This window comes from Streptomyces sp. CAU 1734, assembly GCF_039888735.1.
Taxonomy (GTDB): domain Bacteria; phylum Actinomycetota; class Actinomycetes; order Streptomycetales; family Streptomycetaceae; genus Streptomyces.
In genome coordinates, this window is sequence record NZ_JBDQQP010000024.1 from 56,472 (window position 1) to 100,840 (window position 44,369).

45 protein-coding genes (1 of these 45 only partly in view) are annotated in these 44,369 nt (G+C 71.5%); 21 read left to right on the forward strand and 24 right to left on the reverse strand.

Going from position 1 to position 44,369, the window contains the following annotated elements; translation table 11 throughout:
• The 5 genes from AAFN69_RS32895 to AAFN69_RS32915 form a co-directional block, all read left to right on the forward strand.
• Positions 1-346, forward strand: partial view of a MarR family transcriptional regulator gene (locus tag AAFN69_RS32895; protein WP_347732575.1) — the 3' portion only. 113 nt of this gene lie to the left of the window's left edge; 346 of the gene's 459 nt are visible here — the last part of the coding sequence; its start codon lies off the left edge, out of view; its stop codon occupies positions 344-346.
• A gap of 424 nt (positions 347-770) precedes the next feature.
• On the forward strand, positions 771-1,301 hold the full coding sequence (locus AAFN69_RS32900; RefSeq protein WP_347732576.1) for a DUF6879 family protein: 531 nt from the start codon (positions 771-773) through the stop codon (positions 1,299-1,301).
• Positions 1,285-2,142 (forward strand): helix-turn-helix transcriptional regulator, encoded by an 858-nt coding sequence (locus AAFN69_RS32905; protein WP_347732577.1) that lies wholly within the window; start codon positions 1,285-1,287, stop codon positions 2,140-2,142. The genes AAFN69_RS32900 and AAFN69_RS32905 overlap by 17 nt, the downstream gene beginning before the upstream one ends.
• A 74-nt stretch (positions 2,143-2,216) precedes the next feature.
• Entirely contained in the window at positions 2,217-2,450 is a 234-nt protein-coding gene (locus tag AAFN69_RS32910) for a DUF397 domain-containing protein (protein WP_347732578.1), read from the forward strand.
• A gap of 88 nt (positions 2,451-2,538) precedes the next feature.
• Positions 2,539-3,012, forward strand: a complete 474-nt coding sequence (locus AAFN69_RS32915; protein WP_347732579.1) for a hypothetical protein — start codon at positions 2,539-2,541, stop codon at positions 3,010-3,012.
• Between the two features lie 257 nt (positions 3,013-3,269).
• Here the strand turns inward: AAFN69_RS32915 and AAFN69_RS32920 are convergent, their stop codons facing one another.
• Both AAFN69_RS32920 and AAFN69_RS32925 read right to left on the reverse strand, forming a co-directional pair.
• On the reverse strand, positions 3,270-3,461 hold the full coding sequence (locus AAFN69_RS32920) for a DUF397 domain-containing protein (protein WP_347732580.1): 192 nt from the start codon (positions 3,459-3,461) through the stop codon (positions 3,270-3,272).
• A gap of 29 nt (positions 3,462-3,490) precedes the next feature.
• Positions 3,491-4,360: a helix-turn-helix transcriptional regulator gene (locus tag AAFN69_RS32925; protein ID WP_347732581.1), complete on the reverse strand. Its 870-nt coding sequence runs from the start codon at positions 4,358-4,360 to the stop codon at positions 3,491-3,493.
• A gap of 293 nt (positions 4,361-4,653) precedes the next feature.
• Between AAFN69_RS32925 and AAFN69_RS32930 the strand changes: the two genes are divergently transcribed.
• Entirely contained in the window at positions 4,654-5,154 is a 501-nt protein-coding gene (locus AAFN69_RS32930) for an ATP-binding protein (RefSeq protein WP_347732582.1), read from the forward strand.
• A complete protein-coding gene (locus AAFN69_RS32935) occupies positions 5,151-5,318 on the forward strand; it encodes a hypothetical protein (protein WP_347732583.1) in 168 nt (55 codons plus the stop codon). The genes AAFN69_RS32930 and AAFN69_RS32935 overlap by 4 nt, the downstream gene beginning before the upstream one ends.
• A 137-nt stretch (positions 5,319-5,455) precedes the next feature.
• Here the strand turns inward: AAFN69_RS32935 and AAFN69_RS32940 are convergent, their stop codons facing one another.
• The 3 genes from AAFN69_RS32940 to AAFN69_RS32950 are packed head-to-tail and all read right to left on the reverse strand — an operon-like array spanning position 5,456 to position 8,997.
• Positions 5,456-6,232, reverse strand: a complete 777-nt coding sequence (locus AAFN69_RS32940; RefSeq protein WP_347732584.1) for a hypothetical protein — start codon at positions 6,230-6,232, stop codon at positions 5,456-5,458.
• Positions 6,233-6,235: 3 nt separating this feature from the next.
• The gene (locus tag AAFN69_RS32945; protein ID WP_347732585.1) at positions 6,236-6,757 is read right to left on the reverse strand and encodes a hypothetical protein; all 522 of its coding nucleotides are present in this window, start codon (positions 6,755-6,757) and stop codon (positions 6,236-6,238) included.
• A gap of 5 nt (positions 6,758-6,762) precedes the next feature.
• A complete protein-coding gene (locus tag AAFN69_RS32950; RefSeq protein WP_347732586.1) occupies positions 6,763-8,997 on the reverse strand; it encodes a glycoside hydrolase domain-containing protein in 2,235 nt (744 codons plus the stop codon).
• Between the two features lie 759 nt (positions 8,998-9,756).
• Between AAFN69_RS32950 and AAFN69_RS32955 the strand changes: the two genes are divergently transcribed.
• Complete coding sequence (locus tag AAFN69_RS32955) at positions 9,757-10,965, forward strand: alpha/beta hydrolase (RefSeq protein ID WP_347732587.1); 1,209 nt, start codon at positions 9,757-9,759, stop codon at positions 10,963-10,965.
• 246 nt (positions 10,966-11,211) lie between these two features.
• Here the strand turns inward: AAFN69_RS32955 and AAFN69_RS32960 are convergent, their stop codons facing one another.
• A complete protein-coding gene (locus tag AAFN69_RS32960; protein ID WP_347732588.1) occupies positions 11,212-11,910 on the reverse strand; it encodes a copper homeostasis protein CutC in 699 nt (232 codons plus the stop codon).
• Between the two features lie 392 nt (positions 11,911-12,302).
• Here AAFN69_RS32960 and AAFN69_RS32965 point away from each other — a divergent pair, with 392 nt between their 5' ends.
• Positions 12,303-14,633 carry a heavy metal translocating P-type ATPase gene (locus AAFN69_RS32965; protein WP_347732589.1) on the forward strand — a complete coding sequence of 777 codons (2,331 nt, stop codon included), beginning with the start codon at positions 12,303-12,305 and terminating at the stop codon, positions 14,631-14,633.
• A gap of 130 nt (positions 14,634-14,763) precedes the next feature.
• Here the strand turns inward: AAFN69_RS32965 and AAFN69_RS32970 are convergent, their stop codons facing one another.
• Positions 14,764-15,081, reverse strand: coding sequence for a DUF6479 family protein (locus tag AAFN69_RS32970; protein WP_347732590.1), 318 nt, complete (start codon positions 15,079-15,081; stop codon positions 14,764-14,766).
• Positions 15,082-15,235: 154 nt separating this feature from the next.
• On the opposite strand from AAFN69_RS32970, the gene AAFN69_RS32975 reads away from it, so the two are divergent.
• Positions 15,236-15,901 (forward strand): hypothetical protein, encoded by a 666-nt coding sequence (locus tag AAFN69_RS32975; RefSeq protein ID WP_347732591.1) that lies wholly within the window; start codon positions 15,236-15,238, stop codon positions 15,899-15,901.
• Between the two features lie 200 nt (positions 15,902-16,101).
• A complete protein-coding gene (locus AAFN69_RS32980) occupies positions 16,102-17,310 on the forward strand; it encodes a Cmx/CmrA family chloramphenicol efflux MFS transporter (RefSeq protein WP_347732619.1) in 1,209 nt (402 codons plus the stop codon).
• A gap of 61 nt (positions 17,311-17,371) precedes the next feature.
• On the opposite strand, the gene AAFN69_RS32985 is transcribed toward AAFN69_RS32980, so the two are convergent.
• Positions 17,372-17,638, reverse strand: coding sequence for a DUF4031 domain-containing protein (locus AAFN69_RS32985; protein ID WP_347732592.1), 267 nt, complete (start codon positions 17,636-17,638; stop codon positions 17,372-17,374).
• 22 nt (positions 17,639-17,660) lie between these two features.
• A complete protein-coding gene (locus tag AAFN69_RS32990) occupies positions 17,661-18,029 on the reverse strand; it encodes a hypothetical protein (RefSeq protein ID WP_347732593.1) in 369 nt (122 codons plus the stop codon).
• Between the two features lie 85 nt (positions 18,030-18,114).
• On the opposite strand from AAFN69_RS32990, the gene AAFN69_RS32995 reads away from it, so the two are divergent.
• On the forward strand, positions 18,115-19,047 hold the full coding sequence (locus AAFN69_RS32995; RefSeq protein WP_347732594.1) for a MurR/RpiR family transcriptional regulator: 933 nt from the start codon (positions 18,115-18,117) through the stop codon (positions 19,045-19,047).
• A gap of 113 nt (positions 19,048-19,160) precedes the next feature.
• Complete coding sequence (gene murQ / locus AAFN69_RS33000) at positions 19,161-20,117, forward strand: N-acetylmuramic acid 6-phosphate etherase (RefSeq protein ID WP_347732595.1); 957 nt, start codon at positions 19,161-19,163, stop codon at positions 20,115-20,117.
• A 138-nt stretch (positions 20,118-20,255) separates the two neighbouring features.
• Here the strand turns inward: murQ and AAFN69_RS33005 are convergent, their stop codons facing one another.
• From AAFN69_RS33005 to AAFN69_RS33035, 7 genes are all read right to left on the reverse strand, one after another.
• Positions 20,256-21,695, reverse strand: a complete 1,440-nt coding sequence (locus AAFN69_RS33005; RefSeq protein WP_347732596.1) for an aldehyde dehydrogenase family protein — start codon at positions 21,693-21,695, stop codon at positions 20,256-20,258.
• A gap of 63 nt (positions 21,696-21,758) precedes the next feature.
• Complete coding sequence (locus tag AAFN69_RS33010) at positions 21,759-22,439, reverse strand: chorismate mutase (protein WP_347732597.1); 681 nt, start codon at positions 22,437-22,439, stop codon at positions 21,759-21,761.
• Between the two features lie 288 nt (positions 22,440-22,727).
• Positions 22,728-23,870 (reverse strand): Clp protease N-terminal domain-containing protein, encoded by a 1,143-nt coding sequence (locus AAFN69_RS33015; RefSeq protein WP_347732598.1) that lies wholly within the window; start codon positions 23,868-23,870, stop codon positions 22,728-22,730.
• Between the two features lie 191 nt (positions 23,871-24,061).
• Positions 24,062-24,472, reverse strand: coding sequence for a RidA family protein (locus tag AAFN69_RS33020; protein WP_347732599.1), 411 nt, complete (start codon positions 24,470-24,472; stop codon positions 24,062-24,064).
• A 79-nt stretch (positions 24,473-24,551) separates the two neighbouring features.
• Entirely contained in the window at positions 24,552-24,767 is a 216-nt protein-coding gene (locus AAFN69_RS33025; protein ID WP_347732600.1) for a hypothetical protein, read from the reverse strand.
• 219 nt (positions 24,768-24,986) lie between these two features.
• Entirely contained in the window at positions 24,987-25,667 is a 681-nt protein-coding gene (locus AAFN69_RS33030) for a response regulator transcription factor (protein ID WP_347732601.1), read from the reverse strand.
• Positions 25,664-26,884 (reverse strand): sensor histidine kinase, encoded by a 1,221-nt coding sequence (locus tag AAFN69_RS33035; protein WP_347732621.1) that lies wholly within the window; start codon positions 26,882-26,884, stop codon positions 25,664-25,666. The genes AAFN69_RS33030 and AAFN69_RS33035 overlap by 4 nt, the downstream gene beginning before the upstream one ends.
• Positions 26,885-27,314: 430 nt before the next feature.
• Between AAFN69_RS33035 and AAFN69_RS33040 the strand changes: the two genes are divergently transcribed.
• Together AAFN69_RS33040 and AAFN69_RS33045 are read left to right on the forward strand one after the other, a co-directional pair.
• Positions 27,315-27,878 (forward strand): heme-binding protein, encoded by a 564-nt coding sequence (locus AAFN69_RS33040; RefSeq protein ID WP_347732602.1) that lies wholly within the window; start codon positions 27,315-27,317, stop codon positions 27,876-27,878.
• Positions 27,879-28,365: 487 nt separating this feature from the next.
• Positions 28,366-29,736 carry a M1 family metallopeptidase gene (locus tag AAFN69_RS33045; RefSeq protein ID WP_347732622.1) on the forward strand — a complete coding sequence of 457 codons (1,371 nt, stop codon included), beginning with the start codon at positions 28,366-28,368 and terminating at the stop codon, positions 29,734-29,736.
• Between the two features lie 17 nt (positions 29,737-29,753).
• On the opposite strand, the gene AAFN69_RS33050 is transcribed toward AAFN69_RS33045, so the two are convergent.
• Both AAFN69_RS33050 and AAFN69_RS33055 read right to left on the reverse strand, forming a co-directional pair.
• Positions 29,754-29,933 (reverse strand): hypothetical protein, encoded by a 180-nt coding sequence (locus AAFN69_RS33050; RefSeq protein ID WP_347732603.1) that lies wholly within the window; start codon positions 29,931-29,933, stop codon positions 29,754-29,756.
• Between the two features lie 122 nt (positions 29,934-30,055).
• On the reverse strand, positions 30,056-30,631 hold the full coding sequence (locus tag AAFN69_RS33055; protein ID WP_347732604.1) for a TerD family protein: 576 nt from the start codon (positions 30,629-30,631) through the stop codon (positions 30,056-30,058).
• A 172-nt stretch (positions 30,632-30,803) separates the two neighbouring features.
• Between AAFN69_RS33055 and arfB the strand changes: the two genes are divergently transcribed.
• The gene (gene arfB, locus AAFN69_RS33060) at positions 30,804-31,232 is read left to right on the forward strand and encodes an alternative ribosome rescue aminoacyl-tRNA hydrolase ArfB (RefSeq protein WP_347732605.1); all 429 of its coding nucleotides are present in this window, start codon (positions 30,804-30,806) and stop codon (positions 31,230-31,232) included.
• Between the two features lie 260 nt (positions 31,233-31,492).
• Here the strand turns inward: arfB and AAFN69_RS33065 are convergent, their stop codons facing one another.
• Complete coding sequence (locus tag AAFN69_RS33065) at positions 31,493-32,056, reverse strand: flavin reductase family protein (protein WP_347732606.1); 564 nt, start codon at positions 32,054-32,056, stop codon at positions 31,493-31,495.
• A 487-nt stretch (positions 32,057-32,543) separates the two neighbouring features.
• On the opposite strand from AAFN69_RS33065, the gene cdgB reads away from it, so the two are divergent.
• Both cdgB and AAFN69_RS33075 read left to right on the forward strand, forming a co-directional pair.
• Positions 32,544-34,202 (forward strand): diguanylate cyclase CdgB, encoded by a 1,659-nt coding sequence (gene cdgB / locus AAFN69_RS33070; RefSeq protein ID WP_347732607.1) that lies wholly within the window; start codon positions 32,544-32,546, stop codon positions 34,200-34,202.
• A 212-nt stretch (positions 34,203-34,414) separates the two neighbouring features.
• Positions 34,415-35,407 carry a carbohydrate-binding protein gene (locus tag AAFN69_RS33075; protein ID WP_347732608.1) on the forward strand — a complete coding sequence of 331 codons (993 nt, stop codon included), beginning with the start codon at positions 34,415-34,417 and terminating at the stop codon, positions 35,405-35,407.
• 45 nt (positions 35,408-35,452) lie between these two features.
• On the opposite strand, the gene AAFN69_RS33080 is transcribed toward AAFN69_RS33075, so the two are convergent.
• The 5 genes from AAFN69_RS33080 to AAFN69_RS33100 form a co-directional block, all read right to left on the reverse strand.
• Positions 35,453-36,313: a class II fructose-bisphosphate aldolase gene (locus AAFN69_RS33080; RefSeq protein ID WP_347732609.1), complete on the reverse strand. Its 861-nt coding sequence runs from the start codon at positions 36,311-36,313 to the stop codon at positions 35,453-35,455.
• A gap of 51 nt (positions 36,314-36,364) precedes the next feature.
• Positions 36,365-37,288 carry a 1-phosphofructokinase family hexose kinase gene (locus AAFN69_RS33085; RefSeq protein ID WP_347732610.1) on the reverse strand — a complete coding sequence of 308 codons (924 nt, stop codon included), beginning with the start codon at positions 37,286-37,288 and terminating at the stop codon, positions 36,365-36,367.
• A gap of 134 nt (positions 37,289-37,422) precedes the next feature.
• Complete coding sequence (nagA, locus tag AAFN69_RS33090; protein WP_347732611.1) at positions 37,423-38,607, reverse strand: N-acetylglucosamine-6-phosphate deacetylase; 1,185 nt, start codon at positions 38,605-38,607, stop codon at positions 37,423-37,425.
• Positions 38,607-39,545 (reverse strand): ROK family protein, encoded by a 939-nt coding sequence (locus tag AAFN69_RS33095; protein ID WP_347732612.1) that lies wholly within the window; start codon positions 39,543-39,545, stop codon positions 38,607-38,609. Before AAFN69_RS33095 ends, nagA begins: the two co-directional genes overlap by 1 nt.
• Before the next feature lie 890 nt (positions 39,546-40,435).
• The gene (locus tag AAFN69_RS33100) at positions 40,436-41,329 is read right to left on the reverse strand and encodes a sugar isomerase (protein ID WP_347732613.1); all 894 of its coding nucleotides are present in this window, start codon (positions 41,327-41,329) and stop codon (positions 40,436-40,438) included.
• 464 nt (positions 41,330-41,793) lie between these two features.
• Between AAFN69_RS33100 and AAFN69_RS33105 the strand changes: the two genes are divergently transcribed.
• From AAFN69_RS33105 to otsB, 3 genes are all read left to right on the forward strand, one after another.
• Positions 41,794-43,029 carry an extracellular solute-binding protein gene (locus tag AAFN69_RS33105; protein ID WP_347732623.1) on the forward strand — a complete coding sequence of 412 codons (1,236 nt, stop codon included), beginning with the start codon at positions 41,794-41,796 and terminating at the stop codon, positions 43,027-43,029.
• A gap of 67 nt (positions 43,030-43,096) precedes the next feature.
• Positions 43,097-43,393, forward strand: coding sequence for a DUF3263 domain-containing protein (locus AAFN69_RS33110; RefSeq protein WP_347732614.1), 297 nt, complete (start codon positions 43,097-43,099; stop codon positions 43,391-43,393).
• Positions 43,394-43,403: 10 nt separating this feature from the next.
• The gene (gene otsB, locus AAFN69_RS33115; RefSeq protein WP_347732615.1) at positions 43,404-44,252 is read left to right on the forward strand and encodes a trehalose-phosphatase; all 849 of its coding nucleotides are present in this window, start codon (positions 43,404-43,406) and stop codon (positions 44,250-44,252) included.
• Positions 44,253-44,369: the final 117 nt, after the last annotated feature.

Here is a 44,369-nt window from a genome sequence, read left to right on the forward strand (position 1 = left end):
GGATCTCACCCAGCCCCACTGGTGGACCCTCAACCACGCCGCCGGCGACCCCGGCCGGTGGACCAGGGCGGCCCTGATCGAGCGGCTGACGCCGTACGACGACATGGACACCGACTTCCACGCCGTCTTCGACAACCTGGTGGACCGGGGGTGGCTGCTGGAGACCGGCGGCACCATGAGCCTCACCGAGGAGGGTGTCGCCGGACGGGAGCGCGCCAAGCAGCGGAATCTGCGGGTTCTGGAGCGCACCCATGAGGGCGTCGACCCGCAGGAGTACGTGACCACCATCAATGTGCTGCGGCGCATCGTCGCGAACATGGGCGGCGACGGGAATCTGCCCGAATAGCGGGGCTTCGCGCCTCATGGACACGGCCACCTCGATCTCCCCGTCGCAGCCAGCGGCTCGGCCTACCGGCTGCCGGGCCGCCGGGCCGGCCAACTCGGCGACGCACGCGGCCCCGGGGCCCCGCGCGCACGGGTCTATGCGACTACGTGACTGAACTGCGAGCCACCTTGCAACAGGAGCATGACCGTCCGTAACTTGCTGACCACACAGACCAGAGGGGGCTCAGTGAACGAACTGCGGGTGATTGCCGGCGGACCCTGCGGGAGGGACGACGACTGCTCAAACGGTGACTGTCCAACCGTGTACGCCACACCGCAACCCGGAATGTTGGCGATCCAGGGGTATGACGTGACCCACCCGACGCCGGATGGCGAATCAGTCGTGCTGATCCCCGAGGACATTTTGAAGGAGGCGGCCCGCTCCCGTGGATGGATCTAGCCTCGTACTGCTGGACGGCGAAGAGTGGCAGGAGTGCTTCCGCTCCTTCAAGCACTCCGCCTTCCGGCTCGAAGTACACCAGACCTACACCATGCCGGCCGAGGCTGAAACGGTCCGCAGCTTCCTTGCCGGGGACCGGAAGCCGAACGGATTCAACGCATCGTGGCATCAGACAATCCGGGACCATACGGCAAGTGGGCGGACGATTACCCGCGCCAAGATCGTACACAGGCCCCTCACGCCATACGGGCGATATCTCTTCGAATGGTGCATTCCCGGGAACGTCGCAGCCGGAGAGAACTACCAAATAGTCGACCTGACCAACGACTCAAATCCCGGACTCCCCGATCAAGATTTCTGGATGTTCGACGAAACAACAGTCGTACATCTCAACTACCGGCCGGACGGGACGCAGATCAACCGTGAGCTGATCCAGGATCCGGACTTGGGCAAGTATCTCGCGTGGCGGGACCTCGCCCTGGAAGGCTCCGTACCATTCAGTGCCTATCGAACCTGAAGCACAGCAACGAGAACGGAGAGACTTGGCGGAGGCTCTTCGGGATCTCCGTCACGCCTCCGGCCTGAGTGGCGAACGCCTGGCACTTCGCTGCAACATGAGCCAGACAAAGATCAGCCGCATTGAGACCGGTCGCGCGCTGCCAACGGTCATTGACGTTGAGCGAATCCTGAAGGCCCTTGCCGTACCGGCGGAGGTTGCCAACGAGCTACTGGGGCTGGCCCGGAGCGCCAATGTCGATTACGCATCATGGCGGGCATATGCGCGTGTCGGGCTCCACCGAAAGCAAGCAGAGCTCAAGGCGCTCGAGTCTTCCTCGCGGGAAATGCGGCATTTCCTCCCCGCGATCCCGACAGGCCTCCTGCATGTCCGTGAATACGCTGTTGAAACACTGTCGCCCACCGTGACCGGAGATCCGGCCAGAAATGTATCCCGGGCCGTTCGGGCGCGCATGGACCGCCAGGCCGCCCTGGACGACCCCTCCCGATCCTTCTGGTTCCTCATGACCGAACAAGCCGTGAAGTGGCGGCGGGCGAAACCCGAAGTCATGGCTGCACAGTGTGCACACATGGCGGAAGTCAACGAGAAACCAAACGTCGAGATCGGGATAATCCCACAGGTCCGACACGTTCCGGCTGCCCCTATGAACATTTTCGTCGTCTACGATGACCGCCTCGTGACAGTGGAATTGTTCTCCGGAGAGGTCGCCCTGCGCGACCCCAGAGATGTCATGCATCACCTGAATTTGTTCGAGCTGCTCTGGTCTCACGCCCTCACAGGAAATTTGGCTTCAATATTTCTGAACGAAGCCTCAGAAGCGTTCATGCGTCAACGTGACTAGCCCTTCCGCTACTTCCCGCCGGCCCCTGACCATGTATTGACGGCCAGCGAGAACGAAAAGAAGGGTGATCAGCCATGTCCGACGGATTGAAGCTTTACACACTCAGCATCGAGGACGCGGTTTTCGTGAAGGCATGCGGCGGCAACACCCACCCGGACGGCGAGGCGTGCGTGACCCTCGCGCAGATCGCCCCGGACGTCTGGGCCGTGGGTGACAGCAAGCGCCCGAACGCCGAGCCGCTGCGATTCACCACGGCGGAGCTGGACGCCGCAGGGATCACCCCTGCCCGTTTCGGCCTCTCCGCCTGACCCCACCACCGCACCAGCCTGAACCGGCTGCCCCGCCCGCCCACGCGCGCCGGGCGGGGCAGCCGTGGCCCCTCTGAACGGAGCCGCAGTGCATCATCACGGTTACTCATGGCTCGGGGAGAAGAAGACCTTCGACCGGGAGAGCATCCGAAGACCCCCCGGCCAGGCCCCGACCGCGACCAGCGAGCCGGACGTGCACGACCGGTATCGGGAGGCCGTGACCATGTTCCCGACTGCTGATGTGCCCCCGCTTCAGACCTCGCACTGGCTCATGAAGCCGGCCTCCATGATTCGGGGCACTTGGGAGGAGCCGAAGGAAGCAGGCGAATGGCTGGGGCACCAGCTCACCGAGTTCGCCCCTCGATTCGCCTCTGACGAGGACCGGGACACCGCCAGACTGCTTCTCCTGGTGGCGGCGGCGATCGAGCGGCTGACGTGGGGCGGGGACGTGTCCCTTGGTCACTACATGAAGGGAACGGTCTTCCATTCCGTGGCTCTGGTGACCTGCTCACCGAACCTCACGACTCGCGGCCTGCGCTGTCCCGCTCGTATCCAGCACTAGAATCCGCGCCGCCTCTACCGCCTTGGCTCGCCCGCCAAGCCGGACCGTTCGCGGAGCTTGCCGCAGCACGGGCGGCGAAGCACATGACGCGACCCTGGGAAGCGGACCCGACAGGGGAGTTCAGCCGCCGATTGGGCAAATCACCCCTGGAGCTGGGGAACATCAGTTCCGGACAGCCGCAGCGAATAGTCCGAGGGTGCCCATACCCGCGTGCAGAGGGTACGAGCACCCCGGTTCGGATGGTGTGGCTCCGGGACTCAGGTCGTGGCCGCGTCCGCCGCGAAGCCGACGAACCTGTGCCAGGCGCCTGACGGAACAACAAGCGCGGGGCCCTCGGGTGTCTTGGAGTCGCGGACGCCGGCGGCACCGGTCAGCGCCGCGACCTCCACACAGTTCCCCCCAGTGTTGTTGCTGTAGGAAGACTTGAACCAGGCGGACTCTTCGGCCACATCAGTGGCCAGGATGTGCGTAGTGATGACTACTCCCACTGTCGTGCCAGTTCTTCCAGGAAACTTGCTGTACGAGCGGGGGGCAGGGCACTGTCTCGCATGGCGTCAAAGCGTCGGACGTTTCGCTGGACCTCTCGTCGCTCGTCAGTGACGCTGATGGTGTTCGGCATGTCCACCTGTACGACCGGGGCAAGCGTCTCGGCGAAGTCGAGGAGAGCAAAGTCGCTCTCCGTGCGGTAGGTGACGACATCGTGCGGGAGGATCTGGACAGTCACATTGTCCAGACGGCTCAACTCCACGATTTCGTCGTATTGGCCGCGCATCGCCTCAGGGCTGCCCACCATCCTGCGGACCGCTGCCTCATCCATGACGACGCGAAGTTCCAGTGGGCTGTCAGAGCGGGTGATCAATTCCTTCCGCTCCATCCTCAGCCTGACGTTCTGCTCGATGTACTCCGAGGTGGTCTCTTCCACCGGTTTGGCGATGGTGTAGAGGGCCCGGGTGTACGCCTCTGTCTGCAGGAGCCCGTAAATGAAGCTCGATTGGAAGGCCCGCATCACTCTCGCGTCCTGCTCCAGTCCCCGATACGTCGGCATCTTCGACGGCATGAACGCCTTGTACGGCGTCCACGGCTCCTTGCTCAGGGATTCGCGGTGGAGCTGGAGCAGTGTCTCCCTGTCCTCCCTCGCCATGTTCAGGTCGTAGAAGTCCATCAGGGCTTCCAGGTCCGCCACCCGGGGCAGGTCGTTCTCGCCGATCTCCACCCGGGCCAGCTTCGTGAACGAGAAGCCCAGCTCCTTCGCCACGTCCTGAAGTGTCATGCCCTTCTTGTCGCGGAGCTTCCGCAACTCCTTGCCGAGCTCCCTGCGCCGGAACGTCGCGCCCCGTTTCGCTGCCACCTCGCTGTGTCCTCTCCTCATCGGTCTGCCGGTTTCTGACGTGACCTCTGTGGGGTGCCGACGCAGGTCGTACCCCCGAGTGTGCCACCCCCTGTCCCCACCTGGGCAGCCCATGCCCCTGGTCCGGCATGTGCCAATTCAGAGCCCTTGGCCTTTTGCGCTTGCATAGTAACTCTCATATCCAGCACCGTAGTTGCGCCAGAGCAAGCCGGACGGCGATACGCAAACCTGGACCCTCCAACCCCACGGTCCGGCCTCGCCCTGTCCGAAAACCCCCACTGGAGGACCGGGCCATGCCGCTCACCGCCGTCTCCACACCTCACGCCGCCACCGTGCGCCACTTCGGGCACATGAACACCGGCGTCCCCGACATCACCGCCGGCTTCGATGTGACCTTCGCCCGCACCACCGAGCGCGGCGGCCCCGTCACCGCGCCGGACCGGACCCTGCCGGCCCAGATGCGGCGGCTCGCGCGGGTGCAACTGCGGCTGTGGGGGCTGGCGGAGCTCATCGAGACCGTTGACGTACTCGTCTCGGAGCTCGTGACGAACGGTGTCCGGCACGGTCACGGAACCGCCCTCGCCACCCGGCTGTGGCGGACCCGGGGCCATGTCTGGATCAGCGTCACCGGGGGGCCGGGAGCACGGCACGGCGCCGGGAGGACGCGCGTCGCCGGGCCCGGGGACGAGGGCGGGCGGGGGCTGCTGCTCGTGGGCGCGCTCTCCGACGGGTGGGGGGTCAGCGCCGATGGGGCCTGCACCTGGTGCGTACTCGTGGTTCCCACCGGGCGGTGAGCATGCGCGTACTGATCAACTCGGGGTGGCGCGACCCGCAGTCGCTCACCGGCCGGGAGCGGGCCGCGACCGTGGGGTACGCGTACGCCGATGAGCCCGTGCCGCTGCGGCTCGATCACATCCTGGTGCGCGGCCCGCCGGCCCCTGCGTACCCGGACGCATGACACCCGGGGCGCCCGGAGCGCCTCCGGTCATCCGCCGGTCGTGCTGGACACCGCACTGCCGTGGCCGGAAATGGGGGCGGCCCCGGCCGGGAAGGCGGTCCTTCCCGGCGGGGGCCGCCGGTCACAGGGGCGGGCGGCTACGCGGCCGTCGCGCGCTGGCGGCGTTCCAGGGCCCTCGCCGAACCCCGGCGGCCCTTCTCCAGGACGTCGACCTGGGTGCCGGGGCCCTCGGAGGGCGTGTCGCTCCAGCCCCGGAGCTTCGCCGCGACCCTCGACAGGCGGGTGTCGCCGGGGCGGACCGCGATGGAGAACAGCGACTCGTCGGGCTTGGCGTCGTCGCCGCCCCAGCGGACCGTGCCGTCCAGTTCGGCGAGGATGTCGCGGACCACGACGAGCTGGGACGGGAAGAAGCCGCCCTTCGCGCCGTGCGGGTAGTGGCCGGGACGGATCTGGACCGCCGTGCCCGACGCCTGGTTGCCCTCGGCCAGGCCCTTGCGGACCTCACCCGGGCTCCGCCAGCCGATGACATCGCCGCGCCGGAGCGCGTCGATCTCGTAGTGGAAGCGGCGGATCACATGGAGCAGCACGGTCTCCACGTCACCGAGGCGGACGGCGACACCGTCCAGCTGGGTGCCGGGGACCTGGCGGGTCCAGATCGAGCCGCCGGCGTCGGCGGCCTTCTCCATCTCCCAGCCGTTGCGGCTGGGCTTTCCGGTGAAGACGCGCGACCGGCGGTCCCGGTAACGCTTCAGCGCGGCGTCGATCTCCTTGCCGTCCGGCACCGTCGGCCCGGGAGCCGCGTACGCGGGACCGGCGAGGAGGACGGAGCCGGCGGTGGAGGCCAGGGCCGCGGCGCCGAGGACGGCGCCCGCGCGGCCCAGGGCCGTACGGCGTGAGATGCCGGGGTTGTTCAACGGTCAGTTCCCCTTCTGGGTGGACTTGCGATTCAGCTCGGCGCGTTCGGCCGCGGCGACACCACCGGTGACCAGGGCCGCGAGGACCAGGATCGCCACGCCCGGGTTCACATAGCCCGGGACCGCGGTGGTGTAGCTGCCGCCTTCGCTGATGTGGCAGACGAGACGGAGGGGGACGTACTCCCCGATGTATCCGTCGACTCGCGCGGCCTGCTGCGGGCCGCCGGTGTTCCGGCAGGACTCGGACTGCGCGGTCTCGTCCAGCAGCACCAGATGCAGCGCGCCCCACACATAGAGGGCGATGGCCGCGCAGACGCAGGCGACCGAGCCGGCACGCCACTTCTCCGCCGCCGTGCGCGGCTTCGCGCGCCGGGCGGCGAGGGTGACACAGAGGTACACCAGACCCATCAGGATGGCGATGAGTCCGAACAGGACGATGGCGAGGACGGCGATGGGGTGGTGTCCGGCGTACGCCAGTACCTGATCGGCCGCCCGGCCGGGCGCGTGGTTCGATGCCTGCTGCATTCAGCTCACAGTCCGCGGATGACGCTGTTGTACTTCTCGAAGAGGTGGTACAGCGGCATTCTCTGCTGTGCGTGCGTCTCGGCCTCGTCGCCCCAGCCCTGGTAGCGGCGGATGAGCTGGTACGTCTCCGTGTCGGTGTAGTCGAGCGACGGCGGACGGAGCACGGATTCGCCGCCCGGCGGGTTTCCGCCGCCGGGCTTGCCCGCGGCGCCCCAGATGTGGATCAGGGGAACGGTGCGCAGGGAGTGCGCGTTGTCCTGGTTGAGCTTCTGCCACATCGTCCAGATGTCGGCGTCCACCGTGCGGTCGGTGACGGTGCCGGCGGCCAGTCCGGCGCGGATGCAGTGGTTCCAGGCCAGGATGCCGACATCGCCGCTGATCTGGGCGATTCCGGTGCTGGAGTCCCGCTTCGGCGTCAGTCCGCCGCCGAGTCCGGTGTGGTAGTAGGTGACGGCCGCGTCCATGGAGAGGTCGATGACGTCGTAGTGCCGCATCTCCCAGTACGCGCTGGTCTGGATCAGCGCCTTGCGCATGTTGTACGTGCGCGCCAGTGAGGTGACCAGCGCGTCATTGGCGATGATCGTCTCCAGGCACTGGTGGTGGCTGAAGATGCGCTGGATGTTCTCGCCGGGGTGCCCGATCGAGGTCATGTAGGAGTTGATGTCGGAGCTCATCGCGTTGAAGTACGAGAGCGCGAAACCGACATCGTGCTTGGGGGTCGCGGCCGGGTTGAAGGAGTTCTCGCCGGTGTCGCGGCCGGAGGCGATGTTGTTGTCGATGTTGATGCTGCCGTCGCCGGTCCCCACCGTGATGGTGGAGATCTGGTCGTACGCCCAGTCGGCGGGGAGCGCATAACCGTAGTTTCCGGAGAAGCCGCTGGACATGTCGGAGACGAAACTCGCGGTGCTCAGCCCGGCCCGGCCCACCCGGGTGCAGACATTGCGGGGTCCGTAGACACCGACCCGGTAGGGGTTCCCGAACATCGCCATGCCGTCGCGGATGCCCTCGAAGTACGGGATGATCGCGTCGGTGACCTGGTAGTCGTAGGCGTCGAAGTCGACCGCGAAGAAGATCCGGGCACCGTTCTTGAAGCCGTGGTCCCGGGCGGCGTTCGCCGCGGCGAGCGCGGCCGACTTGCCCTTGATGTAGCTGAAGTGCGTGACCGCGTCCCCGAAGGTCTGGTAGATCGGGAAGCAGCTGAGGCCGTTGGCGGCGATGGTTGCCAGTTCGCCCGGCTGGATCGCCTTCTCCAGGAGTCTGGTGGCGCTCGGGTTGGTCAGATAGCGGCCGATGTACCGATAGCCCGCGGCCTTGAGGGTGTTGGCACGGGCCGTGGTTATTTTGGTGACGCCGTCGCAGGCGCTGCCCCTGCGGTCCTGGTCGCCGTAGGAGACGAGGAGGGACGCCCAGGTCGGGAAGTCGCCGTTGCCGGTGACCGGGAGCCTGGAGAAGTCCTGGAAAGCGGTGATCTCGCTGCGCAGGGCCGGGCTGAAGACTCCGCTGAAGGCCACATCACGGTGGTTGAGGATCATTCCGGCGCTGAAGAGCAGCACCCAGGTGCCGGAGGATCCGGCCTGGACGGTCTGCTGCTTGAGGCCATTGCGGGTGCCCGGGCCGAAATTGCCGTTGGCGACGCCGTCGGCCATGCCCAGCTCGTACTGGATCGCCAGCAGCATGGATTTGGCGACATTGCGGGAGTGGATGCCGTCGCACGGGACGATGAAGAAGTCGGCGCGGTTGATGTACCGGCCGTTCATCCACCGCTGGACGGCGCGGACGCTGTTGGTGCCGCCGCTGACCGTGACATACGGATCCATGGTCAGCAGGCTCTTGAAGACCTTGGGGGTGAGGTCGTCACCGGGATAGACGCCCTCCACGCCCATATCGGTCTTCATGGCGGTGAGGGAGGACGAGACCCGTGCGTTCCAGGTGCCGTCGATGTCGCCGCCGTCGTAGCCCTTGCAGTAGAGGGCGGACTGGATGAGCCGGCAGAAGTCGGCCGAGGGCACCGTACCGGCGTTGATTCTGGGGTGCTTGGTGGTGAGGGCGGAGAGGGTGCCGGGCCCGAAGCTGTCCGAGAGGGCGGTGATGCCGAGCTCGTACTGGAGACAGCGGGTGAGGGCGAACATCACCTCCCAGGAGGTGCGGCCGTTCTCCTCGACCCTGGGGATGCCGGAGGCCCGGGGCACATAGACCTGATTGATGAACTTCTGGGCCCGGAGCACCATTGCATCTGCCATGCAGGTTTCCTCTCGTGATTCATGAATTCAATCGAGAGGAGCCGTCGCCGCCCACGCCCGTCCGCATCCCGTCCCTGCCCTGGAGCGGATGGGAGCGGACGGGCGGGACACCGCACAAACGGGACGTCCCAGTGAATTGACGCCCCGTCGTGCACTCACGTTCCCCCTCGACGCGAGAATGCACAGTAGATCATCGGGCCGCCTCCGGCCCCGGCGCTTTTCCCGAGATGCCGAGAATGCCGGGATCACGAGATGATCACCGTTGGGTGTACACATGGTCGCGCCCCCTGGGGTTTTCCCGGTTCGGTGCTCCCGGAATCACAACAAAGGGGATGGCGGCGGGTGTTGAGCACAGGGTGACGCACTCATCACCGGGCGATCGATGTAACCGCCATTGTTATGCCCACTCTGAGCGGATAGTCGCCTTTGCGGAACTTGGCCCGCGCGGTGGCCGGGCCCCTCGGAGAAGAAGGTGAAAGGCCCTCTCCCGAGGCCATCGCGCGATGTCCGGCAGGCGCGTTCGCGGGAATTGCCGGCGCGGGCCGCTCACATCGAATTCCGCGACACCGGGCCGAATGCCATCGCGAAGTCCGGCGGCGGGCGGCGGGGAATGTCCGCCGGGGGCCGCCTCAGGGGTCCTCGGGGTCGGGGTCAGACCGGAGGCGTACGGCGCGGGGTGCCCGGCCCGCTCTCGCGGCGTACGGAACATCACTCCGTACGCCGATGAGGTGCGCGCGGCCCCCAACTACCGTGTGGATCATGACCAGTCTCCGACGCGGTACCGTCACCGCACTGCTCGCACTGACTCTTCCGCTGCCCCTCATGGGGACCGCCTCGGCCGCCGCCCCGGCGGAGACCCCTGCCGCCGCTCCGGCCGCCGCGCAGTCCGCGCCCCGGCTCGAACTGCCCGCGCCGGGAGGCCGGTACGCCGTCGGCACCAGCAGTCTCCATCTCACCGACACCGGCCGGACCGACCACTGGGTGCCGTCCTCCGGGGCGCGCGATGTGCTGGTGTCGATGTACTACCCGGCGCGCGAGGGGACGGGGAAGCCCACCGCCCGGCCGTACATCACCGTCGAGGAGTCCCGCGCGCTGCTCGCCGGGTCGTCGGTGGGGCGGATGCTGCCCGACGGGAGCGCGGAGCGGGTGAGCGCCACCCGTACCCACGCGCGCGACCGTGCCGTACCCGTGGCGGGAAAGCGCCCGCTCGTCGTGCTCTCCCCCGGGTTCGAGCTGCCCCGGGCCACGATGACCATTCTCGGGGAGGAACTGGCGAGCCGGGGGTATGTCGTCGCCTCGCTCGACCATCCCTATGAGTCGGTCGCCACGGCCGTCCCCGGGAAGGGGGTGCTGCCCTGTGTGGCGTGCAAGGCCATGGCGGAGGCGGAGAACCTGGAGGCGTACGCGGCCGTGCCCCGGGGGCGCTCGAAGGATGTGTCCTTCGTCCTGGACCGGCTGACCGGGCGGAAGCCGGCGTGGAAGCACTCCCGGATGATCGACCGGAAGCGGATCGGGATGGCCGGGTTCTCCATCGGCGGCAACAGCGCCTCGCAGACCATGGCCGACGACCCGCGCGTGAGGGCCGGGGTCAACATGGACGGCTCCTTCCTCGCCCCCGTACCGGAGGCCGGAATCGGCGGCCGGCCCTTCATGGTCCTCGGGGAGGGTCATGACCACGCGAAGGACGAATTCTGGAGCTGGCACAAGAACTGGCCCCGGCTGGACGGCTGGAAGCGCTGGCTCACCGTGACCGGCAGCCACCACATGACCTTCACCGACATGCCGGCGCTGGCCGACCAGATCGAGGGGGCGCCGCAGGTGCCGGGGGCGCCGACCGGGAAGCGGTCCAGTGAGATCGTCCGGACCTATGTGACGGCCTTCTTCGACAAGCATCTGCGAGGGAAGGACCGCCCGGTCCTCGACGGGCCCACCCAGCAGAACCCGGACGTGGTGTTCCACCAGCGCTGAGCGGGCGGGGCGCTCGCCGAGGGGGCGCCCTTCGGCGAGGGGCGGCGGCGCATGCGGAGGGCCCCGGCAGTGACTGCCGGGGCCCGCCGGGTGGTCATCGCCGGGCGCCCGGCGGCGCGCTGCGCGCCGACGGGACCTCGTCCCGCTGACCTCGCAGGTCCTACTGACCCCACAGGTCCCACAGGTTATGCAGGAACCTTTCTTCTGGGGCCTTTCACCGGCCGGCCGACTCCCCCGAGGAGCCGACTACCCGCCCAGCGTCTCCCGCCACTCCGCGACCGCCGCCGCGTCCACCGGGCCGGACCAGCCCTGCGGGCGGGCGGCGCCGCCGATGTGGAAGCCGTCGATCCCGGCCTCCAGCAGCGCCGGAACATGCTCCAGGCGCAGGCCGCCGCCGACCAGGATTCGCGCCTCGTAGCCGGGTTCGCCCCGGCGCGCGGCCTCGGCGAGCAGCGTCGGCAGTCCGTCGTCCACACCCGACGCGGAGCCCGCCGTGAGATAGGTGTCCAGGCCGGGCAGGTCCGCGAGCTGCTTGCGCAGGGCGTCCCGGTCGGCCGCGCGGTCGATGGCGCGGTGGAAGGTCCAGGAACAGCCGGACATCTCGGCGACCAGGCGTTCCACGGTGACGAGGTCGGGGTTGCCGTCACCGTCGAGGAAGCCGAGGACGAATTCCTCGGCACCTTCGGCGCGCAGCCCGCGCGCGGCTTCCACCAGTGCCTCCACCTCGTCGTGCGTACCGCACGAGAAGCCGTCGGCCAGGCGCAGCATCACGCGGAGCGGGATGTCCACGGCGGCGCGGATGCTCGCGAAGGTCTCACGGGACGGCGTCAGTCCGTCCGCCGCCATATCGGTGACCAGCTCCAGCCGGTCCGCGCCGCCGGACTGCGCGGCGACCGCGTCCGGTGCGTCCAGGGCGATCACCTCCAGGACTGCACGGTTGCTCATGGGAACCCCATTCCTCCTGGGAGACGGCTGTCTGCGTTCTCTTCGGCCGCATCGGCTCTCGCGGCTGTACGGCTTGTTCGCTTGTCGGGCTGTACGGCTTGTTCGTGCTGTACGGCTTGTTCGTGCTGTACGGCTTGTTCGCCTGTGCGGCTGTGCGGCTTGTTCTGCTGTGTGGACTTCCCGGCCCGCCGCACACGGTCGTGTCGCCGGGCCGCGTCGCGAGGCCGCGTCGCGGGATCACCCGCGGCGGCCCGGCGACGGCCACACGGCAGCCCGGGGCCGCCGGAAATGTGACAGGTCTAGTCCAATGCCAAGACTAGTGCTCAGGGGCGGCGACCGCACCAGTACCCCAGGGGATCCGGACTTGCTTCTGATACCCCGAGGGGGTATACATGACCTCAGAAGGGATACCCCTACAGGGTATAAATCACGGAGAGGGAGGAACCGTGGCGCACACAGCCACCCACCAAGAGGTCGAACTCGCCATCGGCGGTATGACGTGCGCCTCCTGCGCGGCCCGCATCGAGAAGAAGCTCAACCGCATGGATGGCGTGGAGGCCACGGTCAACTACGCCACCGAGAAGGCCAAGATCTCCTACCGGGGCGCGGACATCTCCGTACAGGATCTGATCGGCACGGTCGAGGCGACCGGCTACAGCGCCGCCGCCCCCGCGCCGAAGACCGCCGCGGCGCACGGCGCGGACCCGGCGGGCACGGGCGGCGGCGAGGGGGCCGAGGCGCCCGATCACGAGCTGCGCACCCTGCGCCAGCGGATGATCACGGCCGTCGCGCTCTCCGTGCCGGTGATCGCGATGGCGATGATCCCCGCGCTCCAGTTCCAGTACTGGCAGTGGCTCTCGCTGACGCTGGCCGCCCCGGTCGTCACCTACGCGGGCTGGCCCTTCCACCGGGCCGCGTGGAAGAACCTCAAGCACGGCGCGGCCACCATGGACACCCTGGTGTCGGTCGGCACCTCCGCCGCCTTCATCTGGTCCCTGTACGCGCTCTTCTTCGGCCACGCCGGCATGCCCGGCATGACCCACCCCTTCGAGCTCACCATCTCCCGTACCGACGGCGCGTCCAACATCTACCTGGAGGCCGCCGCCGGAGTCACCGCCTTCATCCTCGCCGGCCGGTACTTCGAGGCCCGCTCCAAGCGCAAGGCGGGGGCCGCGCTGCGAGCCCTGATGGAGCTGGGGGCGAAGGAGGTCACCGTCCTGCGGGACGGGCAGGAGGTCCGCGTACCCACCGCGGAGCTGGCCGTCGGCGACCGGTTCGTCGTCCGCCCCGGCGAGAAGATCGCCACCGACGGTGTCGTGGTCGAGGGCTCGTCCGCGGTGGACGCCGCCATGCTCACCGGTGAGTCGGTGCCCGTGGAGGTCGCCCCCGGCGACGGTGTCACCGGAGCCACCCTGAACGCCGGCGGCCGGCTGGTCGTCGAGGCCACCCGGGTCGGCGCCGACACCCAGCTCTCCCGGATGGCGAAGCTGGTCGAGGACGCGCAGAACGGCAAGGCCGCCGCCCAGCGGCTGGCCGACAAGATCTCCGCGGTCTTCGTCCCGATCGTGATCCTGCTGGCGCTCGGCACCCTGGGTGTCTGGCTGGCCACGGGCGAGGGCTGGAGCGCCGCCTTCACGGCCGCCGTGGCCGTGCTGATCATCGCCTGCCCCTGCGCCCTGGGCCTGGCCACCCCGACCGCGCTCATGGTCGGCACCGGCCGGGGAGCCCAGCTCGGCATCCTCATCAAGGGACCCGAGGTCCTCGAATCCACCCGCAAGGTCGACACCGTCGTCCTCGACAAGACCGGCACCGTCACCACCGGCAAAATGACCCTGCTCGGCATCCACCCCGCCGACGGCGTCACCGAGAACGAGATCCTGCGGCTCGCCGGCGCCCTGGAACACTCCTCCGAACACCCCATCGCCCAAGCCGTCGCCGCGGGAGCGCAGGAGCGGGTCGGCACGCTGCCGGTCCCCGAGGACTTCGCCAACATCCCCGGACTCGGTGTCCAGGGCATCGTGGAGGGTCACGCCGTCCTGGTCGGCCGGACCAGGCTGCTGGCCGAGTGGGAGATCCACCTGCCGCGGGAGCTGGTCCGCGCCAAGGACGAGGCCGAGGCCGCCGGGCGCACCGCGATAGCGGTGGCCTGGGACGGCGAGGCGCGTGCGGTGCTGGCGGTGGCCGACGCGGTGAAGGAGACCAGCGCGGAGGCGATCACCAAGCTGCGGGCCCTCGGGCTGACCCCGATCCTGCTCACCGGCGACAACAGGGCCGTCGCCGAGGCCGTCGCCGCCGAGGTCGGCATCGAAGAGGTCCACGCCGAGGTCATGCCCGAGGACAAGGTCGACGTCGTCAAGCGCCTCCAGGCCGAAGGACGCAGCGTCGCCATGGTCGGCGACGGAGTCAACGACGCCGCCGCACTCGCCCAGGCCGACCTCGGACTCGCCATGGGCACCGGAACCGACGCCGCCATCGAAGCCGGCGACCTGACTCTGGTCCGAGGCGACCTCCGGTCGGCGGCGGACGCCATCCGGCTGGCCCGCCGGACACTCGGCACCATCCGCACCAACCTGTTCTGGGCCTTCGCCTACAACGTCGCGGCGCTGCCGCTGGCCGCGCTGGGACTGCTGAGCCCGATGATCGCGGGAGCGGCGATGGCCTTCTCCTCGGTCTTCGTGGTCGGGAACAGCCTGCGGCTGCGGGGCTTCAAGGCGGCCTCCTGAGGATCCGCCGTACCCATCGGTCCACGCGCGAGCGGGGGTCCGGGCGCGTCACCCGCCCGGGCCCCCGCCGCTTTCCGCTGTACGGGGGCGGCGCCGGCGGTCGCACCGGGGCCGGCCCGCGATCCGGTACTCAGCCGCCCAGACTGCCGCTGCCGAAGGCCCCGCCGCCGACATTCTTGCCGTGCTGCGGACGCGACTCCCGGCCCTTGCCGGTGCTGTGGCTGCTGTGGGTGTGCATGTTGTACGGGAGAAGGCGGTCGCCGTCGGTCGGGAAGGTGTCCTCGTCCTCTTCCCGGACCTCCTCGATGTGCTCGCGGTGCTCGGGCATGTGCGGCTGTTCCTCGGCCTTCGGCGGCTCGAAGTCCTCCCGCTTGCGCGCGTCCCACCACAAGCCCGCGGTCAGCAGCGCCACAAGGACGACGCCGATCACGATGATCACTGAAACCATGGTGTTCACCCTCCGTGGAGCCGAGGTGCCACACATTCCTACCTATCAGTGTGAACCCATTTATCCCTTTCGCGCATATTGCTCGGCATTCTCCGGGCGCTCCGTCATCCGCGCAGGTCACAGCCTCCGAGGCCGGTGACCCTAGAGTCGGACCATGAGCCGCGACCTCGTCGAACGCTGGACCCGGACCCTCACCGCCGCCCGGGACCGGTCCCCCGCCCCCGCCGGGGCGGCCGGGCATCCCGGCCCGCCCGACCCGCTCCCCTATGCCGAGCGGCTGCTCGCCCGCTGGGCCGAACCACAGCGCGAGTACCACACCACCGCCCATCTGACGGCGGTCCTGGACCACATCGACACCCTCGCCGACCACGCGGCCGACGCCGACCTCGTACGCCTCGCGGCCTGGTTCCACGACGCGGTCTATCTCCCCGACCGCTCCGAGAACGAGGAGCGCTCCGCCCGTCTCGCCGAACGCGCCCTCCCCGAGGCCGGTCTCTCCGCCGGGGCGACCGCCGAGGTGGCCCGGCTGGTCCGGCTCACCGTCACCCACGACCCGGGCGGGGCCGACCCCAACGGCGCGGTGCTCTGCGACGCGGATCTCGCGATCCTGGCGGCCGGGCCGGAGGCGTACGCCGCGTACGCCGCCGCCGTACGACAGGAGTACGGCTTCGTCCCCGACGACGCCTTCCGCACCGGCCGGGCGGCGGTGCTGCGGCGGCTGCTCGCCCTGCCCCGGCTCTTCCACACCCCGCACGGGGCACATGCATGGGAGGCGCGGGCCCGCGCCAATCTGACGGCGGAGCTGGGGCTCCTCGGCTGAGGCCGCCCCGCGCCGGCGGCAACGGCAGGGGGCGCGCGGGCCGTTGGGAGCGGTGCACGGCCGCGCGCCCGGGGGCGGTGTCCGCCGGGTCGGGCGTGGCCGCCATCACGCGCCGATAATCCCCCGGCACGGGAATGCGCGGGACGATTGGCGGGGTTAACCGTGTCATGCCCGATTCAGCCCCGCCGCAGCGCACTCGTATGCCTCTCGCCGTCTACATCCTCGGCCTCTCCGTCTTCGCCCTCGGCACGAGTGAGTTCATGCTCAGCGGGCTGCTCACCCCCATCGCCGACGACATGAACGTCTCGATCCCGCAGGCCGGGCTCCTGATATCCGCCTTCGCGATCGGCATGGTGATCGGTGCGCCGCTGCTCGCCGTGGCCACCCTCCGGCTCCCCCGCAAAACCACTCTCATCGCGCTGATCAGCGTCTTCGGCCTCGGGCAGGTCGCGGGCGCGGTGGCGCCGACGTACGAGATCCTCTTCGCGTCCCGGGTGATCAGCGCGTTCGCATGCGCCGGGTTCTGGGCGGTCGGGGCGGCCGTCGCCATCGCGATGGTGCCGGTGAACTCCCGGGCGCGGGCGATGGCCGTGATGATCGGCGGCCTGTCGATCGCCAATGTGCTCGGTGTCCCGGCGGGGGCCTTCCTCGGGGAGCACCTGGGCTGGCGGTCCGCGTTCTGGGCGGTCGGGCTGGCCTCGGCGGTCGCGCTGGTGGGTGTGGTGACCCTGATCCCCCGCATCCCGCTGCCCGAGGAGCGCCCGCAGCTCAAGCGGGAGCTGTCGATCTACGGCGACCGGCAGGTGTGGCTGTCGATCGCGATCACCGCGCTCGCGGCGGGCGGTGTGTTCTGCGCCTTCTCCTATCTGCGCCCGCTGCTGACCGATGTCTCCGGGGTGAGCGACAGCTGGGTGCCGGCCGTCCTCGGTCTCTTCGGCGCCGGTGCGCTGATCGGTACATGGGTGGGCGGCCGGGTCGCCGACGCGCATCTCTTCGGCGTGATGCTGAGCGGCATCACCGCCTCGACGGTCTTCCTCGCGGCGCTGGCGCTCTTCGCCTCCAGCCCGGTGGTCACCATCGCCCTCGCCTTCCTCCTCGGCGTCTCCGCGTTCTTCACCGCCCCGGCCCTCAACGCCCGGATGTTCAATGTCGCGGGCGCGGCCCCGACACTGGCGGGCGCGACCACGACGGCCGCCTTCAACCTGGGCAACACCGGCGGCCCCGGCCTGGGCGGCATGGTCATCGACGCGGACTTCGGCTTCGCCTCCCCGGCCTGGGCCGGCGCGGCGATGACGGTGGTGGCGCTGATCCTGGTGGCCGTGTCACTGCGGCTGAACAACGGCTCCCGGGTGGTGACGGGATCCCCGGCGGCGAACGGCCTGACGAAGCCGGCCCGCGCGGAGGTCTGAGAGTCAGGCCTCGGCCCGCCGCCCCCCTCAGGCCCGCCGCCCCCTCAGGCCCGCCGCCCCCTCAGGCCGGGCGGCCCTTCGGGCGGCGGAGGCCCGCGGTCACCAGGAGGCGGACCACTTCGCGGCTGGTGACCTCGACCGCGCCCGCCCGGACCGCGTCGGCGTAGCGGTGGGAGGGGACGTCGTAGTGGTCGCGCTCGAAGGCGCGGGGCGGGCAGCCGATCGACGCGGCGAAGGCGTGCAGTTCGTCGTAGGAGACATCGCTGACCAGGTGGGACCACATCCTGCCGTGGCCCGGCCAGGTCGGCGGGTCGATGTAGACACTCATCCGCGTGCCCCTGTCCCGTCCGTCATGCGCCGAGTGCCCCCACCGGGGCCACCACGACGCCCGCCTTGTGGCAGACCCAGCGGGGGTCGGGTCCCAGCTCGGGCTCCACCTCCAGCGCATGCGGGTCCCCGGCGTCGCAGACGGGGCAGAGGGGCCAGCGGCCGTGCCGGTCCAGCAGGGCGTCCTGGACGTCCTGGGCGACCAGGCCGGTGAGGTACTCCCCGCCCTGCGGCCACTGCTCCACCCACCAGCGGCGGTGTGTCACCGCGGCCTCGACCAGCGAGACCACCTCGGCGTCGGCGACCTCGCGGGCCGCCAGATCGGCGAGGACCAGCGCGCGGGCGGCGTGCAGGGCCTGTTCCGGCCGCTGCGGGGGGTGGGATTCGTCCATACAGCCCATTGTCACCCCCGGGCGGTGCGAACCATCCGCTGCAACAGGGTTGACCGGAGCGGATTAATGAAAATATCTTTCATATGTGACGGATCCAGTGAAAGAAAGTTTCAGGACAGGTCTGGCCGCGGAGGCCCCACCCGCCCCGGCCGCTCTCGCCGCCAAGGTGCGGACCCTCACCCCCTCGATGACCCGCTCCATGCAGCGGGTCGCCGAGGCCATCGCCGAGGACCCGGCCGGCTGTGCCGCCCTCACCGTGACCGGGCTGGCCGAGCGCACCGGCACCAGCGAGGCCACCGTCGTGCGCACCGCACGCCTCCTGGGATACCCGGGCTACCGGGATCTACGCCTGGCGCTCGCCGGCCTCGCCGCCCACCAGCAGTCCGGGCGGGCGCCGAGCGTCACCGCCGACATCGCCGTGGACGACCCCCTCTCCGACGTGGTCGCCAAGCTGGCCTGCGACGAACAGCAGACCCTCGCCGACACCGCCGCCTCGCTCGACATCGGACAGCTCGCCGCGGCCGTCGCCGCCGCCGCGACCGCGCGCCGGATCGACATCTACGGCGTGGGCGCGTCCTGTCTCGTCGGCATGGACCTGGCACAGAAGCTGCTGCGCATCGGGCTGATCGCGCACGCCCACGCCGATCCGCACCTGGCCGTCACCAACGCCGTACAACTGCGCTCCGGCGATGTGGCCATCGCGATCACCCACTCCGGCTCCACCGGGGACGTGATCGAACCGCTGCGGGTCGCCTTCGAGCGCGGGGCCACCACCGTCGCCATCACGGGGCGCCCGGACGGTCCCGTGTCGCAGTACGCCGACCATCTGCTGACCACCTCCACCGCCCGGGAGAGCGAGCTGCGGCCCGCCGCCATGTCCTCGCGGACCAGTCAGCTCCTGGTGGTGGACTGCCTCTTCATAGGGGTGGCCCAGCGGACCTACGAGAGCGCCGCGCCCGCGCTGTCCGCCTCCTACGAAGCACTCGCCCACCGCCACGCGCCCCGGAACACCCGCTGACCGACAGGGCCTCTCTCCCGGATCCCGCCGGGGCCCGCATGCCCGCCCGCCCCGGAAGAAGGACCCTCCCGACCCCGCCGACCTCCGCCCCCAGCCGAAGGAACGTGTGCCCCATGACCTCCACCACCCCCGCGTACGGCGAACTCCGCGCCCAGCTCGAAGCCCTCACCACCGAGGCGTTCCGGCCCGAGCTGGCGGAGATCGACCGGCTGCCCACCCTCGACATCGCGCGGCTCATGAACGGCGAGGACCGGACCGTACCGGACGCCGTCGCCGCGCGGCTGCCGCTGATCGCCGCCGCGATCGACGCCACCGCCGAACGCATGGCGCGCGGCGGGCGGCTGATCTACGCGGGCGCGGGCACGGCCGGCCGGATGGGGGTACTGGACGCCAGCGAGTGCCCGCCCACCTTCAACACCGAACCGGGGCAGGTGGTGGGGCTGATCGCGGGGGGCCCGGAGGCGATGCTCCGGGCGGTCGAGGGGGCCGAGGACAGCGCGGAACTGGCCGCCGCCGATCTGACGGCGCTGGCGCTCACCCCCGACGACACGGTGGTGGGGATCTCGGCCTCCGGGCGCACCCCGTACGCCGTCGGCGCCGTCGAGCACGCCCGAGCCGCGGGCGCGCTCACCATCGGGCTCTCCTGCAACGCCGGCAGCGCCCTGGCCGCCGCCGCCGAGCACGGCATCGAGGTGGTACCCGGACCCGAGCTCCTCACCGGATCGACCCGGCTGAAGGCCGGCACGGCGCAGAAGCTCGTCCTCAACATGATCTCGACCATCATCATGATCCGGCTCGGCAAGACCTACGGAAACCTGATGGTCGACCTCCGGGCCTCCAACGAGAAGCTGCGGGCGCGCTCGCGGCGGATCGTCTCGCTGGCCACCGGCGCCCCCGACGACGAGATCGAGGCCGCGCTCACCGCCGCCGGCGGTGAGGTGAAGAACGCGATTCTGGTGATTCTCGGCGCGGTCGACGGACCCACCGCCGAAGGGCTGCTGAGGAAGAGCGGCGGACGGCTCCGCGACGCCCTCGACGCCGCCCCGGGAACGGACCCGGCCGGGGAATGAGCCCGGCCGGGGAGGGAGCCGGGGCCAGGGAGGGACCCGGCCGGGGCACCCCGGAGGCCGGTGACATCCGGGCGCGTCGGCGCCCCGGGCCGGATCGGCGCCCGGTCACAGCCGGTTCCGCCGCCGGCCGGGGCCGGCTCAGAGGCTGATCACACCCGTCCGCACATCCGTCATGTCGAGCAGCGTCCACTTGCCGCCGATCCGGCCCCACCCCGTGCCCCGGGCCCCCGCGCCGCCGAACGGCATGTTGATGTCCCACCAGTTGTTGGTGTCATTGACGATGACCTGCCCGACCTCCATCTCCTCGATGAAGCGGAAGGCCGAGGTCATGCTGCGGGTGAAGACCGCGCCCTGGAGGCCGAGGGCGTCGGCGTTGGCGATCCGCAGCAGATCGTCCTCGTCCTGCCCGACGATGATCGGGACCACCGGTCCGAAGGACTCCTCCCTGGAGAGCAGGGACTCCTCCGGCACCCGGTCCACGACGGTGAACTCGTAGTACAGATCGGTCGGCATCCCGGCCCGGCGCCCGCCGCCCAGCAGCACCTCGGCGCCCCGGGCGCGGGCGTCCGCGACATGGCGGTCCATCTTCGCGGCCACGGCCTCGTTGTTGAGCGGCCCGAGCAGGGTCGTGCCGTCGAGCGGATCACCGAGAACGATCCGCTCGGACTCGCGCAGCACGGCCGCCGTGAAGACCTCGTGCACCTCGCGGTGGACGAGAACCCGCTCGGTGGCACAGCAGACCTGGCCCGCGCACGGATACGCGCCGTCCACCGCGGCCCTCGCCGCCGCGTCGACATCGGCGTCGGCCAGGACGACGAGCGGGCCGTTGCCGGAACATTCCATGAGGGAGCGTTTCAGCCCGGCGGCGGCCTGGATCCTGGCGCCGGTGGCGGAGGAGCCGATGAATCCGATGGCGTGGATGCCCGGGTGGCGCACGAGCGCGTCGCCGAACTCCCCGTCCCCGGGCAGGACATTGACCAGTCCGGCCGGGAGCCCGGCCGCCGTGAGCGCCTCCATCGCCCGCAGCACGGTGAGCGGGGTGTGCGCCGGGGGCTTGACCACCACGGCGTTCCCGGTGGCGAGGCCGGGCGCGGCGAACTCCGCGAACATCAGCAGCGGGAAGTTCCAGGGCGTGATGACACCCCAGGTGCCCACCGGCCGGTGGAAGGTGAACATCCGCTTCGAGCTGTCCCGTGACGGCAGCGTCTCACCGCCCAGCCGGACGGCGTCCTCGGCGTGGAGACGGAACAGCTCGGCGGCCTCGGTGACGTCGGCGACCGACTCGGCGAGCGGTTTGCCCTGCTCCAGGGTCTGGAGACGGGCGAGTTCGGCCCGGCGCAGATCGAGCTCGTCGGCGATCCGGCGGCAGACGGCGGCCCGCTCCCACACATTCACGGCCGCCCACGCCCGCTGGGCCTCGTGCGCGGACCGTACGGCGGTCTCCAGATCCCCGGCGGTCGGGAGCGGGATCGAGCCGACGCTCTCCCCGGTGGCCGGACTGACCACCTCGAAGAGCCGGGCGCCGGCGCCCCGTGCGTACTCGCCATTGATGAAGAGCGGCTGCGGGGCGGTGGTCATGAGGGGCTCTCCTCTGTCCGGTCCGTCGTCTGCGCCCGATGATTCAGCCGGTGCCGGAGGGCGTCAAGGAGCCCGGGGAAGCGGGCCGGACGTCCCCGTCCGGCCCGCGCCCGCACAGTCGTCGGTGTCCCCGCAGACCGAGGGCACCGCGCGGATCAGCGCCACGGTGTGCAGCCGGTCCAGCCGCTTCTCGTGACGCACCCTCAGGGCGGAGAGCGCCAGCACCCCGCGGCAGTGCTCGGCCGAACGCGCGCTCTCCGAGCCCGCGATGGCCGACACCAGCGCGGTGTTGATCCGGTTGATCTCCTTGCGGACCTCGGTGAGATCGGGACGCCGGGACGGCGCCCGGGACGGATCGGCCGTCCACAGGCTGTGCAGTCCGCGCTGGACGAGCTTGTTCGCCTCGATCTGGTCGCGGAAGATCCGTACGGTCGCCTCCGGGTCCGCCCCGGCCGCCGACGCCTGCTGCCGGACGGTGTCCAGAACGACTTGCTCACGCGCCGGGTCGTCGATGGGACTGGTCGTCCCCCACTTGGCCGCGGCCACCAGATCGGCCGTGGCCAGCCGCTCCGCGGAGAGCACGGTCAGCGGCCTGAGCTGTGTGTACGTGCCCGTGTGGCCGGCCCCCGCCGGCGGGGCGGCGGGGGTCGCGACCGCCGGTGCGGACGCCGCGAGGAGCGCGGCGGCGGCGACAACGGCGGCCGTGGCGTGGCGTACTGAGGTGCGCGGAATGCGGTGGGACACGGGTTTCCTTCTCTGCCGGGACATCGGGACACGGCGGCACGGCACCGGGCGGCGCGCCCGGCGGGGCCGGGGCGGAGCGGTGCGTACCGCAGGACCAACGACGTCGGTAAGGGGAAGCTCTCGGTCACCGGGGCGGACAAGGGCGCACGGCTCGCGCCCGTGCCCGGCTCCGGCTCGGCGGTGCTCGGGACGCCGCGGCGCCGGGGCGTCCCCCGGACGACCGGTCATCCCCCCGGCCGGGCGGATGACCGGTGGACCGGTGGACCGGGTCGACGGCCGGCGGCCCGGTCAGCGAGCCGGCCCGGACGGCGGCCGGCTCCCATGGGACCCGGCCAGCGCCTCGACCAGCCGGCGCGCTCGCGTCTCGCCCCGCAAGAGGGAATCCACCAGGGGTCCGGTTCCACTGTCGGTCAGGACGTCCTGAAGATATCTGTCCACCGGGCGGGGATCGGAGCCCAGATCCGGCTGTCCGGCGAGGAGATTGCGGGCCGCCGCGTATCCGATGCCGAGCTCCCGGAGCCGGTCACCGCCCGCGTACCGGCCGGAGGGCCGGGGCGCGCCCTCCTCCGCCATGTGCGGGTGGCGGGCCGCGACTTCATGGGTGGCGAGCACCGCCAGCAGGATGTGCTCGGTGCCCTCCTCGCGGTCGCCGAGCCGCATCACCTGGTCGGGTATCTCCCTGCGGATCCAGGCCAGCGGATCGGCGGCCCAGTTGACCCCCGAGGCGGCGACGAGCCACCGCCGGACGAAGCCGAGCGACCGGTAGGCGCGGAGGCCGAGGAGCGCGTCCCGGGTCGGCTGGAGATACAGATCGAGGTGCTCGTCCGGGACCGGTTCGGCACCGTCGAGCAGCGCCAGGACCGCCTCCGGGGTCGCGCCGCAGATCCGTACCGCCTCCGCGGCCCGGCTCTCCTCCGCGAGCAGCGCGCGGAGGAGGAGCTCGGCGGTGATCCGCCGTTTGCCCGGCCGCCGCTCCGCCTGCCGGGCGGCCTCCGCCGCGGCCGTGAGCGCACGGGCGGCGGCGCCGGTGTACCGGATCCCCCGGTCGCCGTGCTCCCCCAGCACGGCCTCCGAATCGACGGCATCGGCGGCGAATCCCGCGGCGGTGGGGGCGGCATCGGCGGTGGGGGCGGCGCCGGCTTCGGCATCGGCGGCGGAGTGCCAGGCGCCGCCCGGCCGCTGCCGGCCGCGGAGCACGGCCAGCATCGCGGCCCTGGTCACCCCGGCGAAGGCGAGCGCCTCCGTGGCGTCCCCCTTGGCGTCGGTGATGCCGGCCAGCAGATGCTCGGCCCCGATCGGATCCCCGGCCTCCGCCCGCGCCCCCCGCGCGGAACCGAGAACCCCGGTGGTGGTCCAGTCCGGCTCCACGAACGCGCTCCCGGTCCCGGCGCCGGTATCGGTCCCTGCCCTGTCCCCGCTGTCGCTCCTCATGTGTTGCAGCGTGACCCACCGGGGCCGGCCGCCGCATCCGCCGGAGGTTGATGTTCTCCGCGTCGAAAGTTGACGGTCCGGCGCGCCCGGTGGTCCGAAAGAAGGCCCCGCCCGGTCCGGAAGAAGCTCAGCCGGTCCGGCGGCAAGGCGGACCCGCGGCGCAAGGCCGTACGGGACCGGCCGCCCGTGCCTCAGGACGGGAGGGCCGCCGTGAGGTCGACCTCGATCAGCTGCCCCGGGTAGCCGAGCTGGGCCACCCCGAGCAGGGTGCTCGCGGTGGTGAAGGCCGGGGCGATCACGGATTCGTTCAGCCGGAACCAGGCGGCGGCCAGCACCTCCGCGTCGCCGCTGGCGACATAGATCACCGAGCGGACCACATCGTCCGGGCTCGCGCCCACGGCGTGCAGCGCGACCAGCGCGTTGGCGGCGACCTGGTCGATCTGGGCGTTGAGATCGGTCCCGCCCACCAGATCACCCGCCTGGTCGAGCGGGCACTGGCCGGAGAGATAAGCGGTTCGGGCGGCTTCGACGACGGTGATGTGGTGGTAGCCGGGGGTGGAGTGGAGCTGCGGGGGGTTGATGCGGTCGATCTTGGCTGTCATACGCACGAGTCTCACCCGCCCGGGGACGGGACGCACCGGATTTTCGGCCGGCGGCCCGTCACCGGACCCCCCGCCGGGCTCATCTCCGTACGTCGTGGAGCACCGCGGCCAGCCGCATCGCCGTGTCCAGATTGCACCGCCCGAGTTCGACGAGCGGATAGGAGCTCTCACCGGCCAGGGAGACCGGATCCACCCGCAGGGACGGCAGGGTCACCCCCATGGCGCCCAGTTCGGTCCGCAGCTGGTCGATGACCTCCTCGGCCGCCTTCAGCCGCTCCGCCGATCGCACCGCCATCGCTCATGCACCTCCACGCTGAGTACGGTTCCTCCGCACAGAGCGTGTCCAGGATCCGGCCCCGCCGAACGCGGCCGGCTGATCCATCTGATCCATGTGATCCATGTGATCCGGCTGATCCATCCGATCCGGCTGAGGGGTCTGATCCGGCTGAGGGGTCTGATCCGGGCGCGGCTCGCGTGACGGGGGTGGCGTCCCGGGGAAGGCCGGGCGCGCCGCTCAGGAGAGCAGCCGCTGTTCCTTCGCCACCGCCACGGCGCCCGCCCTGGTGTCCACGCCGAGCTTGGCGTAGATCCGGCCCAGATGGGTCTTGACCGTGGCCTCGCTGATGAACAGCGCGCGGGCGATGTCCCGGTTCCCCAGCCCCCGGGCGAGCTGCCCCAGAATGTCCTGCTCGCGGTCGGTCAGCGCCGGGCGGGCGGTGCCGCGCATGCGGTCCATCACCCGGCCGGCCACCGGAGCGGAGAGCGCCGTGCGCCCCTGCGCGGCGGCGTGGATCGCGGCGAAGAGCTCCTCCGGGCGCTCGGCCTTCAGCAGATAGCCGGTGGCGCCCGCCTCGATCGCCCGGGTGATGTCGGCGTCGGTGTCGTAGGTCGTCAGCACCAGTACGTGCACCCCGGCCATGGCGGGGGCGGCGGTGATCCGCCGGGTCGCCTCCACCCCGTCGATGCCCGGCCCGAGCTGGAGATCCATCAGGACCACGTCCGGGGTCAGCTTCTCCGCCATCGCGACGGCCTCCTCGCCGCTGCCCGCCTCGCCCACGACCTCGATGTCGGGTTCGCTGCCGAGGAGGGCGAGGAGCCCGGCCCGGACGACGGCGTGGTCGTCGCAGAGCAGGATCCTGACGGGGACCCCGGCGGACGGGGCGGATGCGGCGGAAGTGTCGGACGGGCCGGTCATCGTGGCTCCGGAGTGGGACGGGACCCCGGCGGCCGGCCGGGACGGGGAGCGGGAGGGGGCGAGGCCGGGGGCACCAGTCCGATCGCGGCGGAGACGACGGTGCCCTCGCCGGGCGCCGACTCGATCGCCAGGGTGCCGCCGAGCTGCCGCACCCGGGCCCGCATCGCCGCCAGCCCATGGCCCCGGTCCCCCGCCCCGGCCCCGGAGGGCGCGGCGGCCGGGGCGAAACCGGTGCCGTCGTCGGTGATGTCCAGCACCACCTGGTCGCTCAGCCGGCTGAGGGTCAGTACGGCGCCGGTGGCCCCGGCGTGCTCGCGCACATTCGCCAGCGCGCCCTGCGCGATCCGCAGCAGCGCCGACTGCACCCGGTCCGGCAGCGCCCCGGGCGCACCGTCGAGCTGGAACCGGACCGTCAGATTCTCCGTGGTCTCCCGCTCGGCCAGCGCGCGCAGCGCCTGCGCCAGGCCGCCGCCCTCCGCCAGATCGGCGGGGGCGAGGTCATGCACGAAACGCCGGGCCTCGGCGAGGCTCCGCTCGGCGATGGACTCGGCCGTACGGACATGGCCCCTGGCCCGGTCCGGGTCGCTGTCCCAGGTGCGCTCGGCGGCCTGGAGCAGCATCTGCTGGCTGGACAGGCTCTGGGCGAGGGTGTCGTGGATCTCCATCGAGAGCCGCTGGCGCTCGGCCAGGGTGCCCTCGCGGCGTTCGGTCGCGGCCAGCTCGCGGCGGGTGGCGATCAGATCGTCGATCAGCGCCCGGAGCCGGTCCGCCTGGCGGCGGGTGTGGATGAAGACAGCGGTGGCGAGCCCGGCGACGGCGGGCGGCAGCAGAAAGAGATTGGGGTCCACGCCCTGGCGCAGCCGCCATTCGCCCACCACGACGAGCGCGCAGAGCGCCGCGACCAGGGCGATGGCCGCCCGCGTCGGCAGCACCCGCAGACCGGTGTGGATCAGGGGTACGGCGCACCAGGCGAAGCTCGGGGCGAGCAGCACGATCACGGTCCAGCAGCCGACGACCAGCCCGAGCCGGATCAGCTCGGCCCGCCGCAGGTCGCCGCCGGCGCGGCGCACAACCGGCCGGAGTCCGGCGAGCTGGAGCACCGCGAGGGCCGCGCTCAGCCCCAGCACCCAGGGCAGCCGGGGACTGTCGGAGTGGTTGAGCACATAGCGCAGGACCGAGCCGGCGAGCAGGGCGAGGAAGGCGGTGTTCACCACCATGTCGAGCCACCGGGTGTCCCGCTCGGCACCCTCGGTGTCCGGGGCGGCCGTGCCCGCACGCACACTCGCGCCCGCGCCTTCGCGGGTACGGGGCGCCCGCTGCGTATCGGACATCGTCGACTCCTGCTCCGGGTCCGTCCCGGCTCTCGGCGGCACACCCGGTGGGTCCGGGCTTCCTGTTGGTTCCGGCGGCGCGCGGGTCCGCGGGGGGCGGACGGTGCCGGGCCCGCTGGACGGGCGCTCTCCGCATCGTGACCCGGCGCAACCGGCTCCGCATCAACCGATCGGCCGACCCGGACCTCCTCCATGATGCCTGCCCACGACAGCCGGTACGCCGACGCCCGGCATCCCCTCCTGCCACCAGGATCGAATGCAGAAGGTCCGCCGGACCACAGAACACCAGGAAACCAGCCCAGGGGAGCCCCTCATCATGAAGAAGCCGCAGCGGATCTCCGTCCGTACCCGCGTCCTCACCGGCGCCGTCGCCGCCGCGCTCGGCGCGGGCACCTTCGGCGCGGTCTCCGCCAGCGCGTCGGCGCCCGCCGCCGAGAGCCGGGCGGCGGTGAAGGCGGACACCTCCAACCGTCACCTCCAGCAGACCACCCACCTGACGGTCGACGCCGCCTCGCGGGCCGCGCAGGCCACCCTGGACGCCGCCGAGCGGGCCGGCCAGCGGGTCACGGTCGCCGTCGTCGACCGCAACGGCAACACCATCGTCACCCTGCGCGGCGACGGCGCCGGCCCGCAGTCGTACGAGTCGGCCGAGAAGAAGGCGTTCACCGCCGTCTCCTGGAACGCGCCCACCTCCGAGCTGGTCAAGCGCCTGGAGCAGACCCCGAACCTCAAGGACATCCCCGGCACGCTCTTCCTCGGCGGCGGCGCCCCGGTGCAGGTCAAGGGCGCCCCGATCGCGGGCATCGGCGTGGCCGGCGCACCGAGCGGCGCGCAGGACGAGGAGTTCGCCAAGGCGGGTGTCGCGGCCCTGTCCCGCTGACCCCTTCCGACGCCGTGCAGCGCCCGGCGGCCGTCCGTACCCGCGCCCGCCCCGGCCCGGCACCGGCCGGCCGTCCGGGGGTCCGCGCTCCCGTGGCGGCCGTCTCGGAGGAGCGCGGCGCCCGTCCCGGGTGCGGGTACGGACGGCTGCCGGCGGCGGGTACGAGCTCTCTGTCCCGCGCCCGGGCCGATCCGCACGATCCATGGTTGAAACGGCCCATTGCCTGTGTGATCGTTCCCTCCGTGGATCCGCTCGACGACTGCCCCACCGGTTTGCGCGCCCGCGGCGCGGTCCTCCGCCACGCGTGGGACACCCCGCCCCGGGGACCGCGTACCGCCCGAGCCGCGCGGCCGGCGCGGACCGGGCAGCCGTACACCGCCACCGGTCCGGCGGCGGCACCGCCCGCCGGGCCGGGATCCCGGCGGTTCCCCGGGGCCGGCGCGTGAGCCGGCCCCCCGCCGCGCGCGGCGTCCGCGCCCGCCGCGCCGTGCGCGCGCTCGCCCCCGTCGCGGCCAGTGCGCTCCTGCTCTCCGGGTGCACCGGCGGCGGTCTCGGCGGAGTCCGGGGCGGGCCGGGCGGGGCCGGGCTCGGCGACCCGCTCTTCCCCGGGCTGGGGAACGGCGGCTACGACGTCCGGCACTACTCGCTGACCCTGGCGTACGACCCGGGGACCGGCCGGCTCGACGGCACCGCCGAGATCCTGGCCCGCGCCGGCCGCGATTTGAGCGCCTTCAATCTCGATCTGCACGGGCTGAACGTCCGCGAGGTCACGGTGGACGGCGCGGCGGCGGCCGCGAACCGGGCCGGCGACGAGCTGACCGTACGGCCCCGGAACGATCTCACCGGGGGCCGGTTCTTCCGCACCGTCGTCCGCTACTCGGGCACGCCCCGCACGATCACGGACGCGGACGAGTCCGAGGAGGGATGGCTGCGCACCGCCGGCGGCGCGCTGGCGGTCGGTGAGCCGGCCGGTTCACCGGCGTGGTTCCCCGGCAACCATCATCCGAGCGACAAGGCGACCCTCGATCTGGCGGTCACCGTCCCCCGGGGGCTGACCGCCGTCTCCAACGGCGAGCCGGGTTCCCGGACCACCACCGCGGGCGGGCGGACCACCTTCGTCTGGCGCTCGGCGGAGCCGATGGCGACCTATACGGCGGTGCTGGCGATCGGCCGGTACCGCCAGACCTCCTCGCGGACCCCCTCCGGGCTGCCGGTGCACACCGCCGTCGAGCACTCCGTACGGGAGAGCCTGACGCGCCGGATCCCCGAGCTGACCGCCTGGGCGGTGGAGCGCTTCGGCCCGTACCCCTTCTCCTCCATCGGGGCGATCGTGGTCCCCGACGGGGCGGTCGGCTATGCCCTGGAGACCCAGAACCGGCCGGTGTTCCCGGTCTCCTACCTCACCCCCGAGATCCTGGTGCACGAGATCGCCCACCAGTGGTACGGCAATTCGGTGACGCCCGAGTCCTGGAAGGACATGTGGCTGAACGAGGGCTTCGCGGTGCACGCGGAGTGGATGTGGCTCGCGGAGTTCGCGGACACGCCCCTGGCGGAGAGCTTCCGCCGGGCGTACGAGGAGGACGCGAACTGGGCCTTCCCGCCCGCCGATCCGCCCTCGCCGGCCCGGATCTCGGCGTCGCCGGTGTACGGCCGGGGCGCGATGGTGCTCGACAAGGTGCGGCAGTCCGCCGGGGACGAGGCGTTCTCGCGGCTGCTGAAGGGCTGGGCGCGGGAGTACCGGCACGGCAATGCCTCCACCGCCGATTTCACCGCGTACGCGGAACGGGTGGCGGGCAGGGACCTGGACCCGGTGTGGGAGACCTGGCTGTACGGGGACGGCAGGCCGGCCCGGCCCTGAGGCGCGGCCGGCGGCGGTCACCGGTACTCGTCCAGCGCTCCCCCGTGCTGGTCCTGCGGCCAGGCGATCCGGCAGTCGAGACAGGTGAGCCGGTACTCCATGCGGCCCGCGTGCGGGTTGAGCGCGCAGGAGAGGATCACGGCCGTTCCCCGGCATTTGATGCACTGCACACGAGAGCTCTGAGAACGACCCTTCATGCGGTCAGTCTCCCAGGCGGCGGGGTGCCGGAGCGCCCCGCGGCGGGGCGCGGAGGGGGAGGCCCCCGGCGCGCGGAGACCTCCCCCTGTGTCCCCGCGTGCGGGAACCTCCGGCCGCGGGACTACAGGCTGACGCCGAAGTCGCGGGCGATGCCCTCCAGGCCGGTGGCGTATCCCTGGCCGACCGCGCGGAACTTCCACTCGGCGCCGTTGCGGTAGAGCTCGCCGAAGACCATCGCGGTCTCGACCGCGGCGTCCTCGCTCAGGTCGTAGCGGGCGATCTCGGCGCCGCCGGTCTGGTTGAGGATGCGGATGTAGGCGTTGCGCACCTGGCCGAAGTTCTGCGAGCGGGTGACCGCGTCGTAGATGGAGACCGGGAAGACGATCCGGTCCACGTCGGCCGGCAGGGCGGCGAGGTTGACATTGATCTGCTCGTCGTCGCCGCCGCCCTCACCGGTGCGGTTGTCACCGGTGTGCACGATGGTCTGGTCCGGCGTGGACTTGTTGTTGAAGAAGACGAAGTGGCCGGGCGAGGTGACGGTGCCGCCCGGGTTGACCCCGATCGCGGAGGCGTCGAGGTCGAAGTCCGTGCCGGTGGTGGTGCGGACGTCCCAGCCGAGGCCGACGGTGACGGCGGTCAGGCCCGGAGCCTCCTTGGAGAGCGAGACGTTGCCGCCTTTGGTCAGGCTTACTGCCATTGGGAGGTCCCCTTCACGATCAGATGATCCATGGATCAGGTAGCGGGCCCCGAATCCTTCCGGAGCCCTCAGTACCCGTCATAACGCGAGGAAGGGACTCCTGGGTTCCATCCGGACGCCGGACTGTTGAAAACGGGATGACGCGGGCGCCGGAGCAGGAGACCATGGAGGCATGTCCGGGCCCTATGTCATCCGCGGTTCGGTCTCCCTGCCGGAGGCCGAGCTGCTCTGGCGTTTCTCCAGGTCGTCCGGGCCGGGCGGGCAGCATGTCAACACCAGCGACTCCCAGGTCGAATTGCGTTTCGACCTCGCCGGGACGCAGTCGCTGCCCCCGGTGTGGAAGGAGCGCGCGCTGGAGCGGCTGGCCGGCCGGCTGGTGGGCGGGTTCGTCTCCGTACGCGCCTCCGAGCACCGCTCGCAGTGGCGCAACCGGGAGACCGCCGCCGTACGGCTGGCGGCTCTGCTGGCGGAGGCCACCGCCCCGCCGCCGCGCGCCCGGCGGCCCACCAGGATTCCGCGCGGGCTCAATGAGCGCCGGCTGCGGGAGAAGAAACAGCGCGCGGACACCAAGCGCGGCCGTTCGGGCCGCGACTGGCACTGATCCGCGCCCCGCGCGAGGGGTGCGTCCGGGCGGCGCGGCCCCCGGCCGCGCCGGATGTACGGCGGTCACCCGCCGGCGGAGGCGTACTCACCGGCCCGGCACATCACGGGGCGGCGGGGTCACCCGCCCCGGTTCACCGGCGAGGCCGTACGGCGTCCCGCGCCCCGGCCGGGCCCGGCCCACGGCCCCTGACTCACGGCCCACGGCCCACGGCGCACAACGCCCGACTCGGACGGCCCATGCCGCCCGCCGGCGGCGGGTCAGCCGAGCTGCCGGTACCCGCCCCGGAAGTACATCAGCGGCCCGCCCTCGTCCCCCGGCAGATCCACCGCCAGCACCCGGCCGATGACCAGGGTGTGATCCCCGGCGATCACCCGCTGCTCGGTCCGGCACTCCAGGGTCGCCAGCGCGCCGTCCACCAGCACCGCGCCGCTGACCGCGCCCCGCGTCCCCGCGATGTCCTCGAAGAGCAGCCGGTCGCTGACCCGCCCCTTCATCGCGAACCGGCCCGCGATCCGGCGCTGGTTCTCCGACAGCACCGAGACACCCCACATCGGCTCCTCCGCGAGGAGGTCGTCCATCCGGGATCCATTGCGCAGGCTCACCATCACCAGCGGCGGATCGAGGGAGACGGAGACGAACGCGGTCGCCGTCATGCCGACATCGCCGCCGTGCGGACCCTCGTCCGGGTCTCGCGCGGTCACCAGGATCACGCCGGCGGCCAGCCGGGCCATGGCGGCACGGAACTCGTCGTTGCTCACCCCCTCAGCATGGGGGATAGCGGTCGGGGACTCGGGGCCGGAGGCGGCAGTCGTCTGCAACACACCGGGAACGCTAGCTCCGCGCCCCGGATCCGCGCATCGGGCCAGGGAACGAGCCGGGTCCTAGGACCAGCGCGCCGCCGGCCGCCCCGGGCGGCGGCGCGCGCGGCACGGCGGCACCCGCGCGGAAGGCGGCGGGAGCACCGGCCCGCCGGTCAAGTACCGGGCGCCCGGGGGACGGTGGCGGTGAGCACCGGCCCGGGAGGGGCGCCGGGAGCGGGAACGGCCCCCGGTGCGGGGGCGATCCCCGGATTTGCGTTCGGAGACGCCGCCGGGGCCCGCGGGGCCGACCCGGCCGACCTCCACCCCGATCATCATTTCATGTGACTTGAGTCACAGAGGCCGGTATTTGTTGACCCTGTGTACCGGGTGAACAGCTCGCTGTGATTCAGTGGCCGGGATACCACAACGCGAAGACCGCGTGAGAAGGCCGCACTGGAAGGCCGAAGGAAACCTGGAGTCTGCTGTCGAGGTCTCGGGGAGAGCGAGCATGGAGACCGAGTCGGAGCCCTACGTCCGTCTTGCGACCCTGCGGCAGCTGCACAAGGTGGTCGCCGACCTCAACACGGCCCGCAGTCTGGCCGACACCTTGCAGACCGTCGCCGACGGAATCGTCGCGGGCCTCGGCTACGAGCTGGCCTGTGTCAATCTCGTGCGCCCCGACGGCGATCTGGTCGTCGCCGCGTTCGCCGGGAGCGCCGCCGCCGAGGCCCTGATCACCGGCCGGGTGGGCTCCCGCCCCTCCTGGGAGCGCCGGCTCTCCATGGGTGAGGCATGGGGTGAGCTGCGGTTCATACCGCACACCGAGGGCTGGGTGCTCATCGAGGACGACGTACCCCAGTGGCACACCGAGGGCCCCGACCCGCGCTTCGAGGACGAATGGCACCCCCAGGACCGTCTCTATGCCCCGATGTACGCCTCCGGAGGGGGCCGGGAGCTCCTCGGGGTCATCTCGGTCGACCGGCCGCGCAATGGCCGCCGCCCGGGCCCCTGGGGGCAGGAAGCCCTCCAGATGTACGCCTCCCAGGCCGCCATTGCGATCAGCAATGCCCGGCTGCGAGCAAACATGCAGCGTGCACTGGTCCGGCTGGAACGCGAGCAGCAGGCGCTCCGGGCCAGCGAGGAGTCCTTCCGGCAGGCGTTCGAGTACGCGCCCAGCGGTATGGCCATCGCCGAGATGGGCGGCGACCAGCACGGACGGCTGCTGCGCACCAACGACGCGCTCTGCCGGCTGCTGGGCCGCCCCGCCTCCGCGATGCGGCGGTACTCCTTCGCCGACCTCGTCCACCCCGAGGACGTCGGCACCCTGCTCCGCACCTCCGCCGAGGGGGGCCGGGCCGAGCTGCGGCTGGGACGGCGCGACGGCAGCTATGTCTGGGTCTCGCTGCGCAATTCGGTGGTCGCCGACACCACCGACGGGCCCCGCTTCCTGCTGACCCATATCGAGGACATCGAGGACCGCAAGCGCCATGAACTGGCGCTCGCCCACCGGGCGTCGCACGACGCCCTCACCGGACTGCCCAACAGCGCCGAGCTCCGCGCCCGGCTCAGCGCCAAGCTCTGCGAGCGCCCGCCGGCCGCCGACGGGCCCGAGGCGGGCGGGCGTCTCGGGGGCGAGGCGCCGGAGACGGCGTACGACGCGGAGACCGGCGCGCTCTTCAACGCCGAGGGGTTCGACTTCGGCCACACCGGCACCCCCTACGACCATCATGTGCACGCCGTCGCGCCCGACGACGAGGTGGACGACGGCACCAAGGGGCTCGCCGTTCTCTTCTGCGACCTGGACGGCTTCAAGTCGATCAACGACCGGTTCGGCCACCAGACCGGTGACGCCGTTCTGGTCGAGGTGGCCCGGCGGCTCACCACCGGCGTACGGGAGGGTGACACCGTCGCCCGGCTGGGGGGTGACGAATTCGTCGTTCTCGCCGACGGGCTCGGCACCGCGGACGCCGCGGACCTCGCCGTGCGGCTCCGGAACGCGATCATTCTGCCGATCCGGGTCGGCGGCCGGGGCGTCCGGGTCGGTGCCAGCTTCGGCATCAGCTGGGCCGGCTGCGGAATGTCCGTCGACGAGGTGCTGCAATCCGCCGACCAGCGGATGTATGTCGAAAAGCGGTCCCGGTCGAAGGTGCACAGACGGGCCGGATGACAGCTGCGGACCCGGTCCGCACGGGGCCGCGCGCGGCTCCGAACCGGCCTCCGGGCCGCGGGGAACTCAAGACGACGATTGGTCCAGACCTGTCATGTCCTGGTCTTGTGACGATCGGTAGATCAGGGTCAACGCCCCCCAATCCGTTCATCCGAACCGGGTAGGCTCGCCGGGGTCGGCGTAGGGCTGACGAAGGTGAGGAGGGACCAGGGATGACGGCCGCGAACACCGGCGGGAAGACGCCCGAGGACGACGATCCGTTCGGCTACCTGTACGAGGACGGACACGCCGCGGGCGCGACATCGCCCTCCGGCCGGGGCCGCGGATACGGCTACCCGGGTCCCGCCGCGCAGCCGGGTGTCCCCCGGACCTCGTACAACCATGTCCGGGCCGTCGGCGAGCGCCAGTACGGCGGACCGAACCAGACCTACGGGCAGCAGATCCCCCACCAGCAGGGACCTCAGCAGGGCTATCCGCAGGGCCCGGGGCAGCCGACCGCGCAGTACGCGGCCCCCGAGACCTACCCCGGCGGCGTACCGCCCCGGGCCGCTCCCCCGCAGAGCGGCGGACGCGGCTCCGGCGGGCGCGGGCCCAACACCAAGGCGCTGCTGATCGGCGCCGTGACCGTGGTCGCGGTCGTGGTGATCGGCATCACCGTCGCGGTGCTCGACAAGGACGAGAAGGAACCGCCCCGGTCCAATCCGGCCGGCCAGGTCCAGGAGAAGGACTCGGATGCCTCCGGCAAGCCGGAGGAACGCCCCTCGCCGACCGCCGAGACCAAGGCCGGACCGCCCAAGCGGGACGCGGCGACGCTCCAGCTCGGCGGCCCCGCCAAGCTCGGCACGGAGATCAAGGGCGCCAAGGGCGTCAACGGCGCCTATGTGATGTTCAACGGCCTCGGCGGCTCCGCGAGCTGGTCGGTGGAGGTGCCCGCCGACGGCGCGTACACCCTGCACATGACCTACAGCGTGCCGGGCAAGGACGCCGAGACCTCGCTGACGGTCAACAACGGCGACCCGCGCAAGATCAATATGTCGAACTTCGCGAAGGCGGGCGGGGGCGAGTGGGAGAAGGGGTGGACCAACACCTACTCCTACGTGAACCTCAAGAAGGGCAAGAACGACCTGAAGATGTCCTGTGAGCAGGGCAACAGCTGCGACGTTCTGCTCGACCAGGTCCGCCTGGAGACGGGCACCAAGGGGTGACCCCCGCGCGTGCGGCTGCCCGGCCCGGGCAGCCGCACGCGGGACTCAGGAGACAGCGGGGACCAGCAGCCCCAGGAATCCCGCCACCGTCGCGGCCATCGCGTCCCGCCCCGGAGCGAGATACTTCCGCGGATCCACCGAGCGGCCGTCCGCCGCCAGGAAGTCCCGTACGGCACCCGAGAACGCGGTGTTCAGCGCCGTACCCACATTGATCTTCACCATCCCGGACGCGACCGCCGCGCGGATCTCCGCGTCCGGCACCCCCGAGGAGCCGTGCAGCACCAGCGGCACCGGTACCGCGTCGCGCAGCCGGCCGATCAGCTCGTGGTCCAGCGCGGCCGTCCGCTCCGTCATCGCATGCGAGGAACCGACGGCGACGGCCAGCGCGTCCACTCCCGTCGCCGCGACATAGGCGGCGGCCTCGGCCGGATCTGTGCGCACCCCGGGGGCATGCGCGTCCAGCGGCGCCTCGCCCTCCTTGCCGCCGACCTTGCCCAGCTCCGCCTCGATCCAGATGCCGCGCTCCCGGCCCCAGCGGACCGCGTCGGCGGTGGCCCGGACATTCTCCTCGTACGGCAGCTTCGAGGCGTCGAACATCACCGAGCCGAAACCGGCGTCCCCGGCCTCGTGGAGCAGGCCCACCGAGACCACATGGTCCAGATGGAGCGCGAGCGGCGCACCGGAGACCCGGGCGACGGCCGCCGCGGCGGCGGCTATCGGGGCGAGCCGCCCGCCGTGGAAGCGGACCGCGTTCTCGGAGATCTGGAGAATCGCGGGCGCGCCCGCCTGCTCGGCTCCCGCCGCGATGGCCTCCGCGTGCTCCAGGGTGATCACATTGAACGCGGCGACACCCCGGCCGCCGGCGACGGCCGCGGAGACGAGCTCGGCGGTGCTGACGAGTGGCATGGTGCGTTCTCACTTCCCGGGCGCGGGGCCCGTCTCACCGTGGATCGGAATTCACGCCGCCGGGTGCTCGGTCACCGTGACCCGCGGCAGCAGCGTCTCGTAGGCGGCCCGGTCGAATTCGCCCGCCGCCGGGGCGAGTACCGTCGCGGCCGACAGGGCGACCGCGCGGGCCAGCCTGTCGGGCCAGGACAACCCCTCCACCAGGCCGGACAGCAGCGCGGCGACCGCGGAATCGCCCGCGCCGGTCGGATTGCCGCGCACCCGCTCGGGCGGGGCGGCCCGCCAGCCGCCGTCCGGGGTGAGGGCGAGGAGACCGTCCGGGCCGAGCGAGGCGACCACCGCGTGCGCGCCCCGGCGGCGGGCGTCGCGGGTGGCCCGGCGGGGCTCCCGTGCTCCGGTGAGCAGGGCCAGTTCATCGGCGTTGGGCTTGATGAGATCGGGGCGGGCGGCGATGCCCCGGCGCAGCGGCTCGCCGCTGGTGTCCAGCAGCACCGGCACCCCGGCGGCGCGGGCCATCCGGATGAGATCCCCGTACGCCCCGACCTGGATGCCCCGGGGCAGACTGCCGCAGAGCGCGACCGCCGCCGCGTCCCGCAGCAGCGTCCCGTAGGCCGCCACGAAGGCGGCCCACTCCTCGGCGGTGACGGTGGGGCCGGGCTCATTGAGCTGGGTGGTGTCGCCGGTGCCGCTGTCCACGACCGCGATGGTGCGGCGGGTGGTCCCGGCGATGGGGACCAGCGCGTCACGCGGCGGGAGCGGTGCGAGCAGATCACGGAGTACGGCTCCGGCGGGGCCGCCCGCGAAACCGGTGACCACGCTCTCGTGGCCCAGCGCGGAGAGCACCCGGGCCACGTTCAGACCCTTGCCGCCGGGGCGTTCGGCGACCTCGCCGACGCGGTGGCTGGAGTGCGGGGTGAGCGCGGGCACCGAGTAGGTGATGTCGAGGGCCGTGTTGAGAGTGACCGTCAGGATCATTCGCCACACCCCTCCGGCCGGATTCGGCCAACCGTGCTCGTACGAGTCCTGATCATGCCAAAAAGAAGGCGGTCGGCCCAGACCCCGGGCCAACCGCCTTGACACACTTTGCCGGGTGATCCGGCGAAATCGCCCTACTTGGGGTCAACCACCCAGACGCCCTTCCGCATCACACCCGTGAGACGGAACTCCTCGTCGAGAACGACCAGGTCGGCGTCCTTGCCCGGCTCCAGCGAACCGATCCGGTCATAGGCGCCCAGCAGCTTCGCCGGGTTGACCGAGATCGCCTGCACGATGTCCCCGACCGGGATCCCGTCGACCGTGGCCGCGCGGCGGAAGGCGGTGTCCAGCGTCAGGGTGGAGCCCGCGATGGAGCCGCCCTCGCTGAGTCTCGCCACTCCGTCGACCACATCGACGGCGAGCGGTCCGAGCTGGTAGCGCCCGTCGCCGAAGCCCGCCGCGTCCATGGCGTCGGTGATGAAGGCGACCCGGCCCGGGCCCGCGCGGTGGAAGGCCAGCTCCAGTGCCGCCGGGTGCAGATGCGTACCGTCGTTGATCAGCTCGACGGTGACCCGCTCGTCCTCCAGCAGCGCCGCGATCGGGCCGGGCGCACGGTGGCCGAGAGTGGGCATGGCGTTGAAGAGATGGGTGGCCACGGTCGCGCCCGCGTCGATGGCCTGCACGGTCTGCTCATAGGTCGCGTCGGTGTGGCCGACGGCGGCGATCACCCCGTGCTCCACCAGCAGCCGGATCGAGTCCAGACCGCCGGGCAGCTCGGAGGCGAGCGTCACCATCCGCGCGGTGCCGCGCCCGGCGTCGATCAGCTTGCGCACCTCGGCCGGGTCGGGGTCGCGCAGCAGCTGCTCGCTGTGCGCGCCCTTGCGGCAGGGGGAGATGAAGGGGCCCTCGAAGTGGATACCGGCGAGGTCGCCCTGCTCCACCAGCTCCGAGAGGAAGCCGGCCCGCTGGGCGAGGAAGTCGGTCTCGGCGGTGACCAGCGAAGCGACCAGGGTGGTGGTGCCGTGCTCGCGGTGGGTCCGCACACCCTGGAGCACCTGCTCGGCGGTGCCTCCGGTGAAGGAGGCGCCGCCACCGCCGTGGTTGTGGATGTCGACGAAGCCGGGAACGATCCAGTGGCCGGTCAGATCGCGGACGGGCGCGTCCGCGGGCGCGGTGCCCGCGATCCTCGTACCGTCGACGATCACCTGCCCGTCCTCCACGGTGCCGCCCGGCAGGACCACCCGGGCCCCGGTGAGGATCGTGCTGTCGGAGCGTGCGGCGCGGGCTGCGCTGTCGGCGAGTGCGGCGCTTGCGGCCATTAGGCGGTTACCTCCGAGTCAGTGGCGAGCAGATCCCAGGCGAGCAGCCCGGCGCCCAGGCACCCGGCGGTGTCCCCGAGAGCGGCCGGGACGATGGCGGGCAGCGCCTGGAACGTGACGCGCTCCTCGACGGCGGCCCGTAGCGGTGTGAACAAGGTTTCCCCGGCCTCCGCCAGACCGCCACCGATGATCAGGGTGCGCGGGTCCAGCAGGGTGAGGGCGGTGACGAGTCCGGCGGCGAGCGCGTCCACGGCGTCCCGCCAGACGGCGATGGCCTTCGGATCGCCCGACTCCACCGCCTTGGCGCAGTCGGCCGCGTCCGCCGTGGGGTCACCGCTCGCCTTGGCCCAGTTGCGGGTGACGGCGGAGGCGGAGGCCAGCGTCTCCAGACAGCCGCGCTGACCGCAGCCGCACTCGGGGCCGTCGGGGCGGACCACGACATGGCCGATCTCGCCCGCGTAGCCATGGGCGCCGGCCTCGATGGTTCCGCCGATGCCGATGGCTCCGGCGATCCCGGTCCCGAGCGGTACGAAGAGGAACCGGTCGGTGCCCTGCCCGGCCCCGATCCGTCCCTCGGCGAGCCCGCCGGTGCGCACATCGTGCCCAAGAGCGACCGGTACTCCGCGCAAACGCTCGCTGAGCAGCGCGCGCAAGGGCACATCACGCCAGCCGAGATTGGACGCGTAGACGGCCGTGCCGCTCTCGGTGTCAATGATTCCGGGCACGACGGCGCCCGCCGCGAGGGCGGGGGCACCGAAGTGCTCCAGCCCGTGCGTGCGCAGGTCGTCGGCGAATTCGAGGATCGACTGCACGACGGCGTCCGGCCCGCGCTCCCGCCCGGTCGCACGCCGGGCTTCATGGAGCAGGGTTCCGTCCACCCCGACGAGGGCGGCCTTCATACCGGTGCCGCCCACATCGAGGGCGATGACGTGTCTCACGTGCACAGTCTGGCGCGAGAGAGCCCGAAAGGTCTAGTCCACTACCCGCGATTGTTGCGGAACAGTACAAACTCCCCCACGGGGTGCACTGCCGCGTGGGGTCGCCACAGGGAGCCGCCCGCCCGGCCGCATTCCGCTTCGACCGCCGACAGCCCCTTCGACCAGGGGTGCCGCCTCACCACACCCGCCTGAGGCTTTGCCCCAGGGAACGAACCGCAAACGCGGGCGGGGTGGGGTTTTGACGCTCTTTACCTTTGGGGTGGGTGGGGGTGGGGTGACGTGAGTGACGAATGGGGCGCTGTGGGTCCTTGCTGGTGTGGCTGTGTCCTGGGGGGCGGGTGCCTTTGGCGGGGCGGGGTTTTGGTCACCCTGGCGCGGGGTGGGCGCCGCCTCAATCGCCGGCGGGGCTTGGGTGTGTGCGGGTTACCCGTATGCCCGGGTGGGGCTCTTGTGTGTGCGGGTTGCCCGTTTCCCCGGGTGGGGTGCTTGTTGGTGCGGGTTGGGTGCCGCTCCGGTTCGGTACTGGGGCTGCATGATTTACGGCGCGGTCACCCGGTCTTGTTTCGTTCGCCCGGGTTTGCGCCACAAATCACGCTTGACGCCCCAGTACCGCTCCTGCGCGTCCCCCCTTCCGCGAGTAAGCCCAGTGCGTGATCACAGTGCTCTGGCCGTCCGCGCGTTCCGGGACGGTTTCACAAGGCCGGGAACCCCGCTCCGGAACGTCACCCGTGGGTGAGTGGGTGATGGGCGTCAGAGTGGGCGGGTGCCGCTGGGCGGGCGCTCCCGAACCGGCGAACAAGAGCAGGCAACCCCAAGCCCCGCCGGGGGTAGCTCCGGGGGAGATTGAGGCGCGGGGCGGAGCCCCGGAAAAGGACCCGCGCCCCGGCGCGTCAGCCCAGAATCACACTGCGCGAAAGATTCCGCGGCCGATCCGGATCGAACCCCTTCGACTCCGCCAGGACCACCGCCAGCCTCTGCACCCGGATCAGGTCCGCCAGCGGATCCGCCCCCTGGTTCGCCACCAGCACCCCGCCCACCTGCGCGACATCCACCGCCAGGCCCTCCGGCAGCTCGCCGAGGACCCAGGCGACCCGTCCGGGCGCGGTGATCGAGATCGGGCCGTGGCGGTACTCCATCGCCGGGTACGCCTCCGTCCACGCGCCCGCGGCCTCCCGCATCTTGAGGCCGGCCTCCAGCGCGAGGCCGTAGGTCCAGCCGCGGCCGAGGAAGGTCCACTGCTCCGCCCCGACCACCTCTTCCGGAAGCGGCTCGGTGACCGCGAGCTCCGCGTCGAGCGCCGCCTCGGTGACGGACTTGACGCCCGGGATGTCCCCGAGACCCGCCCGCAGGAACGCCAGCGCGGTCGTGGCGAACCGGGTCTGGACGACGGATTCCTCGTCCGCCCAGTCGAGGACGGCGACCGAGTCCGCCAGCTCCATGACCGGGGTCTTCGGGTCGCCGGTGATCGCCACCGTCGGGATCCGGCCCTTGAGCCGCGTCAGCAGGTCCAGCACCTCGGTGGTCGTACCGGAACGGGTGATCGCGACCACCCGGTCGTAGGAGCGGCCCACCGGGAACTCCGACGACGCGAAGGCATCGGTCTCGCCGAGGCCCGCCGCCTCCCGCAGCGCCGCGTAGGCGATGGCCATGAACCAGGAGGTACCGCATCCGGTGACGGCGACCCGCTCACCCGGCTGTGGCAGCCCGTCGAATGCGGTCGCGGCCTCGGCAGCCCGTCGCCAGCAGGTGGGCTGGGTGGCTATCTCTGTCGCGGTACGGGACATGTGGGACGGCTCCTCGCGCATACACGTGTATTCGGACGGGCACCTGACCAATTGGTGCCGACAACGTGCTTAGCAGGCCGGGACACATACGGGCAATGGTGACAGCCAGCGGGTCTTTATTCAGCCTTCCTGTGGAACAGCCGTTGCAGAAGTGAGACCGCATGCCGTAGACCCCTCCACTCCCCATAGTGGAAAATCGCACCCCATCTCGGGGGAACGCGGCAGAACGCAGGGCTGTCACGCTGTGCGGCGTGCACAACAGCCCTGGACGCGGCGGCGGATCGGTACCAGTCCAGATATCCAGCAGCAAAAGGTGGGGAAGAGCTGTGCGACGGCACTTCTTGAGTCCGAGCAGTACCTGTCCCAACAACGAGAAGAGCCGGGCAGGCAGCGCCGGCCGGGAACGCCCGGGCAGGACCCGCCGCGCACTGCGCCCCGCCGTGGCCTCGGCCATCGCCCTGGGAATGACGGCCGCGCTCAGCGGCTGCATGTCCGCCGACGGCTCGTCCGGCAATGTCACCCTCAAGCTGATAGCGGCCGACTACGACGTCAACGGCGGCCACAGCAGCCGGGATTACTGGGCCAATGTCGTCGGCGAATTCGAGGCCGCGCACCCGGGCATCAAGGTCGATGTCACGATCGAGACCTGGACCGACATCGACCGCAAGGTCGCCGAAATGGTCGAGGCAGGCAAGGCACCGGACATCGCGCAGACCGGCGGCTACGCGGCGTACGCCGCCGAGGAAAAGCTGTACAGCGCCGATCAGATGCTGTCCATACCGGTGCAGTCCAACTTCCTCGCGCCGCTGATCAGCGCGGGCGAACAGCAGCGCACGCAGTACGGATTGCCCTTCGTCGCCTCCACCAGACTTCTCTTCTACAACAAGAAGCTTTTCGCGGAGGCCGGAATCGAGAAGGCCCCGAAGACCTGGGACCAACTCCGCGACGCGGCCGAGAAGTTGAAGGACAGCACGGATGTCACCTATCCGTTCGCGCTGCCCCTCGGACCGGAGGAGGCGCAGATCGAGACGATGATGTGGCTGCTCAGCAACGACAGCAACGGGTATGTGGACCCGGGCGGCAGCTACGCGATCGACTCCAAGGAGAACACCGACGCGATCACCTGGGTGAAGTCGAACCTGGTCGAGCGGGGGCTGACGGGCCCGACCGCGCCAGGGAAGCTGGACCGGAAGCAGGCGTTCGTCGCCTTCACCGAGGGCAAGGTCGGCATGCTCAACGGCCATCCGTCGCTGATGAAGGAGGCGGAGGCGGCCGGCGTCGAGGTGGGCAAGGTGCCCATGCCCGGCCGGCTGGGGACGCCGAAGACCAGTGTCGGCGTCGCCGACTGGATCATGGGCTTCAAGCAGAACGGCCACCGGACGGAGATCGGGAAGTTCTTCAACTTCCTCTTCGCCGACAAGCATGTCCTGGCCTTCGCCTCGCAGAACAACATGCTGCCGCCGACGGTCACCGCCTCCGAGGCGATGGAGGCGGACGCCAGGCACAAGAGCCTCAAGGGCTTCCTGGAGGCACTGCCCTCCGCCCAGCTCCCGCCGGTCAACAAGAACTCCTGGTCGGCGGTGAGCAGCGAGATCAAGCTGAAGATCGGCAGCGCCGTCGCCCCGGGGAACAGCCCGGGCAAGGTGCTGGAGGGCATCGCGAAGAAGGCCACGGAGGCGGAGACCACCGAGGAGGAGTGAGCCCCGCGCCGAGCGCCCCCGCAGGGCGGCCCGGCCGGTTCCGCGGGGCGTCGCTATGTTGGACGGTATGACCGACAACGCCGCACACGCCGATCAGCGGAACGGCGACACCCCGCCCGGCGAGGGCGGCGGCCGGGAGCCCGCGCTCGCCGAGCGGGACCGCGCCGTGCTCGCCGTGGAGCGCAGGTCCTGGCCCGGACCAGGGGCCAAGGAACGCGCCATCCGCGAACAGCTCGGCATCTCCCCCGTCCGCTACTACCAGCTCCTCAACGCCCTGCTCGACGATCCGCTCGCCCTCGCCCACGATCCGGTTACGGTCAATCGGCTGCGCCGGGTCAGAGACGAGAAGCGCACGCGCCGATAGGGTCGGGGGCATGGGCAGCTCCCCGTACGCGCATTCCCTGACCCCTCCTTCGACGCCCGCGGGCCGGGACGGTCTCACCGCGCTGGTGGACCGGCCGGACCGGGCCGTGATCGCCCTCGACTTCGACGGCACCCTCGCCGAGATCGTGCCCGACCCCGAACAGGCCCGGGCCCACCCGGGCGCCGTGCCCGCGCTGGCCCGGCTCGCGCCCAGGGTGGCCTCGGTCGCCGTGGTGACCGGCCGCCCGGCCGGCGTCGCGGTCCGTTACGGCGGCTTCGCCGGGGTGCCGGGCCTGGAGCATCTGGTGGTGCTCGGCCACTACGGCGCGGAGCGCTGGGACGCGGTCACCGGCACGGTCAACACCCCCGCCCCGCACCCCGGGGTCGCCGCCGTCCGCGCCGAGCTGCCGGGGTTCCTGGACGGCATCGGGGCCTGGCAGGGCAGCTGGATCGAGGAGAAGGGGCAGGCGGTCGCGGTCCACACCCGCCGCGCCGCCGACCCCCGGGCGGCCTTCGAGGCGCTGCGGGACCCGCTGAACACCCTGGCCGCCCGGCACGGCCTGATCCTGGAGCCGGGCCGGATGGTCCTGGAGCTGCGCCCGCCCGGCATGGACAAGGGGGTCGCCCTCGCCGAGTACGTGCGCGAGGTGGGCGCCGAGTCCGTGCTGTACGCGGGTGACGACCTCGGCGACCTGCCCGCCTTCGCCGCCGTCGAGAAGCTGCGGTCGGACGGGGTACCGGGGCTGCTGGTGTGCAGCGGCGGCGCCGAGGTGACCGAGCTGGCGGAGCGCGCGGATCTGCTGCTGCCCGGCCCGGCGGAGGTGGTCGGCTTCCTGGCCGCGCTGGCGGAGCGGCTCTAGGTCGTTTCTTACGGATCAGGCTGGGTGAGTGAGTGGGGGTACCTCCCACGCCCTTCGGGCGTAGGGGGAGGGTCTGGTGCCGTGGATCGCAAGGCGGAGGATTGAGCCACTGCGGTG

What these genes read in the sequence shown, in the direction of transcription:
- AAFN69_RS32910 (WP_347732578.1), top strand. Translation starts at nt 2,217, where the DNA reads ATGTCCGACGGATTGAAGCTTTACACACTCAGCATCGAGGACGCGGTT.
- AAFN69_RS32930 (WP_347732582.1), top strand. Translation starts at nt 4,654, where the DNA reads ATGCCGCTCACCGCCGTCTCCACACCTCACGCCGCCACCGTGCGCCAC.
- AAFN69_RS32945 (WP_347732585.1), bottom strand. Translation starts at nt 6,757, where the DNA reads ATGCAGCAGGCATCGAACCACGCGCCCGGCCGGGCGGCCGATCAGGTA.
- AAFN69_RS32950 (WP_347732586.1), bottom strand. Translation starts at nt 8,997, where the DNA reads ATGGCAGATGCAATGGTGCTCCGGGCCCAGAAGTTCATCAATCAGGTC.
- AAFN69_RS32955 (WP_347732587.1), top strand. Translation starts at nt 9,757, where the DNA reads ATGACCAGTCTCCGACGCGGTACCGTCACCGCACTGCTCGCACTGACT.
- AAFN69_RS32960 (WP_347732588.1), bottom strand. Translation starts at nt 11,910, where the DNA reads ATGAGCAACCGTGCAGTCCTGGAGGTGATCGCCCTGGACGCACCGGAC.
- AAFN69_RS32965 (WP_347732589.1), top strand. Translation starts at nt 12,303, where the DNA reads ATGACCTCAGAAGGGATACCCCTACAGGGTATAAATCACGGAGAGGGA.
- AAFN69_RS32970 (WP_347732590.1), bottom strand. Translation starts at nt 15,081, where the DNA reads ATGGTTTCAGTGATCATCGTGATCGGCGTCGTCCTTGTGGCGCTGCTG.
- AAFN69_RS32975 (WP_347732591.1), top strand. Translation starts at nt 15,236, where the DNA reads ATGAGCCGCGACCTCGTCGAACGCTGGACCCGGACCCTCACCGCCGCC.
- AAFN69_RS32980 (WP_347732619.1), top strand. Translation starts at nt 16,102, where the DNA reads ATGCCTCTCGCCGTCTACATCCTCGGCCTCTCCGTCTTCGCCCTCGGC.
- AAFN69_RS32985 (WP_347732592.1), bottom strand. Translation starts at nt 17,638, where the DNA reads ATGAGTGTCTACATCGACCCGCCGACCTGGCCGGGCCACGGCAGGATG.
- AAFN69_RS32990 (WP_347732593.1), bottom strand. Translation starts at nt 18,029, where the DNA reads ATGGACGAATCCCACCCCCCGCAGCGGCCGGAACAGGCCCTGCACGCC.
- murQ (WP_347732595.1), top strand. Translation starts at nt 19,161, where the DNA reads ATGACCTCCACCACCCCCGCGTACGGCGAACTCCGCGCCCAGCTCGAA.
- AAFN69_RS33005 (WP_347732596.1), bottom strand. Translation starts at nt 21,695, where the DNA reads ATGACCACCGCCCCGCAGCCGCTCTTCATCAATGGCGAGTACGCACGG.
- AAFN69_RS33015 (WP_347732598.1), bottom strand. Translation starts at nt 23,870, where the DNA reads ATGAGGAGCGACAGCGGGGACAGGGCAGGGACCGATACCGGCGCCGGG.
- AAFN69_RS33020 (WP_347732599.1), bottom strand. Translation starts at nt 24,472, where the DNA reads ATGACAGCCAAGATCGACCGCATCAACCCCCCGCAGCTCCACTCCACC.
- AAFN69_RS33025 (WP_347732600.1), bottom strand. Translation starts at nt 24,767, where the DNA reads ATGGCGGTGCGATCGGCGGAGCGGCTGAAGGCGGCCGAGGAGGTCATC.
- AAFN69_RS33030 (WP_347732601.1), bottom strand. Translation starts at nt 25,667, where the DNA reads ATGACCGGCCCGTCCGACACTTCCGCCGCATCCGCCCCGTCCGCCGGG.
- AAFN69_RS33035 (WP_347732621.1), bottom strand. Translation starts at nt 26,884, where the DNA reads ATGGTGGTGAACACCGCCTTCCTCGCCCTGCTCGCCGGCTCGGTCCTG.
- AAFN69_RS33040 (WP_347732602.1), top strand. Translation starts at nt 27,315, where the DNA reads ATGAAGAAGCCGCAGCGGATCTCCGTCCGTACCCGCGTCCTCACCGGC.
- AAFN69_RS33050 (WP_347732603.1), bottom strand. Translation starts at nt 29,933, where the DNA reads ATGAAGGGTCGTTCTCAGAGCTCTCGTGTGCAGTGCATCAAATGCCGG.
- AAFN69_RS33055 (WP_347732604.1), bottom strand. Translation starts at nt 30,631, where the DNA reads ATGGCAGTAAGCCTGACCAAAGGCGGCAACGTCTCGCTCTCCAAGGAG.
- arfB (WP_347732605.1), top strand. Translation starts at nt 30,804, where the DNA reads ATGTCCGGGCCCTATGTCATCCGCGGTTCGGTCTCCCTGCCGGAGGCC.
- cdgB (WP_347732607.1), top strand. Translation starts at nt 32,544, where the DNA reads ATGGAGACCGAGTCGGAGCCCTACGTCCGTCTTGCGACCCTGCGGCAG.
- AAFN69_RS33075 (WP_347732608.1), top strand. Translation starts at nt 34,415, where the DNA reads ATGACGGCCGCGAACACCGGCGGGAAGACGCCCGAGGACGACGATCCG.
- AAFN69_RS33080 (WP_347732609.1), bottom strand. Translation starts at nt 36,313, where the DNA reads ATGCCACTCGTCAGCACCGCCGAGCTCGTCTCCGCGGCCGTCGCCGGC.
- AAFN69_RS33085 (WP_347732610.1), bottom strand. Translation starts at nt 37,288, where the DNA reads ATGATCCTGACGGTCACTCTCAACACGGCCCTCGACATCACCTACTCG.
- nagA (WP_347732611.1), bottom strand. Translation starts at nt 38,607, where the DNA reads ATGGCCGCAAGCGCCGCACTCGCCGACAGCGCAGCCCGCGCCGCACGC.
- AAFN69_RS33100 (WP_347732613.1), bottom strand. Translation starts at nt 41,329, where the DNA reads ATGTCCCGTACCGCGACAGAGATAGCCACCCAGCCCACCTGCTGGCGA.
- AAFN69_RS33105 (WP_347732623.1), top strand. Translation starts at nt 41,794, where the DNA reads ATGACGGCCGCGCTCAGCGGCTGCATGTCCGCCGACGGCTCGTCCGGC.
- AAFN69_RS33110 (WP_347732614.1), top strand. Translation starts at nt 43,097, where the DNA reads ATGACCGACAACGCCGCACACGCCGATCAGCGGAACGGCGACACCCCG.
- otsB (WP_347732615.1), top strand. Translation starts at nt 43,404, where the DNA reads ATGGGCAGCTCCCCGTACGCGCATTCCCTGACCCCTCCTTCGACGCCC.